The 55,203-nt window shown below is 67.5% G+C and carries 38 protein-coding genes and 11 pseudogenes; 28 read left to right on the plus strand and 21 right to left on the minus strand.

Translation table 11 applies throughout. The features are described from left to right. Nucleotides 1–598 precede the first annotated feature (598 nt). Nucleotides 599–1,198 carry an SMI1/KNR4 family protein gene (locus tag ACWDX6_RS24805; RefSeq protein WP_451487090.1) on the minus strand — a complete coding sequence of 200 codons (600 nt, stop codon included), beginning with the start codon at nt 1,196–1,198 and terminating at the stop codon, nt 599–601. A 464-nt stretch (nt 1,199–1,662) separates the two neighbouring features. Here ACWDX6_RS24805 and ACWDX6_RS24810 point away from each other — a divergent pair, with 464 nt between their 5' ends. Then, nucleotides 1,663–2,169, plus strand: a complete 507-nt coding sequence (locus ACWDX6_RS24810; protein ID WP_451487091.1) for a hypothetical protein — start codon at nt 1,663–1,665, stop codon at nt 2,167–2,169. Nucleotides 2,170–2,181: 12 nt separating this feature from the next. Here ACWDX6_RS24810 and ACWDX6_RS24815 read toward each other — a convergent pair. Beyond that, nucleotides 2,182–2,495 (minus strand): annotated as a pseudogene (locus tag ACWDX6_RS24815) (transposase); the annotation flags it as partial. Between the two features lie 299 nt (nt 2,496–2,794). On the opposite strand from ACWDX6_RS24815, the gene ACWDX6_RS24820 reads away from it, so the two are divergent. After that, nucleotides 2,795–3,220: an SMI1/KNR4 family protein gene (locus ACWDX6_RS24820; protein ID WP_451487092.1), complete on the plus strand. Its 426-nt coding sequence runs from the start codon at nt 2,795–2,797 to the stop codon at nt 3,218–3,220. Between the two features lie 763 nt (nt 3,221–3,983). Here the strand turns inward: ACWDX6_RS24820 and ACWDX6_RS24825 are convergent. Continuing rightward, a complete protein-coding gene (locus ACWDX6_RS24825; protein ID WP_451487093.1) occupies nt 3,984–4,847 on the minus strand; it encodes a S1 RNA-binding domain-containing protein in 864 nt (287 codons plus the stop codon). Nucleotides 4,848–5,000: 153 nt separating this feature from the next. On the opposite strand from ACWDX6_RS24825, the pseudogene ACWDX6_RS24830 reads away from it, so the two are divergent. After that, nucleotides 5,001–6,471: pseudogene (locus ACWDX6_RS24830) on the plus strand (NF041680 family putative transposase). On the opposite strand, the gene ACWDX6_RS24835 reads toward ACWDX6_RS24830, so the two are convergent. Further along, nucleotides 6,468–6,785 carry a hypothetical protein gene (locus tag ACWDX6_RS24835; protein WP_451487094.1) on the minus strand — a complete coding sequence of 106 codons (318 nt, stop codon included), beginning with the start codon at nt 6,783–6,785 and terminating at the stop codon, nt 6,468–6,470. The pseudogene ACWDX6_RS24830 and the gene ACWDX6_RS24835 overlap by 4 nt on opposite strands. Before the next feature lie 286 nt (nt 6,786–7,071). Here ACWDX6_RS24835 and ACWDX6_RS24840 point away from each other — a divergent pair. Together ACWDX6_RS24840 and ACWDX6_RS24845 are read left to right on the plus strand one after the other, a co-directional pair. Next, nucleotides 7,072–7,442 (plus strand): annotated as a pseudogene (locus ACWDX6_RS24840) (helix-turn-helix domain-containing protein); the annotation flags it as partial. 128 nt (nt 7,443–7,570) lie between these two features. Continuing rightward, a complete protein-coding gene (locus ACWDX6_RS24845; protein WP_451487095.1) occupies nt 7,571–7,966 on the plus strand; it encodes a hypothetical protein in 396 nt (131 codons plus the stop codon). Between the two features lie 111 nt (nt 7,967–8,077). Here ACWDX6_RS24845 and ACWDX6_RS24850 read toward each other — a convergent pair whose 3' ends face one another. Beyond that, nucleotides 8,078–9,313 carry an IS110 family transposase gene (locus ACWDX6_RS24850; protein ID WP_451487096.1) on the minus strand — a complete coding sequence of 412 codons (1,236 nt, stop codon included), beginning with the start codon at nt 9,311–9,313 and terminating at the stop codon, nt 8,078–8,080. Between the two features lie 418 nt (nt 9,314–9,731). On the opposite strand from ACWDX6_RS24850, the pseudogene ACWDX6_RS24855 reads away from it, so the two are divergent. Then, a pseudogene (locus ACWDX6_RS24855) lies at nt 9,732–9,950 on the plus strand (transposase); the annotation flags it as partial. A 1,331-nt stretch (nt 9,951–11,281) separates the two neighbouring features. Here the strand turns inward: ACWDX6_RS24855 and ACWDX6_RS24860 are convergent. Further along, nucleotides 11,282–12,075: pseudogene (locus tag ACWDX6_RS24860) on the minus strand (transposase family protein). A 128-nt stretch (nt 12,076–12,203) separates the two neighbouring features. Here ACWDX6_RS24860 and ACWDX6_RS24865 point away from each other — a divergent pair. The 3 genes and pseudogenes from ACWDX6_RS24865 to ACWDX6_RS24875 all read left to right on the plus strand — a co-directional run bounded on the left by ACWDX6_RS24865 (nt 12,204) and on the right by ACWDX6_RS24875 (nt 13,776). Further along, nucleotides 12,204–12,764, plus strand: a complete 561-nt coding sequence (locus ACWDX6_RS24865; protein ID WP_451487097.1) for an SUKH-4 family immunity protein — start codon at nt 12,204–12,206, stop codon at nt 12,762–12,764. A 79-nt stretch (nt 12,765–12,843) separates the two neighbouring features. Next, nucleotides 12,844–12,951, plus strand: a pseudogene (locus ACWDX6_RS24870) (IS5/IS1182 family transposase); the annotation flags it as partial. A gap of 27 nt (nt 12,952–12,978) precedes the next feature. Next, nucleotides 12,979–13,776 (plus strand): hypothetical protein, encoded by a 798-nt coding sequence (locus ACWDX6_RS24875; protein ID WP_451487098.1) that lies wholly within the window; start codon nt 12,979–12,981, stop codon nt 13,774–13,776. Between the two features lie 686 nt (nt 13,777–14,462). Here ACWDX6_RS24875 and ACWDX6_RS24880 read toward each other — a convergent pair. Continuing rightward, the gene (locus ACWDX6_RS24880) at nt 14,463–15,467 is read right to left on the minus strand and encodes an ISL3 family transposase (RefSeq protein WP_451487099.1); all 1,005 of its coding nucleotides are present in this window, start codon (nt 15,465–15,467) and stop codon (nt 14,463–14,465) included. Between ACWDX6_RS24880 and ACWDX6_RS24885 the strand changes: the two are divergent. Together ACWDX6_RS24885 and ACWDX6_RS24890 are read left to right on the plus strand one after the other, a co-directional pair. Next, a pseudogene (locus ACWDX6_RS24885) lies at nt 15,373–16,062 on the plus strand (transposase); the annotation flags it as partial. The gene ACWDX6_RS24880 and the pseudogene ACWDX6_RS24885 overlap by 95 nt on opposite strands. Before the next feature lie 787 nt (nt 16,063–16,849). Further along, nucleotides 16,850–17,140, plus strand: coding sequence for a hypothetical protein (locus ACWDX6_RS24890; protein WP_451487100.1), 291 nt, complete (start codon nt 16,850–16,852; stop codon nt 17,138–17,140). A gap of 29 nt (nt 17,141–17,169) precedes the next feature. Here the strand turns inward: ACWDX6_RS24890 and ACWDX6_RS24895 are convergent. The 3 genes and pseudogenes from ACWDX6_RS24895 to ACWDX6_RS24905 all read right to left on the minus strand — a co-directional run bounded on the left by ACWDX6_RS24895 (nt 17,170) and on the right by ACWDX6_RS24905 (nt 18,037). After that, a pseudogene (locus ACWDX6_RS24895) lies at nt 17,170–17,661 on the minus strand (ATP-binding protein). Beyond that, on the minus strand, nt 17,571–17,825 hold the full coding sequence (locus ACWDX6_RS24900) for a hypothetical protein (protein ID WP_451487101.1): 255 nt from the start codon (nt 17,823–17,825) through the stop codon (nt 17,571–17,573). The pseudogene ACWDX6_RS24895 and the gene ACWDX6_RS24900 overlap by 91 nt, the downstream one beginning before the upstream one ends. Further along, the gene (locus ACWDX6_RS24905; protein ID WP_451487102.1) at nt 17,825–18,037 is read right to left on the minus strand and encodes a hypothetical protein; all 213 of its coding nucleotides are present in this window, start codon (nt 18,035–18,037) and stop codon (nt 17,825–17,827) included. Before ACWDX6_RS24905 ends, ACWDX6_RS24900 begins: the two co-directional genes overlap by 1 nt. 115 nt (nt 18,038–18,152) lie before the next feature. Between ACWDX6_RS24905 and ACWDX6_RS24910 the strand changes: the two genes are divergently transcribed. The 4 genes and pseudogenes from ACWDX6_RS24910 to ACWDX6_RS24925 all read left to right on the plus strand — a co-directional run bounded on the left by ACWDX6_RS24910 (nt 18,153) and on the right by ACWDX6_RS24925 (nt 20,577). Further along, the gene (locus ACWDX6_RS24910) at nt 18,153–18,401 is read left to right on the plus strand and encodes a hypothetical protein (protein ID WP_451487103.1); all 249 of its coding nucleotides are present in this window, start codon (nt 18,153–18,155) and stop codon (nt 18,399–18,401) included. Between the two features lie 36 nt (nt 18,402–18,437). Then, nucleotides 18,438–19,282, plus strand: a protein-coding gene (locus tag ACWDX6_RS24915) for an IS5 family transposase (protein WP_451487104.1) whose coding sequence is annotated in 2 segments (ribosomal slippage) — nt 18,438–18,794 and nt 18,797–19,282 — 843 coding nt in all. Because the reading frame shifts where the segments join, the coding sequence is not laid out codon by codon here. Between the two features lie 134 nt (nt 19,283–19,416). After that, a pseudogene (locus ACWDX6_RS24920) lies at nt 19,417–20,369 on the plus strand (IS481 family transposase). A gap of 7 nt (nt 20,370–20,376) precedes the next feature. Continuing rightward, nucleotides 20,377–20,577: a hypothetical protein gene (locus tag ACWDX6_RS24925; protein WP_451487105.1), complete on the plus strand. Its 201-nt coding sequence runs from the start codon at nt 20,377–20,379 to the stop codon at nt 20,575–20,577. 138 nt (nt 20,578–20,715) lie between these two features. Here ACWDX6_RS24925 and ACWDX6_RS24930 read toward each other — a convergent pair whose 3' ends face one another. Further along, the gene (locus tag ACWDX6_RS24930) at nt 20,716–21,267 is read right to left on the minus strand and encodes a hypothetical protein (protein WP_451487106.1); all 552 of its coding nucleotides are present in this window, start codon (nt 21,265–21,267) and stop codon (nt 20,716–20,718) included. A gap of 75 nt (nt 21,268–21,342) precedes the next feature. Between ACWDX6_RS24930 and ACWDX6_RS24935 the strand changes: the two genes are divergently transcribed. Further along, nucleotides 21,343–22,131 carry a transposase gene (locus tag ACWDX6_RS24935; protein WP_451487126.1) on the plus strand — a complete coding sequence of 263 codons (789 nt, stop codon included), beginning with the start codon at nt 21,343–21,345 and terminating at the stop codon, nt 22,129–22,131. A 66-nt stretch (nt 22,132–22,197) separates the two neighbouring features. Here ACWDX6_RS24935 and ACWDX6_RS24940 read toward each other — a convergent pair whose 3' ends face one another. From ACWDX6_RS24940 to ACWDX6_RS24950, 3 genes are all read right to left on the minus strand, one after another. Further along, complete coding sequence (locus ACWDX6_RS24940; protein WP_451487107.1) at nt 22,198–22,677, minus strand: DUF6207 family protein; 480 nt, start codon at nt 22,675–22,677, stop codon at nt 22,198–22,200. Nucleotides 22,678–23,042: 365 nt separating this feature from the next. Then, nucleotides 23,043–24,704 (minus strand): trypsin-like serine protease, encoded by a 1,662-nt coding sequence (locus ACWDX6_RS24945; RefSeq protein ID WP_451487108.1) that lies wholly within the window; start codon nt 24,702–24,704, stop codon nt 23,043–23,045. 133 nt (nt 24,705–24,837) lie between these two features. Beyond that, nucleotides 24,838–25,350: a hypothetical protein gene (locus ACWDX6_RS24950; RefSeq protein ID WP_451487109.1), complete on the minus strand. Its 513-nt coding sequence runs from the start codon at nt 25,348–25,350 to the stop codon at nt 24,838–24,840. 592 nt (nt 25,351–25,942) lie between these two features. On the opposite strand from ACWDX6_RS24950, the gene ACWDX6_RS24955 reads away from it, so the two are divergent. Together ACWDX6_RS24955 and ACWDX6_RS24960 are read left to right on the plus strand one after the other, a co-directional pair. Then, nucleotides 25,943–29,977 (plus strand): DddA-like double-stranded DNA deaminase toxin, encoded by a 4,035-nt coding sequence (locus ACWDX6_RS24955; RefSeq protein ID WP_451487110.1) that lies wholly within the window; start codon nt 25,943–25,945, stop codon nt 29,975–29,977. Next, nucleotides 29,974–30,459: an Imm1 family immunity protein gene (locus ACWDX6_RS24960; RefSeq protein ID WP_451487111.1), complete on the plus strand. Its 486-nt coding sequence runs from the start codon at nt 29,974–29,976 to the stop codon at nt 30,457–30,459. The genes ACWDX6_RS24955 and ACWDX6_RS24960 overlap by 4 nt, the downstream gene beginning before the upstream one ends. 403 nt (nt 30,460–30,862) lie before the next feature. On the opposite strand, the gene ACWDX6_RS24965 is transcribed toward ACWDX6_RS24960, so the two are convergent. The 3 genes and pseudogenes from ACWDX6_RS24965 to ACWDX6_RS24975 form a co-directional block, all read right to left on the minus strand. Next, the gene (locus ACWDX6_RS24965; protein WP_451487127.1) at nt 30,863–31,381 is read right to left on the minus strand and encodes a hypothetical protein; all 519 of its coding nucleotides are present in this window, start codon (nt 31,379–31,381) and stop codon (nt 30,863–30,865) included. A 76-nt stretch (nt 31,382–31,457) separates the two neighbouring features. Continuing rightward, nucleotides 31,458–31,718: pseudogene (locus tag ACWDX6_RS24970) on the minus strand (IS701 family transposase); the annotation flags it as partial. A 227-nt stretch (nt 31,719–31,945) separates the two neighbouring features. Further along, entirely contained in the window at nt 31,946–32,911 is a 966-nt protein-coding gene (locus ACWDX6_RS24975; RefSeq protein ID WP_451487112.1) for a hypothetical protein, read from the minus strand. A gap of 104 nt (nt 32,912–33,015) precedes the next feature. On the opposite strand from ACWDX6_RS24975, the gene ACWDX6_RS24980 reads away from it, so the two are divergent. Continuing rightward, nucleotides 33,016–34,422: an AbiJ-related protein gene (locus ACWDX6_RS24980; protein ID WP_451487113.1), complete on the plus strand. Its 1,407-nt coding sequence runs from the start codon at nt 33,016–33,018 to the stop codon at nt 34,420–34,422. A 543-nt stretch (nt 34,423–34,965) separates the two neighbouring features. Here ACWDX6_RS24980 and ACWDX6_RS24985 read toward each other — a convergent pair. Next, nucleotides 34,966–35,925, minus strand: a complete 960-nt coding sequence (locus ACWDX6_RS24985; RefSeq protein WP_451487114.1) for a hypothetical protein — start codon at nt 35,923–35,925, stop codon at nt 34,966–34,968. Between the two features lie 636 nt (nt 35,926–36,561). Here ACWDX6_RS24985 and ACWDX6_RS24990 point away from each other — a divergent pair. From ACWDX6_RS24990 to ACWDX6_RS25005, 4 genes are all read left to right on the plus strand, one after another. Further along, the gene (locus tag ACWDX6_RS24990) at nt 36,562–39,918 is read left to right on the plus strand and encodes a FlgD immunoglobulin-like domain containing protein (RefSeq protein ID WP_451487115.1); all 3,357 of its coding nucleotides are present in this window, start codon (nt 36,562–36,564) and stop codon (nt 39,916–39,918) included. Nucleotides 39,919–40,139: 221 nt separating this feature from the next. Further along, nucleotides 40,140–41,087 (plus strand): hypothetical protein, encoded by a 948-nt coding sequence (locus tag ACWDX6_RS24995; RefSeq protein ID WP_451487116.1) that lies wholly within the window; start codon nt 40,140–40,142, stop codon nt 41,085–41,087. A gap of 314 nt (nt 41,088–41,401) precedes the next feature. Then, entirely contained in the window at nt 41,402–42,268 is an 867-nt protein-coding gene (locus tag ACWDX6_RS25000; protein WP_451487117.1) for a hypothetical protein, read from the plus strand. 340 nt (nt 42,269–42,608) lie between these two features. Beyond that, nucleotides 42,609–43,484: a hypothetical protein gene (locus ACWDX6_RS25005; RefSeq protein ID WP_451487118.1), complete on the plus strand. Its 876-nt coding sequence runs from the start codon at nt 42,609–42,611 to the stop codon at nt 43,482–43,484. Nucleotides 43,485–43,697: 213 nt separating this feature from the next. Here ACWDX6_RS25005 and ACWDX6_RS25010 read toward each other — a convergent pair. From ACWDX6_RS25010 to ACWDX6_RS25020, 3 genes and pseudogenes are all read right to left on the minus strand, one after another. Continuing rightward, nucleotides 43,698–46,369, minus strand: a pseudogene (locus ACWDX6_RS25010) (Helicase associated domain protein). Further along, entirely contained in the window at nt 46,318–46,785 is a 468-nt protein-coding gene (locus tag ACWDX6_RS25015) for a hypothetical protein (protein WP_451487119.1), read from the minus strand. The pseudogene ACWDX6_RS25010 and the gene ACWDX6_RS25015 overlap by 52 nt, the downstream one beginning before the upstream one ends. A gap of 87 nt (nt 46,786–46,872) precedes the next feature. Next, nucleotides 46,873–47,394 (minus strand): hypothetical protein, encoded by a 522-nt coding sequence (locus tag ACWDX6_RS25020; RefSeq protein ID WP_451487120.1) that lies wholly within the window; start codon nt 47,392–47,394, stop codon nt 46,873–46,875. 939 nt (nt 47,395–48,333) lie between these two features. Between ACWDX6_RS25020 and ACWDX6_RS25025 the strand changes: the two genes are divergently transcribed. The 5 genes from ACWDX6_RS25025 to ACWDX6_RS25045 all read left to right on the plus strand — a co-directional run. Next, nucleotides 48,334–49,137: a nucleotidyltransferase domain-containing protein gene (locus tag ACWDX6_RS25025; RefSeq protein ID WP_451487121.1), complete on the plus strand. Its 804-nt coding sequence runs from the start codon at nt 48,334–48,336 to the stop codon at nt 49,135–49,137. Between the two features lie 691 nt (nt 49,138–49,828). Beyond that, nucleotides 49,829–50,935 carry a Mu transposase C-terminal domain-containing protein gene (locus ACWDX6_RS25030; RefSeq protein WP_451487122.1) on the plus strand — a complete coding sequence of 369 codons (1,107 nt, stop codon included), beginning with the start codon at nt 49,829–49,831 and terminating at the stop codon, nt 50,933–50,935. 6 nt (nt 50,936–50,941) lie between these two features. Beyond that, complete coding sequence (locus ACWDX6_RS25035; RefSeq protein WP_451487123.1) at nt 50,942–51,724, plus strand: AAA family ATPase; 783 nt, start codon at nt 50,942–50,944, stop codon at nt 51,722–51,724. A 32-nt stretch (nt 51,725–51,756) separates the two neighbouring features. Beyond that, nucleotides 51,757–52,944, plus strand: coding sequence for a hypothetical protein (locus tag ACWDX6_RS25040; RefSeq protein ID WP_451487124.1), 1,188 nt, complete (start codon nt 51,757–51,759; stop codon nt 52,942–52,944). 533 nt (nt 52,945–53,477) lie between these two features. After that, on the plus strand, nt 53,478–55,203 hold a 1,726-nt coding region (locus tag ACWDX6_RS25045; protein ID WP_451487125.1), incomplete at its 3' end, for a hypothetical protein.

Consider the following 55,203-nt stretch of genomic DNA (forward strand, 5'->3'; position numbering starts at 1 on the left):
TGCACAACCTCGCCCTCGCTGGATAGATCAGCGGCTCGTACGGCGGCAAGCCCTGCCCAGGGCGATCCGGAGATCATTTACGGGACAACCCTTAGGCGAGTATCGGGCACTGGAACGACAGCGCTCATACGCGCCTTCTTGTTCCGTGAGCCAGTCACGATTTCCTTTGTGGCCGAGCCCTCTGGTAACCGCAGTCTCCATAAGATGATCAGCCGACTGAAGAGAAAGGCGTCTCACATGGCGGTTTGCCAGGATTGCCGCAGCCCTCCGCGCATATAGGCGCATCATTTACCCTAACCCCGGATATAGACTCGGGTATCCCAGGAGATGGAGCTTCGAGGGTCAGAGGCGCGGGAGATCAACTCAGCCATCCGATGGTTACCCTCTATCATTTGTCGGTCGCCTCCAATTGTCATGAAGCTACGCGCCTCATCGTCCGGATTAAAGACGGCTCGCAGCAGGTCTTCATCGTCCTGCCCCTGAAGCTAGCCCCCGGGCGATTGCCAGGGGATGAGGGTGGTCGTCTGTATAGGCGATCGTCTCGTCTGGTCGACCATGCCATCCGGTGGATGCCATGTGGTTGTCGTGGCGGGCAGAGTTACATGCCGCGCTCTGGCCCGAAGCATGGATCCGGACGTTCGTCGGCAGTCATAGGTAGCCTGTGCAGTTTTACCGGGCCGGGGTAGAAGGCGGAGCTGTTGAGGCCGGCCATGTCTTCGCCGATGAGGTAGCGGTAAAGCCATTCGGCGAAGCTCATGTCGTACCGTGCCCAGCCGCCGTCGCCGTCCTCGACCAGGAGCCACGGGGCGTTGCTGTCCGCGGCGACGAGGAAGAGAGTTTCGCCTCGGTCCGTACTCGCGATCGGCCAGAGCCCGTCGCGGGTGCCGAAGCTCAATTCTGTGAGCCCACAAAGTAGGCGCGGGTCCTCGTCCGGATCGAGGTCCTCCCAGGGAACCTCAGACCAGGCGCGGACCGTTTGTCGTATCCATTGGCCAAGGTTCCAGCGTTCGGTCTTGGGGTGGCTCAGGTATAGATGTCCGTTGAGCTGGATGGGAGCGTACGCGTCCACGAGGGTCAGGTAGTCGGGCGGCAACCGGAATCCGAGTTCTGCGTGGAGCCCGTCCCAGGCGGCCGACTCCACGCAGTGGTTCTGGGCTGGACCGAGCATCGCCACGACGGCGGTCAGGTAGTCAGTCAAGGCGTCCCTCACTCGTGTATGCCCGTCATGGAGCCCGAGGCACACGCAGCCTTCGGGCGAGGCGTCTGGTTATGGCCTGCATCATCCCAGCTCGGAGGCCTTTCCGATCACGCTGTCAGCCTGCGGTAGGAGATCAGGGCTTCTAAGCGTTCCTAACGGAATGCGGGGCGTCGTTCCTGCTGCTGGGTGGCTCGGTTGTTTGGGTGATGAAGGAACGTCATCCACAACCGTAGCTGGCTGACGATGCGTTGTGGGCCGGATCGAGCCGTTGCCGTGCGGCAGCGCAGACATCGGCATCCGCGGGTTCCAGGGCGGCCCGAAACTGAACGGAGCGCAGTCGAACGGGATGGGCGGGGCCCTAAAAGAGCGTTTTGTCCCGGCAGGGGTGTTAGAGAAGTTGACGGGTTGGTCGCCATTCGGGACTGCTCTGACCCGAGGAGGGGCACTTCTGGCAGGATGACGTCATGTTCGATTTCGGCATCGTGGGCTACCAGCCAGCATGGTTGGACGGCCGTAGTGACGTCGTGCAGGAGCATGGAAATCGTCTGCGTGGTCTTGCTGGCCGGACGCTCACGAGAGTCTGGATGGTCTGGGACCTCAGGGATGACGAGTGGTTCTGCGACTGCCCGGTGCTGTTCGACTTCGATGGCGAGCAGGTCGAGATCAATCATCAAAAGCTCGGCGATCTCTCCCTCACGTGGAACATGATCGTCCCGACCCGTCCAGTCCGGTGGCCTGGCTTCGACCTGCAGTGGCGCCCCGAACCTTTCCCCGGACTGCACGCTCTGCTGGGGCTGCCCCTCAAGGGGGCCGAACTGCTCGAATGGACAGGCAGGGATGTCGCCCAGGGAAACGTCGACATCAGCTTCGCCTTCGATTCGGGTCGCGTTACCGTCTTCAACGCACTCGACGAGAACGGGGTGAGCTTCGACCCTCCCGGTCCGAGCCAGCGGTCCCACCCGTTGCATTGACGCGGTCGGTGTTCAGGCATCACGCCAGTTCAGGGTGGATTCCCTCGTGAGGCGGCGGCTTATGAGGTGACCATTGCCAGCTTGATCATCGCTTCGGACCGGTGTGGGTGGGTCTCGTAGTCGCGGGTGAGGCGTCGGTGGTGCATGAGCCAGCCGAAGGTCCGCTCGACGACCCAGCGCCGTGGGATCACCTTGAAGCCCTTCGCGGCCGGGTCGCGATGGACGACTTCGACGTCGATGCCCAGGCGTGCTCCGTGCTCGATGGCTTTGATTCGGTAGCCGCTGTCGGCCCAGGCCTTGGTCACGCGCGGGTGGGCCTTCGCGACGACTCCGCTTGCGGGGTGGGCTCCGTACTGGGTCATGCCCGTCCCGTGCCCACCCAGGTCGTACTTTGATCGGTGGTCACTGCCGGCCATGCTCCGGTCTGCGGGTTCCCCGGCCCTGGTGGCATGCTTCAGCGCATGATTGACCCTCCTCGGTCGGGCATCGGCCCGGTGATCCCTCCTGTGGCCGCCTCCTGGCAGCGCATAGAAGCGTGGCTGGCCAGGCACACGCCCGCGCGGCTGGCAGAGCTTCGCCCTCCAGCATCGGCGTCGGCGATCGATGAGCTGGAGGCCGCGACGGGGTGCGGCTTCCCGACGATCTGCGTGCCTCACTGCTTTGTCATGACGGGGATTCGTCCTACAGCGGGATCCTGCCGTGCGGCCCCTTGTACTCTGCGGTTCAGATCGCCGAGATACGGCAGATGCGCATGAACATCTGGGAAGGCGAGGACGACCCGGACGAGCAGGACACCCCGTGGTGGGGAACGCACTGGATTCCCTTCGCCGGCCAAGACGGGGACGACTACTTCATCGACGCGGGACCAGGAATATGGAGCAACCACCTCGGTGACGCCCCGCACGCCGATACGGCGTGGTTCTTGGGTTGGCCAAGCCTGGGCGTCTGGCTCCACCAGGTCGCCGAAGTGATGGAACACCACGACCAACCCGACTGGGGCAACGCCGTCACCCGTCCGGTCATCCGCAAGGACGGGGAGCTCGACTGGTGAGGGGAATACCTTTGTGGCCCGGGCCGAGGGGTCTTTGGCGGTCTTGACCACTACCCAGGCAGCCGAAGCGCCCTCGATCTCCCACTCGCCGATGCCGTTCTTCCCTGGGGGCACGGGTTCGGCGTAGTCGGCGAAGAAGCCGTTTAGCCGCCGGTGGCGGTACCGCCCTGGGAAGACGGCGGCGCAACGTGAGAGCCGGATGCTGCGTCTGGAGCAGGCCGCCCACGCGTACTTCGCCGGGGAGCCGTACCCGGGCCGGGCCGCGGGCATCACGGTCGTCGACTACCACCAGCGTGTTGAAGGTGACGACCCGCAGGATGCTGCTCATCCGATGTCACGGACCTCTATCGCTCCGACGTGCGGCGTGTACCGCATCCAGCACCACCGCCCGAACAGCCTCGCGGATCCCGTCCACCGAGCCGGGGGTCACGGACATCGGGCCAGGCCCGCGGATCCATCCACGCGGCTTCTACGAACGCCATCACAGTCCCTGTACGACCATCGGGCCCGGCTCTCTGACTGGAGGGACTGGACCCGTGGTGCGGGGTTACGAGTAGCGGTGGGTGAACCGTTCGCCAACCCGTGCACGTCAGCTGACCTGATCTGGCTGCCACTGTGCAAACCATGACCTTGCTCATGTCGCCGGGGACGGGGGCGTGATGGGGTGCACGGCGGGCGCGAACAACCCACCGAAGGGGATGGAAAAGTGAGACTCAGTTGCTTACCGGTGTGGCGGCATGTCGTCGCCGGCACCGTGCTGGCGCTACTGGCGGGGACGGTGATGGGTACTGCGGTGGCGGCCCCCGCCCCGCCGGCTCCCGGCCTCGAGGCTTCCTAGCCGCACCCGGTGGCGCTGAAGGTCGACCTCGGCGACCTTCACCGTGATCAGCTCGCCTTCATCGACAAGCTGCTCCGGGGTCTCGACCGCCTGGTCAGTCAGGTCCGAGAGGTGCAGGAACCCCACGACATCGCGAGCAAGCTGCACAAACACACCAAATGGAACGATCTTGATGATCGACCCGGTGAGAACGTGGCCGACCTGGTCCGCAAACCGGATGAGTGGGTCCTCCTGCAGAGCCTTCAACGAGAGCGTGACCTGTCCGGAGCGCGTCTCTGTGATGATCACCTCAGCGGTGATCCGCCGGCCGGCTTCGACTGCCTCGGAGGGGTGGCTGATCCAGCCCCACGTCAGGTCCGGCACCCGGATGAAGCCGGTGCAGAGTCCGTTCGGTTCGCCATCGATGTGAACGAAGACGCCGAAGTTGTGAACCTCGGCGACCGTCCCAGTCACGACCTGCCCTCGTTCGAGCGAGAGAAGGAAGGACCGCAGGGCCGGAATCTCGCACGCCCTGGCGGAGAGGTGGAGCTCACCTTCGCGCCAGCGGCCGATCTCTTCGGCCTTGATCTCCTGGCCGACCTCGAACAGCTCGGAGGGAGACTCCACCCGACGCATCGACGCCTCATGCCCAGGAATCCGGCCGATCTCGGCTTCCTCCCCTCCGGCACCTATGAGCTGCACCAGGACATCCGCCCCATCGAACCCGGTGACCTTCACCATTCTTACCACCCCCGGCCGGAGCTGGTTGATCAAGGATTGCAGGCGGGGGTCAGGGGCTGGCTCGGACATGGAGGTGAGCCTAACTTGACCTTTAACGTCCGGCGTCGAATGGTGCCTCGAACTTGATCACTCGGTTTGGTATCCGGCGGACGCGGAAGCGGCCTTCGTCTGAACATGTGCTCCGACCAAGGAACACACACGTCCAGCACGAAGGCCGTGAGGATGAGTCTGCTGCATCACGATGTCCGGCGAGAGCCGCTGGCGGAACTGTCACGCTTCCGGGGCGAGTTCTACTCCTGCCTCACCGCTCGTTCGGATGCCCTGTTCGAGCTGACAGATGCGGTTCTGTGCGGTGACGGGCCGGTGAGGTCGCTGGCCGAGCTGTCGCTGGTGGGCGAACACCGCCGCGGGCACGGAGGGCTCTACGCTGCCCTCGCCCAGGGCCGGGTCGACGCCGACCGGGTGCGACAGGCCCTGGCCTCGGTGCCGCTGCCACGAGCTGCTGACGGCCGGCTGGTCCTGGCCGTGGATGTCACGTGCTGGCTGCGGCCGGACGCCCACACCTCACCGGAGCGGATCCTGTGTCACACCTACGGCCGCGGCAAGGACCAGCACATCCCCGTGCCCGGCTGGCCCTACTCGATCGTCTGCGCGCTGGAGCCCGGCCGCAGCTCGTGGACCGCCCCGCTGGACGCGTTGCGTCTGGCACCCGGGGACGACAGCGCCACCGTCACCGCCCGGCAGCTGCGCGATCTGGTCGAGCGGCTGGTCGCCGCAGGTCAGTGGCAGGCCGGGGACCCGGACGTCCTCGTTATCGCGGACGCGGGATACGACGCACCCCGCCTCGCCCACCTCCTGCGGGACCTGCCGGTGCAGGTGCTGGCCCGGATGCGCTCGGACCGCGTCCTGCGCCGGCCCGCGCCCTCGCGGCAACCTCACACCAGGGGCCGGCCGCCCCGGCACGGCGGCGAGTTCGTCTTCGGACAGCCCGACACCTGGGGCACTCCGGACACCGAAACCGTCACCGACACGCGCCTCTACGGCACCGCTCTGGCCCGGTCGTGGGACCGGCTCCACCCCAGACTCACCCACCGCTCGTCCTGGGCCGCGGCCGACGGCACTCTTCCTGTCGTCGAGGGGACCGTGATCCGCCTGGACATCGAGCGCCTGCCCAGCGGAGCCACCCCGAAGCCGGTCTGGCTGTGGTGGTCAGGCACCGGCGCAGATGCTGCGGACAGCGACCGTCTCTGGCAGGCATACCTGCGGCGCTTCGACATCGAACACACCTTCCGCCTGCTCAAGCAGACCCTCGGCTGGACCTGCCCGAAGATCCGCGCCCCAGAGGCGGCGGACCGCTGGACCTGGCTGGTCCTCGCGGCCTACACCCAACTGCGACTGGCCCGGCCACTGGCAGCCGACCGGCGTCGTCCTTGGGAGAGGCCCGTTCTCGAGGACAGGCTCACACCAGCACGCGTCCGCCGCGACTTTCGGCACATCCGCCCGCAGGCCACCTGCCCGGCCAGAGCACCGAAACCCCCTCGCCCCGGCCCGGGGCGGCCCCTGGGCCGAAAGAACGCCCCGGCCCACACCCCGCCACGACGTGCACACACCCCGCAAGAGACAGCCGACCAAGCGGCGAACGAAGAAGTCAGCCACCCCACGGCCCCGCCGCACGGGTGAAAAACCACGTTAGGCACGAAGCAGTGAGGCATGGATACGGGCGATGGCCCGCAGCACCTCATCACGGTTCTTGCCCTGCTGCATCCATGCGGGCAGGCGGGCCACCACGGTCATCTTTCGGCCGTGGTCGTGCCAGGGAATCCCTTCACGCAGCGGTGCCTGCACGAATCGTTTGATCAGGTCCAGGTGTTCCAGGTTGTAGGCCCACACCCACCCATGCCGGGTCTCGGTCTGCAGCCAGAGACGGGCATCGAAGTACGGGTCCCTGGCCGGCGCGTGCCGGTCCCGGTGCAAGGCCACACCGCCACGGCTCCATTCCTTCGCCATTCCGCAGCTCCGACAAACGAGACGCCTGGATGCGAAGAGGCTTTGATCGTGTGCCCCGGACGAATCTGGTGCGGCACCGACGTGCGCAACCTTCTCGCAGCCAGGACAGCACACGAGAACCGACGCGAGGAAGTCGCACTTCGTGCTGCGAGGGTCCCGGAACCGGTGGTGCACGGAGATCGAGCTCATCGGGCCAGTATGCGACCCGGCAGCGAAGTCTCCTACGGGTTAAAGATCAAGCTAAGGGCTGTCCCGTAAGTGATCTTGCCGTGCGATGATCTCGCCCGTGCCACGCGTGATCACGGCGTCTGAGCCTTCCTGGATAGCCCCGTTCACTGGTGTGGATCCGCGCCAGTTCAACCGGGTGGTGCGTGCCCTGCGGCGGGAAGGCGCCGACCTCGCTCGGCAGGGCCGGCCATGGGGGATTCCGCTGGAGGACCGGGTGCTTCTGGTCGCTGCATACTGGCGCACCAACCTGACACTGCGGCAGGTCGCAGTGTCTTCGGTGTCTCGAAGTCCGCGGCTGGCCGCATCGTCAGGCACGTCGGGCCTCTTCTCGCGTTCCGGCCCCGGAAGCGGTTTCGCAAGGACGCCGTGCTCATCGTGGACGGCACTCTGGTTCCCACTCGCGACCACGCGGTGGCGGAGCGGTCCAAGACATCTCATGTCGCTGGTGGGTCAAGTCCGCGGTAGTGCCGCATCAAGCAATGTTCGTCCTGTCGGCTTCCGTCACCGCGGGAGAGGCTTCGCGGTGCGTTTCCGGGTGCACCGCGTAGCCTCTGCGCGTGAAGCACTCCCATCGAACGTTTGAGAATCCCCCCGCTCTGGCCCGCGATGTCGTCGCGGAGGCTTTTGAACGCGCGCTCGGCGACACCGCGTACGAAGCGTCGGCGGCGGTGGCCCTGGTTGGCATCGCGCTGAACGACGACGATCGCGAGTTCATCGAGCACTGCTGCATCGAGGTGGGTATGAGGGCGGCGGCCGGGAGCGAGTTGCTTGGGCTGGCCGGTTTGTGCCTGGGCCACACGGCCCGCAGGTTCGGGCGCCTCAGCGAGCGAGCGGTGGCGTTGGCGGAAGCTCTGGCGACCCGTGCTGAGCTGGACCCTTCCGATGTGGACGGACGAGCCCTCGACGGGCTCGACGACATTCGCTCCTACCTGCGCCGTAGCGAAGCCGAGTAGCAGCCGGTCAGGCGATGTTCGCCCTGGCGACGACAACCTGGCGGATGCACGCCGCTCCGAGCTCGCCCCGGACGGCGCGTCACAACGAGGCGAACGTTGCTTGATGCGGCATTAGACGGCGAGGTCCAGAGGCGCCGCGAAGGCACGGTCGGGGTCGTAGTACACCCGGTTCTGAAGACAGTGGTAGAGGCAGCCGAGCAACTTGTTGAAGAGGTTCCTCAGCGCGGCTGTGTGGCGTTCCCCGCCTGCTCGTCGTCGGTCGTAGTGCATGCGTGGGGCCTCGGTGCGGAGGGCAGCGAAGGCCCACATGTATCCGGCGGCGGCCAGCCGCTGATTCTTGACTGTTCGGGCCACGACGACGTGGCTGCGGCCTGAGGCCCGGGTGACGGGAGCCGCGCCGGCGTATGCCTTCACCGCTCTGGCGTCCGCGAAGCGTTCGCGGTCGTCGCCGATTTCAGCGAGGACGCGTGCTTCGGACAGTACGGACAGACCAGGGAAACTTGTGATGATGTCGGCATCCGGGTGCGCGAGGAACGCTTCCTCCGTCGCTGCCGCGAGCTGGGCGACACTGTTACAGGCGGCATCGAGCTGTTGGATGAGCGCCGCTGCTTGGTGTCCCAAAGCCATTTCGACCCGGGGCAGCTGGCGGAGACTGTCCGCACGGAAGATGTCCCGGAGCCGCTCGACCTCAGTGTCGATTCCGCAGCGTGGGCGGGCGGCGCGCTTGAGCAGTGCGCGCAGCTGGCTGCGGGTGAGCTTGGCGGCGTCAGCTGGCGTGGGTGCAGCGGCGAGGATCAGGCGAGCGCGCGGTGAGTCGAGTCCGGGCTTGCCTGGCCCGTGGAAGGCCACGAGGGCGGCCGGGTAGTACTCGCGCAGGTGAGAGCGGAGCCGATTGATCATCTGTTGCCGGTCCCGGACCGCGTCCTGGTGGGCACGGGCGAGAGCCGCGACAGCCTGCCCGGCCTCGCTGTCCGCGGGCAGAGGTCGGTGGGCATGCCGGTCGGTCCGGAGGATGTTGGCCACGACTCGGGCGTCGGCTGCATCGGACTTGGCGCGGGAAACGCTGCCGCGATCGCGATAGCGGGCAGCGGCAAGCGGGTTGATCGCATAAATCTGGCGGCCGGTGGCCCGCAGACAGGCGACCAGCAGGCCGCGCGGGGTCTCGATGGCGACCGGAATCGGGGCCTCGGCGGTGTCACCATGGCGCGCTAGCAGTTCCGTCAGGGCGTGGAATCCGGCGCTGTCATCGCTGATCCGAAGCTTGGCCACTTGGGCGCCGTCCTGTTCGACGAGGGCTATGTCATGGTGCCCTTCCGCCCAGTCGATTCCGCAGAAGATCGTGCTCAACCTCTTTACCTCCATGCCGGCTTGCAGATCGAGTCTGTGCGGAGGCACGCGGCGCTCTAATAGAAGTGCTCAGGGCACGCCATCTCATGAGCCGTTCGTGTCTCCAGCGACCGGCAGGGACCTCGGTCTGTTGGGGAGCTCTGGGGCTCGCGAACTATTGAGAGGTCGGCCCCTGCCGGCGGGCTGGTGACATGAAACCCGTGATGGCCACGCTCCTGCCAGGCGGGACCGGTCTTAGACAAGAGATCAAAGTCCCGGAACTACCGAAGGTCTCCGCCCGACAGGAACGCGGCATGGTGGAGCCGGTCTGAACACGGGGATCTCAGTCCCGGAACGGGGCAGGCTTCCACCTTGCTTGGTGCCCCTTGCGCTCACGCGCTCGGGACCACCGATGAGCTATTAGAACTACCGGTAACCGACGAATCACCAGGTCGTCATCGACGCAGACACCCAACTGGTGGTCGTAGTCGGCCGGCCACTGCCGGGCAACCGCAACGACTGCAAGGCATGGGAGCTATCCGGGGCGAAGGCCGCCGTCGGGAACACCACAGTGATCGCCGACGGGGGCTATCGAGGTACCGGGCTCGTCATCCCACACCGCCGCGACCCTGGGCAGAGCGAACTGCCTGCCTGGAGGGTGCCGGAGGGTGCGCCCTGCTCGGGGCAAAACCGGGTTTTCCGCTGGCGGGTGTGCCGAGAAATAAACTAGCCCCTGAGGCTGTCCGCATCTCCGCCCGAAAGGTAAAGGAGTACATGTTCTAGTGCTCTAATGTTGCGGCCTGCAGAAGCACTTCTGCAGGCCGCAAGGGCTACAGGTAACGGTGACAGCTTGCCCCCCGGTCGAAGTTTGCCCGTTACGCTGGCCTAGATGTTGATAGTCTAGGGGGCAGCCGAACAGCGAGGAGGGGGCATGCAGGAGTGGCCAGAGGGATCCGCCGCCGATCAAGAAGCGGCTCGAGAAAGATATGAAGCAGGCATTCGGGAATCAACTCGGGTGATGCGTGCAGCCCTTCGAGCTGACTTGCGCTCCGCTCACTTCGGAACGGCGATAGTAATTTTCGTGAGCATTTTGGTGAGTTCCTTCTCGGATACCATTCTCGGGCTTGCGGTTACTGGAGTCTTCGCCGTGATATTTGGCGCTAAGCTCACCCTTGACATTTCTCGGGGGATTCCCAGAGCGGGCATAGTGCGGCGCGCCTACTGCTTTACCTTTGGGTGGGCTAAATGGTTGTAGCGACCTAAGTCGGAGATTGCTCGTTGACTGTGTGTGAGTCGTCCTGAATCGAAGATTCTGCCGCTGTCTGTCACCGATGCCCAGCGGCCTGTGCTTGAGGGCTGGATACGGCGTTGCTCAAGGTCTCAGGTTCTGGCCTGCGGTCCAGGTCGTTCTGGAGTGTGGGGAGGGTCGATCACGGAGGGTCACGCGTCTCGAGATCACACCTGATTGGGCCGCCCGTAACCCACAAACCCACGGCGCTTGCTCTCGCCCTGGCCGTCGACAGGACCGGGCAAGGCATCTGGCCGGCACGTCTCGCGCGGCTGGGCCAGCATTGGATCCACCGGAGGTCGCAGAACCATTCAGCGAGCGTTTTCAGCTTCGCCACTCCAGGGTGACGCCGTGGCCCTCGCTTGAGTCCTGGAAGCTCCTCGGCTGGGGCCTCCGGGCACGGTGGGTTGTCTGTGAAAAGTCGTCGCGGGCGGTCACTTTGCTGAGGGGCCTGCCCTGCGCTTTGGGGCGGAAGATGGTCGTCGGGAGGGATGGAACGCATGCTCGAAGTACCATCCCGGCAAGGTTCTCCGGCCGGTACTTCCCAACCTCCGCGGTGGCCTAGGTGTATTGATCACGAGCGTTGTTAACAGGGTTGGGTCTTGATCATGGCGAAGACCTCCGGTGTGGTGGAGGTGTCTAAAGCGTGTTGCAGAAGGTCGTGTTCGGGCAGCTCAGGCCCGGGTTCGGCGCCGTTCCCGTCATGCGGCGAGGGCGAGGTTGTGCATGTGGGCGACGGCTTGGACGGCGTGGTGGAGGCCGTTGCCGCGCTGGCGGCAGTCGCGGAGGATTTTGTAGTGCTTCAGCGGAGGATTTTGTAGTGCTTCATGCGGGCGAAGGCGTGCTCGATGCGGGCCCTGACCCGTCGGTGTTCGGCGTTGTCCTCTTCCTCGCCCGGCAGGAGTGCCCTTCCCGGGCGTTTGCGGTGCGGGACGACGAGGCCGGTGTTGATGTACGCGCCGTCGCCGAGGACAGTCACGCCTTCGCAGCGCTGGGCCAGGCCGGAGTCCCGCCATGCCTTCGCGTCCGCGGTCGTGCCAGGGACCGGCCTGGCCGCGGCGATCACGAGTTTGGTGTCGGCGTCGATGATGACCTGCACGTTCGCCGAGAAACGGTAGTTGCGTGAGGAGGCTCCGACTGTGCGGTCGCGGACCGGGATCAGGGTGCCGTCCACGATCCACAACCGCTCCACCGCGTCACTGGGCCGGGCGGCCGGCTCGATCGCGAGGAGCGGCCGCAGCCGCTGGATCACCCGGCACACCGTCGCCGGCGAGCAGCCGAACAGCGGAGCGAGCTGCCGCATGGTGAGGTTCGTGCGGTAATACACCGCTACCAACAGCACCCGGTCCGCCAACGGCAGACACCACGGCCGACCACCACCGGGCCCGTTCCCACCCCATTCCCGGACCACCTTCAGCAGTCGCTCGAACTGCCGCATCCGCAACCCCGCGAACGTCTCCACCCACAACGGCTCAGCCCTCAGCACCCCACCCATACAAGGAAATGCCCGCCTCACAGCCTTCTGCAACACGCTTTAACGGCTGTCCCGCAAGTGCGGCCGTGTCTTGACCTGAGACCGGCTCGATAGGGTCAGGATCAGAGCCGACGGAAGAGGATCGTTCGATGGCGACGTACGACCAGCTGACCGAGTGGGCCGGTCTGGGGCATGTCACGCGAGCCGGACGGGACGTTGTGGCCGGCTGGCAGATCCCGGGCTTCATGAAGGCGCAGCTCGTCGAGGTGGGCGTCCCGGTAGCTCCGCGCCTCATCGAACGAGTCGTGATGCAGAGCGAGGCTGATCCGGTCCTGCTCACGTCCCGGGGCCCGCTCTACCGTCTCACCGAGCAGGCGGACCCCGATGATCAGATCGAGCGGTCATCGTTCGGCGTCGAGCCGGAGACTGGAACGGTCTACTTCGTCATGCCGGATGGGGAGGCATGGTTCGCCAACTCGGGTGTCGGCGTGTGGCTCAGCGTCCTTCACCACTACGGCAGCTGCGTAACCGCCTCAGAGCTTCTCAGCGAGCCGGACGGCCGCGAGGAGTACCTCTCTGAAGGGGAGGAAGAGCGGGCTTTCGCCGAGCTGAACCGGCTTGCCGAGGAGCTGAAGGAGATCGACCCGGCAGCCTTCAACGGCTACGAGGGGTTTCTCTGGCCGGGGTTCCTGGACCGCTGGCTCTATTGAGCTCGGCCGGCAGATCCATGGCCCGCAGGTCTGGACCCGTGCGGGAGGCCAGGCCGCCCATGACTGAGATGATCTTCATGTGGGGGCTGTGATCACGGCGTCGGAGCCGTCATGGATAGCGCCGTACTCCGGGCTTACTCCGAAGCAGTTCGGCAAACTGATCACCGTGCTGCGGCGCGGAGGATCGAGATCATGTAATGGTTGACTATGTGTCGTGACTGAGATGATCGAGATACCGGATGCAGAGGGTGATTGGGAGCCCGCGACGGAGCTCCGGGCAGATGGCCGCAATCCGGTGCGGCAGGCGTCTATGTTTCAGAGCGTGACCTGGCCGTTGAGTTCGCTGGCCCTGCTCTCGGTAGACCTGGAGGCGGTAGCGCGGCGGCTGAGGCTGAGCCTTGAGACCTCGTGGGACGGGCACGGCAGTGTGCGGGCGGCGTTCTTCGTGCTGGACGGGACGGACTTCGTTGTCACCCACCACGAGGGGGACGCTCCGGGAACCCACGTGTGGACCCGGAAGGGCGGGCCTGTCGATCCGGCCGCCCGGGTAGGCAGCCTCCTCGCGGCTCTCGGAGTGGGGCCGGAGGCGGTCTCATACTCCACCTGGGGGGTCGGCACCGACCTGTCGCACGTGCCCGCCGCCTGGGGGCGCGGCCGGGGCAAGCCGACGTGGTCGCACCAGGACATCTGGGCTAACTTCAAGAGGCACCCGGGAACGTTCGTCGGCCGTGTCACCTTCGGGACAGTGGTCGGGTTCCTCAACGGCTATGACACCGCATCTGACAAAGCCCTACTGGACGGGTTCCAGGAGTGGCTTGCCGCCAAGCTGGGGCACGGCTCGAACCTGGTGTACTGGACCTTGGCCGAAAAGCTGATCTTTCCCGACGGCCGCCCCGAGGAGCCCTGGTCGCCCGAGACCGAGCAGCACGCCGTGGCCGGTCTGATCGGCCTGATCGACGAATTCTTCGATCACCTTGCAAGTGATAGGAAGGACCACCCCGGAACGGCCTGATCGAGGAGCCCTGGGCTCATCCCCGAGTGAGGATCCTGATTGGCAGAAGTCGGAACGAGGCTTGGTCATACATGGATTTCTTGAGCGTTTTGATCCGGTTTACGTTGCCTTCGACTCGGCCGGAGCTCCATTCGAGGGTGAGGCCGGCGGTGACGGCGTCGAGGTCCTGACGAAGGAAGCCGGCGAACGAGCTGGGCGGGGGCGTCCTGCTCGGCCTGGCGGATCCACTCCGGGAGCATGCTGCCGGGCGATGTCCGGACAGGCGATTCTGACGTCGAGCAGCTTCTCCACTTCCTGGTCGGTGAGCGTTTCACGCGGGCACATGATCCGAGGTGATGCGGCGCGGGCTGGGGATATCGGCACGTACCGGCTCAGCCGTCCCCTCGCGGAGCTTGGCCAGGTGGCGGCGCACGACCTGGATGCTGCCGGTGTAGCCGCGCTCCCGAATCTCGTGGAACAGCCGGGTGCCGCTCGTGCAGCCAGCGGTGAATCGGCTGTTCAGGTAGGGCTTGAACGGCTCTAGGAGCCTGGCCTTGTGGATGCCGAAGTCCTCCGCAGAGGCGAGGAGTTCGTCCAGCGGTATGGTCCGGAAGCGGCGTACGGTCTTGCGGTCCAGGCCGAGGTGGCGGGCGATGGCGCTGATCGTCCAGTTCTGCTCCAGCAGCCGGTGGACGTCCGCGTAGCGATCACGGGGTGCGCTCGGTGAGAGGCGTGCGCGGCGGTTCCGGCACTGGCAGGTCGATCACTGGAGGTTCCGGCGGCGGATTCTCCTGTTCGACGTGTTTGCGCAGGCAGGAGCGATGCTGGTGGCAGGTCTTCTCGACTGCGGCCGCAAGGTTCTGGAGCAAGTGCCATCTGTCCGCGACCTCGATCGCATCGGGGGCGGCTTCCCTGATCGCCCGGGTGTAGGCGGTGGCGCGGTCACGGCAGATGATCTCCGCGCCGGGGTGCTCAAGCAGCCAGGCGGTGAAGGTCTCCGAGGTGCGGTCCGGGAGCATGTCCACGACGCGGCCGGTCTCGACGTCAACGAGAACGGTCCCGTACCTGCGGCCCTTGCGGAAGGCGAACTCGTCAACGCCGAGTACCCGAGGCGCCCGGTCGGGCACTTCGGGCGCGTCCAGCAACCCGAGGAGATGGGTTCGGCCTGCGGCTATAGTGAGCTTGTGGCACAACCGTTCGCCGGCACGACCACCCAGCTCGGAAGCGACCGCCCGCAACCACTGCTTCAGCCCGACGCTGGAACGTGCGTGGCGCTCGCTCAGCCCGGAGACCTGCTCGACGAAGGTCGTCCGCCGGCACCGGGCGCGGTCGCATAAGAAGCGGCGCACCCGAAGGCGTATCGCCAGCTTCCTACCCGCAATCGGGCGTTCGGCCAGCGTCCGCCAGTAGGTGGAGTGCCTCCGTATCCCTGGACCTCCGCAGCCTGGGCACCGGGCCGGTGAGCCGCACGCGGCCACCTCCACCAGCACGACCTCTGGACCGGCGGTCAGCCGTTCCAGTTCAACATCGACTCCGGGAAACAGAACATCCTCGATCGAGCGGAGAGCCACCCGCAGTTCACCGTTGAAGGCGACAGCCGCCTCAGCCTGCATGGCTGTGCTGGGCATCGGTCCGACCCCTGGCCGGGCGGCGCGGCTGACCCGCACCCAGATCCAGTCCGCGCTCAAGCACGCAGGCCGCAAGCGCGGCATCGAGGCGGAGGCCGAGCGGCTCCGCGACGTCTTCCACGCCGAGTGGGCCCACCAGCCACCGCTCGTCGAGGACGCGCTCGGCAAGCAGATGCTTGCCCTCCTCATCCAACTGGAGGCCGCCTGCACAGCCACCGGCCAGCTCGCTGAGGCGGTGGAAGAGTCGTTCCCACAGCATCCAGACGCCGAGATCCTGACGAGCTTTCCCGGGCTCGGCATCCAGCTCGCCGCCCGGATCCTCGCTGAGATTGGAGACGACCGTACTCGCTTCGGCGACGCGCGGCCTGAAGGCCTACGCAGGAGCCTCACCGGTGACCAGGGCTTCCGGCAAGAAGTCGTCCATCACGCGGCGGTGGTGAAGAACGACCGGCTCAACGACGCTGGCTACCTCTGGGCCTTCGCCGCCCTCCGCCACTCACCGGGAGCAGGTGCCCACTACCGGCGCCGCCGCGAGATCGGCGACTGGCACGCCGCCGCCCAGCGCAACCTCTTCAACCGCATGATCGGCCAGCTCTACCACTGCCTCCAGCATGGCCAGCTCTTCGACAAACGCACCGCGTTTCCTGCACCACCAGAACTTGCCGTCAGCGCGGCATAACCGGCAGAAGTTCGCTCATCCAGTGCGGTAGCTCAGGGTCCTCACGCCAGGCCTCGGCGATCGAGACGAGAGCCTGCCACGACGCCTCCGCGGCCAATCCAGGGCTATCCGTCACGAGCTCGGCATACAGCTGACTGCACAAGTGGGACGTGACCTGGTAGAGGGCTTGGCTGACCTCACTCACGCGCGCCAGATCAGACGCAGGAGCCTGCGGCGGCTCTCCGTTGAGTCGGATCGTGGGGACCACAGCTGCGTATGTCCGGCTGTGGATGAAGTCCCGCAAACCACCTGGTCCCACGTCGGCAAAGAGCGCTGGGCAGAGGCCATGTCGGTCATGCGGCAAGGTTATATGCGAGCCCACCGTTGTTCGAGAGTGCGACCCGCATCGCTTGACGGCATAGCAACGTGAGGTGTCTGGTGGTTGGTGGAGTAGCGGTAGTTCTTGGATTATTCAGCCACGGTGTGGTCACGGGTAGGGACCAGTGGCTGCGTAGGTTTCAAGCGAGAGCACTTGTCGGCGGGTTTCGGCATCACGCGTTGCCCAGGGACCGCGTGATGCCGGTGAGAAGTAAGAGCACCTGCGGCGGCGGGAGCTCGACGTGTGTGCGGAGCCAGCCTCGTTCGTGGCAGGATGACGTCATGTTGATCAGAAAGGGCGATGCCGCGTAGGCGCCCGAAGGCCGTCCGTGCGGAGCTGTGGCGGCCTCGCAGACACGTTGCAGTTCGGCGGATCCGGGGCGTTTCCGCGAAGACTCGTGCAGCTGTCCGCCGCGTCGAGGATGAGCGCATGTGGCCTGGTGCAGTTGCTGACGCGCTCGCCCGTTTCGAGTGGGCGTTCAGGCAACCCGGCCGTTATCTGAAGGCATTCCAGGTCTGGCAGCCCGGACTGGAGGTGGAGTATGCCCGAGATGATCTGGACGAGGTCATGCTTCACCTCCCTTGCGGTGCCCGGCGCGATCTCGGCCGGCTGGTTGCTCGTATCGACGATGAGTTCGAGCGTCGCACTCTGCCGAATCCTGGGCCGGTGAACGCCTTCATGGTGGGCGGCTGGTGGTGGTCAAGGAGCCGTGAGCACTGAGGATGCTCACGAAGCCTCCTGCGCCCAGGTCAGCTCGTGGCCAGCTGTTGTTCGGCGCGGGCGCGGGTGGTGGCGAGTCGGTAGGAGTCGGTGCCGGTCTCGATGATGGTGCCGCCGAAGGTGAGGCGGTCGACGATGGCCGCGCAGAGGCGGGGGTCGGTGAAGGTCTTGGTCCAGCCGGAGAAGGATCTCATTGGAGGCGATGGCGACGCTGTTCTTCTCTTCGCGTTCGGTCAGGACCTGGAAGAGAGTTCGGCGCCGCGGCGGTCGAGCTCCATGTAGCCGAGCTCGTCGATGCAGAGCAGGTCGACGCGGCCGTAGCGGGCGATGGTCTTGGTCAGCTGCTTCTCGTCCGCAGCTTCGACCAGCTCGTTGACCAGCTTCGTCGCAAGGACGTACTTGACCCGGTAGGGGGCCACGTACACGAGGCTCAGTCGACCTCGACGTAGGCGACCAGGATGATCGTGCCGATCACCGTGAGGATGTACACGACCCGGACCCGGTCGTCGCGGTACTCCCACTCCAGCTTGCCCTCGACGCGCGCCCCGATCCGGTGGTCGAGGGAGAGCCGAACGATCGCCGCGTCCAGGACTTCACGCTCGGCGTCGCTCATCGCGTCGATCTGCTGCTCCGCGACGTCGTGCAGGACGACGTGCGCCCGCCAAGGGCCGTGCTTTGGCGACATCAGGCGGCGCCGGGCGTACGAGCGGCGTCCTGGCCGCCGAGCCCGTGCCGGGCCTGGATGTCCTCGTACGGGGTGACCTTCGACAGGTTGATGCCCTCGGCGGCGAGCTGCTCGAGCGCGTAGGCGAGCAGACCCTCGCCGGCCGCGGCGTGTTCGCGGGCGGACGCGCGCAGCTGCTGCTGCTCGTCCTCGTCGAAGATCAGGTGCGCCATCGGGGCCTCCGCGGTCGGGTACGCGTCGAGGCTAGCGCAGGCGGCCTAGGGTGCTTCTTCCGGATCTTGGTTCGGGAAGACTTCGCACGCTGCTGCCCGCTCATATAGTGGCGGGATGGACGAAGCCGAGGCGAGTGGCCAGGCGTGGAGGGACGAGGTCCGAGCGCGTCCGACAGCTGAGCAGGATCGGGATGCCCTGGCCCGGCTCGTCGAGGCGGACGCGGACTCCTTCGAGGTTGAACTGTACGAGCGCGCGACGGATCCCCAGCTGCTTTCGATTGATCGTGCCCAGAGGTCGCAGGCCGGGCAGTACGCCAGGCGTGTGCGGCGACTGCGAGAGCGTGAGCAGCGCCAAGGCAGTTGAGCAGTAGCCTTCGGATCATCTGATCGTTGGCCTGGTGTGTCGTTGACTGATGCCCAGTGGGCGAGGATCGAGCCGCTACTGCCGGACCGGACACCGAAGCGGGGTGGCCGTTGGCGGGATCACCGGCAGCTGATCGACGCGATCGCGTTCAAGTACCGCACCGGGACCCCGTGGACGGACCTGCCCGAGCACTTCGGGTCGCGGAAGGGCGCCCACAACCGCCTGCGGAAGTGGGCCGCCGACGGTACCTGGGAGAGAGTCTTCACCGCCCTGCTCGCCCAGGCCGACAGCGAAGGCGATCTCGACTGGGTCGTCGCGGTCGACTCCACCGTCGTCCGTGCCCACCAGCACGCCGCCGGGGCCCGCCAAAAGGGGCCCCGGACGGCGAACCGGACGACCATGCCATCGGACGGTCCCGCGGCGGACTGACCACCAAGATCCACCTCGCCGCGGACAGCCGCTGCCGCCCGCTCGCTTTCGTACTCACACCCGGCCAGGCAGGTGACGCGCCAGCGTTCCCTGAGGTCATGTCTCGATTGCGGGTGCCACGGCCGGTCGGCCGGCCCAGGACCACACCGGAGATGGTCCTGGCCGATAAGGCGTACTCCTCCCGCTCGATCCGGACCCATCTCCGCCGGCGCGGGATTCGGGCGGTGATCCCGCAGCCCTCCGGCCAGGCCACCAACCGCAAACGCCGCGGCAGCCGAGGCGGCCGTCCGCCAGCCTTCGACCGCGAGGCATACAAGCGACGCAACACCGTCGAGCGGTGCATCAACAAGCTCAAGCAGTGGCGCGGCCTGGCCACTCGCTACGACAAGACCGCCACCATCTACCTCGCAGGACTCCACGTCGCCGCCATCTTCATCTGGTCGGCGAGATGATCCGAAAGAAGCGACCTAGGTGTTCTGTCCACGGAGGTTGGTGACGGTGATCACTGGAGGATGATTTTGAACAGGTGAGGGCCTTCCGGGTTCGGTGTGGATTGCGACATCTCCACCGAACACGAAAGGCCCTCGTGCCCCACCGTAATGCACCCCTGACCGAGACCGGCCGTCTGCGTCTGGCCCGCTGCGTCGTCGAGGACGGCTGGCCCCTTCGCCGGGCCGCCGAACGTTTCCAGGTCTCACCGACCACGGCCCAACGGTGGGCAGACCGCTACCGCAGGCTCGGCGAGGCAGGCATGACCGACCGCTCGTCCAGACCGCATCACAGCCCGGGCCGAACCCCGACCCGCACCGAGCGGCGGATCATCAAGGTCCGACTCCTGCGCCGGTGGGGCCCGGCCCGCATCGCGCACCTGTTGCGGCTGAATCCCTCCACCGTCCACCGCGTGCTGTCCCGGTTCGGCCTGGCCCGCCTGGCCCACCTCGACCGGGCCACCGGCCGCGTCATACGCCGCTACGAACGCGACAAGCCCGGCGAACTGGTGCACGTCGACATCAAGAAGCTCGGCAACATCCCCGACGGCGGCGGCCACAAGACGCTGGGCCGCCAGGCCGGCCGCAAGACCCGCTCCGGCGTGGGCTACAGCTACCTGCACACTGCCGTCGACGATCACTCCCGCCTCGCCTACAGCGAGATCCACGCGGATGAGAAGAAGGAGACCGCCACCGGCTTCTGGACTCGCGCCCCGGGTTCTTCACCCGGGCCGGGATCACCGTCGAGCGGGTCCTGACCGACAACGGCTCCTGCTACCGCTCACGCGACTGGCGCGATGCGCTCGCGACGGCTGGGATCACCCACAAGCGAACCCGCCCCTACCGGCCACAGACGAACGGCAAGGTCGAACGCTTCAACCGCACCCTGCTAGACGAATGGGCCTACGCAAAGCCCTACCGGTCAGAGCAGGAACGACGCGCAGCGTTCCTCGGATGGCTGCACACCTACAATCACCACCGCGGACACACCGCGCTGAAAGGCCAACCACCCGCCAGCCGCGTCCCCAACCTCACAGGGCAATACAGCTAGGCGACTCATGGACGAACTGCAGGAGCGGCCGGAGACGATGACGGACGCGGAGCTCCGCGACGGGATCCGCCGCGCCCTGCGGTACTACACGGAGCATCAGCCGCACGCCGACCAGGTCTACGGCATCGTCCGACTGATCCGTCGCGGGGTGCGCATCGAATGGGTCGTGGCTGACCGGCTGCCTGTGTTTGACGGCGACACCCCCTGACCCGCACACCGCGACGGGCCGTGCCCGAGGTGCCCGAGCAGGAAGCTGGCGGCTGGCTTTCGCGCCTTCGTACCTAAGGGCTGTCCCGCAAAGATCTTGGCTCCGAGTGCGGAGCAGCCTGCGGAGCTGGCGAGGTGTTCAGCCGGTGGTTCGTGAGGTGTCCAGGGACCGGGCGAAGTCGGCGAGGGCGTGGAAGTCGTTCTCCCGGAGGCCGATCCGTGGGTTGACGTGGTGGAGGAGCCCGGGCCCTGGGTGGTGGGCGGTCACGTAAGTCTGATCCAGCTCGCTCTGCTCATCGTCCACCCAGGCGAAAGGACGGCCGCCTGCGTGGTCCACTAGCGGTCCGGTCTTCCAGTGGACTCCATCAGGGCGTTCTTGGAGCAGGACGTCGCCGAAGTTCACGAAGGGAAGTTTCGGAAGGCCGAGGACCGGTGCGATCCACCGGTTGGCGTCGTCCATCCATGTGGTCGCCCAGCACAGCTCGAAGCCGAGCCGGAGCAGGATTCGTCCGTGCTCCGGGTTGAGCCAGACTCGCAGGGGGCGTCGTCGGGACGACAGGCCCCTGTCGTCCTGATGGGCGTCGTTCCGGGGGACCCGGAGTGTGGTGTAGCCGTCGGGACGCCTCTCCGGCTTGGCTGCATAGGGGTTGAGTGGCCCGTCCACGTCGAGGAACAGCAGAGGTCGGTTCACGGTTTCCCCCGGTTTTGCTCACTGTGGACTGCCTCGATCAGCGTAGCTGTGGGCAGGCCTCGGCATGAGGTCGGCCTGAGTGATGATCATGGTAGGGCGAGTGTGATCACGGCGTCGGAGCCGTCCTGGATAACCCCGTTCGCGGGGCTGAGCCCGCGCTGCTTCGGCAAGCTGCTGACCGTGCTCCGACGCGATGGAGCAGATGTGATCCACCGAGGCCGGCCGTGGAGTCTGCCGCTGGAGGACCGGGTGTTGCTGGTCACGGCCTACTGGCGAACGAACCTGACGTTGCGGCAGTTCGCTCCGCTGTTCGGCGTCTCGAAGTCCACGGCCGGCCGAGTCATCAACCACCTCGGACCCCTGCTCGCACTCCAGCCCCGCAAGCGGTTCGCCAAAGACACCGTGCTCATCGTGGACGGCACCCTGGTCCCCACCCGTGACCACACCATCGCCGAGCGGTCGAAGAACTACCGGTACTCCACCAACCACCAGGTCGTCATCGACGCCGACACCCGCCTGGTTGTCGTGGTCGGCCGGCCGCTCGCCGGGAACCGCAACGACTGCAAGGCGTGGGAGGAGTCCGGCGCCAAGGCCGCCGTGGGCAAGACCCTCACGATCGCCGACGGCGGCTACCTGGGCACCGGCCTTGTCATCCCTCACCGCCGACAGCGAGGCCATAGCCAACTCCCGGACTGGAAGGAGGAGCACAATGAGTCCCACAAGCAGGTCCGGGCCCGGGTCGAGCACGTCTTCGCCCGCATGAAGACCTGGAAGATTCTCCGTGACTGCCGCCTCAAGGGCGACGGTGTCCACCACGCCATGCTCGGCATCGCCCGGATGCACAACCTCGCCCTCGCCGGATAGGTCGTAGGCAGCAGGGTGGCTGGCCCGCTTGCACGAGGCGACTCCAAGATCTTTACGGGACAGCCCTTAGTCGTTCGTGCCGGGTGGGGAGCGGTGTACGTCCGCGTACACCCGGGCCTTGATCCCACCCTCTCCCGGCCTGCGCCGGACCGGGGTGCTCCCGGAAGTTGCCCACTGCTGTTGGAGGGCGTCCATCACTGCGCGGACGGTGTCCTCGTCGGCGGCGGTGACGTCCAGGACCACGAGCCCGGGTTCGGCGATGTGCCGGTCGCGCGGACTGGGTCCGGGCCGTAGGCAGGGAGGAGCAGCTGCGTCCGCTGACAGGACCGGGCGGGCTGCGACCCCACAGCCAGGGAGTCGTGCCCCCCGAGCGGCGCGGCTCCCTGTCGGGATCCAGGACCTGGTGCTACGTCCCCCGGTGGAGCCGATGCTCGCCCAGGCCCGGGAGACCCTCCCTGACCCCGGCGTCTGCCCGGCGGGCTCGTGTTCGAGGCCAAGTTCGACGGCTACAGGTGCCTGCGGTTCACCCCGGCCCGGCAGGCGCACCGGTGTTCCTGCAGTCCCGACGCGGCAGCCTGATCCAGGCCCACTTCCCCGACCTCGTCACCGCTGTGACGCAGCTTCCGTACGGCCTTGTCCTCGACGGTGAGCTCGTCGTCTGGTCCCGGGGGCGACTGTCCTTCGAGGCACTGCAACGCCGTGCCTCCGCCGGCGGCCGCACAGTGGAGCAGCTCGTCGGCGCGCGCTGCCCGCCCACTTCATCGCCTTCGACGTCCTTCAGATCAACGGCTGTGAACTGCTCACCGAGCCCTCAACGCTTGCGGTGACTCCGATTGGGGTGGTTGGCCGGTCGGATAGGCAGAGCCAGCCTGCGTGTGCCGGCCCTGCCATGTCGTTGATCCGGGCCGGTTTTAGTTCCAGCTGCCCGTGATGGCGATACTGGACGGGGTGGCCGGGGCACCCGGGGGAGTGTCGGCGGGCTCCCAGGTGGCGTTGGTGTGCCGCAGGGTGTGCTTGATCGTTCCGTTGGTGATGATCGCGCTGTGGAACTCGTTGTCCACGGTTGCGGCGCCGACGCTGGTGACGGGACCGGTGCCGAGGATCGGGCCGAGGTTGCCGAAGGGGCTCCAGGTGCCGTTGGCGAGGCGGGCGACGTGCTTGATACCCCCGGCGGGTTCGGCCAGGACGGCCTGGAGGTCGTTGCCGGTGCCGGCGAAGGCCATGTTGCTGATCTTGGGTGGTGTTCCGGGGAGTTTGGTTATCTCACCCCAATTATCCCAGGTGCCGTCGCTGTTGCGGATGGTATGGAAGGCCCGGCCTTCAGCGGTGACAACGCCGACATGAGTGGTGTCACCGACACGGGCGGCGGTGATCTCGGTGGGAGCGGGCGCGGTCCCGGGGAGAGCGCCGACGGCGGTGGTTACGTCTCCCCACCTGGTCCACTTGCCGGCCGAGTCGCGAGCCGCGTGGTAGACGCGGCTGTTGGTGACGGCGAGGAGCCCGAGGTTGCTGCCGATGGAGGTGACGGAGATCTTCTTGATACCCGCGAGTGAGCCGAGTTCGCCGGTGAGGGCCCGGAAGGGTACCCAGGTGCCGCTGGGGTTGCGGGTGGCCTGGTAGACGACGCCATCGCTGCCCAGCGCCAGGACGTGGTTGGTCCCGGAGACCGCGGCATCGGCCGCGACCTCGACCTCGCCGATGCTGCCGGCAGCCTTCTCGACGTCGCCGAAGCCAGACCAGTCCCAGTTGCTGTCGCGGATCGAGTGGTAAAGGTCCTTGTTGGCCGTGGCGACCATCTGAAGGCGCCACGGGGTCAACGTGGAGGCGGTGGACTGCTTGATCCAGCCGCCGAGGCCGTCGACTCGCGTGGCGGCAGCGCCGGTTCGGGTCTCCGTGGCAGGCATGCCGAGACAGCCTCCCTGCCAGGACGCGGTCACGACGGCGGCGAGCTCGAGCAGGCCGTCCTTCTCCCGGACGACAGGGGCACCGGTATCGCCCTTGCACACCGGAGCGCCATCGATCAGCATGCCGTGGGCGGTGACCTCGTTGGCGGTGAACGAACCGGTGTGCAGGGTGTTGGGCACCCAGGTGTCCTTCGTCCTGCCGTAACCGGCGCCCTTGAAGCCTTCGCCCTGGACGGGCGCGGCCGCGGAGGCACGCAGGGGCAGGACGCCGCGGACGGGGGTGTCGAGCTTGGCCAGCACCAGGTTGCGGTCGGTGCGTGGGACCAGCTCGACCACGTTGCGGACCTGCCCGCCGGTCGAATCGAGCTGGGTGCGTCCGATTGTCGCGGTCGTTTTCCACTTCGGCGCGCCGGCGGTGACCGTGTATCCGGTCGAGGGGGTCTCGGCGAAGCAACTGCTCGCGGTGAGGAGCCACTGGGCGTTGATCAGGGTTCCGGTGCAGGACCGGAGGGTGTCGCCGATGGCGAGCTTCGCGGTGAAGCCGTAAGAAGTGTCTGCCGTCGCTGCACCGTCCAACGCCTGGACGGGGGTGGCGACGAGAGCTCCGGACGCGGCCACGACGGCGGCCAAGGCGCCGCCGAGGACCGCGCGCGTACGGGGGTGTGTCATGGGCAGTGGGCTCCCTGCTGGGGCATGCAAAGGTTCTGAGGACCGTGAAGACGGTCGGGGACGTGGTGGCACGATGGCTCTGATCAAGGGATGGCCGCGGGCATCAGGGACCGGCCTGCGCAGGGCCTATCGATCAGCTGCCGATACGCAGCTCGACGAGCGTTACGTCCTCGGTAGCCGGATTGCCCGACTCACCGAACCCCGTGAGCTTGTTGGTGGGCGCTGTAGCGGTCTGGGTGGTGCCGTCCTTGTGCTCGACGGTGACCTTCACCGGATCGCTGACGGGAACGATCCCGTAGAACACGGGGATTTTCAGCTCCAGGAAGGCGGGCCTGGCCGTGACGTCGAAGCAGAAGTCCATCGAGGGTTTGGTGCGGCTCAAGACTCTGAGGTCCTCGTTGCCGTCGCATGCCGCGAGGAGGAGGTGGCCGTCGCCGCGCTTGAGGATGGCCCCGGTCTCGGCCTCGATCTTTTCCGCGTTCGGGTAGGTGAAGTCTTCGATAGCGGGCGGCATGTCGACGCTTGCTTCGGTCGTCGTGGTCACGCTCTCGCCGGCGGCGTGTGCCACGCCGAGGGTCGTCGCGGTGATTGCGAAGGCTGAGGTCAATCCGACCAGTAGAGCCTTGAGGGCACGGGATCTCGCCATGACGGCCTTTCTTGAATCCGTGACGGATATGTTCCCCCGTCACTTCCCCGAAGAGTGAAGCACGTTCAAGATCTCACCTTGGATCACAGCGCGTGTGACTCTCATCTCAGAAGTTTGTTCATTGCGTATACAACCTTTCCCGCTTTCAGGAGTCAGCACCCGCTCAAAGAGCATACCGATGAGCATAATTGGGTGATTTGCGTAAATGAGATTCAGGGCTGCTCCTCACCGTCTTCGGACACCTCCACGCAGGTGTCATGCTGTCACCCCCTGGGCTCTGAGCAGGTGTTCTGCTCAGTCACTCGTGCCGCTCAGCGTGTACCCGCCCCAAGGGTGCGGAGGATCGACGGTTGTACGATCAAGCATCCCCAGCCGTCCGGGAAGTACCGAGAGAACTGGCTTTTTCCTTCTGGAGGATGGCTCGAAAAGCCACCTTCGGAAAGACTTGTGTACGGGACTTGGAGAGCACATCGTGCTGGGGGAAACTACGAGTTAGGAGGGGGCGCCGGTGTATCGGCGTAAACCCTCCCGAACCCCCGGTTCGGGAGCATTGGAAAGGTTCTCGGCTCGCCGTCAGCTGCTGAGAATTCTGTTGTCTGCGGGCCTTCTGTCGGGTCTGCTGGGAGCGCCCACGGCCGTCGCCGTAGAGCCACCTCCGCTGCCCGAGAACGCACGGGCAATTGCCCTTAAGGCATGGGAGACCGGCGGAGCCGGCTTGAAGGACGCTGCGGAGAGGGCGCTGCTGGGCGGCGAAGACGGAATTCGTGCGTTTCTGGACGAAGTGCCGGAGATCCAGTACCTCGACAACAAGGTGGATGTCGCACGGCTGGCGATGTTCGGCGGTCCCGGGGTCCGTGAAGCAGCTGCACAAGCTGTAATCCAGTCCCCCGCCGAGCTGGAGAAGTTCCTTCTCTATGGCTATGAGGAACCGCTCGATACCGACCGGAAGGCCGAGATCACCCGTATCTCGACTTTGGGCGGGCGCGCGGTGCAGGACGCGGCTGTGGCTGCGATCCAAGGAACCTACGCCGACCGCGAGGAGTTCCTGGCCAAGGACCAGTACGAGGCACGCAAGCTGGATAACAAGGCCGAGGTCGCCCGTCTCGCGTCCATAGGAGGGCCCAATCTCCAGGCCGCGGCCACGACCGCAATCAACGGGACGCCCGAGGACATCGTCGAGTTCCTGGAGATCGGGCAGTTCACGGCCCGCGACAGGGACCAGGAGCACGCCTCCATCGCGGAACTCGTCAAGCAGGCGGAGCAGGCTGGCAAGCAGGCCGAGGACGCGACCAAGCAGGCTGTGGAGTCGAAGAACAAGGCAGTCGAGGCGGCCAGACTGGCTAAGGAAGCAGCCCAGAAGGCTGCGGCGGAGCTGGCGGAAGCCAACATCAGCAGCCAGAAGGCTTCGGTGAAGGCAAGGCAGGCCGCCGCTGCTGCGCTTGCAGCGGCAGAGGCCGCTCAGGAGGCCATCGGCTCAGCGAACGCCGCAAACCGTGCCGCTCGTCGAGCCGCGCTCGCCGCAGCACAAACGCATTCGGCGGCGGCAGCTGCTGAGGACGCCGCCAACAAGGCCTTCAACGCGGCCATCGCCACCGCTGGCGACGCCACCAAGGCAGACGACGCGCGCAAAGCAGCAAAGGAAGCCCGAGACGCAGCCGCGGCGGCCAAGACGTCCGCCGCCGCGGCTGAAAAGGCCGGCATCGCCTCCGCTGCATCAGCCGTAGCCGTGACGGCCGCCAAGCTCGCCTCGTCCGACGCCGACTCGGCCGCTGCCGCTGCTGAGGAAGCCAACCGGCACGCTGAGGCGGCCGGCATCTACTCTGGTGAAGCCCGCCAGGCCGCGGCGGCGGCACGCCGCCATGCCGCCGCAGCCGACCGTGCTGCGGACCGGACCGCCGCACTCGCTATCCGCGCGCAGAAGGCTGCGGAGGGGGCCCGGGACGCCGCGAACGATGCAGCGGGACACGCGATCAAGGCAGCCGGCTACGCCGAGGAAGCAGCAAATCAGGCCGGGAACTCGGCTACATATGCCGCACAGGCGCAGAAAAACGCCGACGCGGCCAAAGTCGCAGCCGCAGCGGCTACTGCCGCAGTAAACAAGGCCGTGGATGTCTTCACGCTCGCCCGGGACACTGAGAAAGCCGATCTACAGACTCGTACCGAAGCGGCCGTGGAACGAGCCCGCACCCTGAAGGCGAACTCCGACAAGACGGTGTCCGACTCGGCTAAGGCCCGACTTCAGGCCCTCACCCTGAACGACACCGCGACGAAGCTGGCCGAGGAAGCCGGCCGCCCTCACGTCGACATCCAGGCGACCCTCGCTAAGGGCCGCGAACTCGCCATGCAGGCGATGAAGCTGCTCGGCCCCTGGCACCAGGAAGCAGCCGCCCGCGCGCTAACAGGGACCGACCAAGACGTCCTTGACTACCTGCGAACCCGTTGGAAAGAGGCTAACCACAACGACATCCGCCAGCGTGTCGTCGACCTGAGCTCCCAGAGCCCCTACGCCTCGGTACGCAGCGCCGCCGTCGAAGTCCTGACCGGGACACCCGAGCAGATCGAGGCCTTCTACAACGCCGGCCAGTACGAGGCCGGCCGCACCGACATGCAGGCCGACGTCACCCGTCTTGCTTCCTACGGCGGCCCCGGCATGAAGAAGGCGGCGGCCACCGCAGTCAGGGACGGCGATCCGAAGACCCTTGCAAAGTTCCTCCAGGTCGACCAGTACGGCGAACGCCTTACCGATGAGAAGGCTGAAGCTACCCGCCTGGCCACCCTTGGCGGGGAGGAGCTCCAGTCCGCCGCACTGGTCGCCGTGCTCGGTCCGCCTGAGAGCCTCCACGAGTTCATCACCGTGGGCCAGTACATGGCCCAGCGCAAGGACAACCTTGCCGCCAACCACGTAGACCGCGTCAGCCGCCTCCTGGCCGAAGGCCAGCTGATCGCGGCCAAGGCCAACACGAACTACTGGCGCGCCGCCGAAGCCGCGGCGAAGGCCAGGCAGGCCTCGGCGGAGGCGGCCGCAGCCTCCACTGAAGCGCAGAAGTCCGCAGACGCCGCCGCCAAGGCCGCGGCCGGTGCCAAGGCATCCGCCGACGCCGCCGAAAAGAGCGCCGCCAACGCCGCCGCCTCGGCCACCACCGCCCGCAACGCGGCCAACCGGGCGGAACAGGACGCCACCAATGCGGAGAACTCGGCCGCCGAGGCCATGCTCTCCGCCGCTTACGCGCGTGACTCCGCCAAGAAGGCCAACGACGCCCGCGACCGTGCACGCGCCTCAGCACTCGCCGCAGGCAAGAGCGCTGACCAGGCCGAAGCAGAGGCCCGGGCCGCATGGACCGCGACGCTCACCCTGGTCGAGAAGGAGGCCGCCGAAGCAGCCCGCCAGGCTGAGGAAGAGCGAAAGCGCCAGCAGGAGGCCGAACCCAAGGAATGGTGCGTTCCACACCCCAAGGGTGCGCACGTGGCGCCGCTCTCGGCCTGCGTGGAGTCGCCGGACGGCTCCATGAAGATGCTTGCGCTGGACCCCACGGTCCAGGCCATCGTCTGGGAAGTCTCGGGCCTCAACGACATCAAAGCCTGCATCGAGAATCCCAACCTCGTCGACTGCACGATGGCCGTCGCCAGCGTCACCCCCTTGGGCAAGCTCAAACTCGCCAAGAAGATCGACGACGCAATCGGCGGTATCAAGGACCTGCGCGCCGCACGCCGCACGATCGGCTGTCTTACGCCAAACACGCCCCATAGCTTCCCCGCAGGCACCAAGGTCCTCATGGCCGACGGCACCAGCCGTCCCATCGAACAGATCCAGGTAGGCGACCTCGTCACCGCTACCGACCCGGTCACGGGCGAAACGGGGCCCCGGGCCGTCGCCCAATCCATCCACACCCCTGACGACCGGAACTTCACCGACGTCACCCTCACCGACGGCTCCACGCTCACTTCCACCAGCCACCACCCCTACTGGGCCGAGGACGACCGGACCTGGAAGAACGCGAGCGACCTCAAGGCTGGCGATACACTGCGGACACCGCAGAACAGCACGGCCGCCATCGCCAGTACCCGGAATTGGCAGGGACTTCAGGACGCCTACGACCTCACCGTCGCAGACCTCCACACGTACTACGTTTCCACAGGCACCACCAACCTCCTCGTCCACAACACCGACGAAGCCTGCCCCATATGGGTCCGAGATATCTTCGACGACCTTCCCAAATACAATGGTCTCGGCGATAAAACGTACGGAAAAATTCGCGACTCCGACGGAAAAATAATCCCCGGTGCCGATACGGACGAGCTGCGTCAGCTGATGAGCGGCAGGCATGATGACTTGTACGCTGAGGCAGACGCGCTACTCAAATCCTCGGGACACCCTCTGTACCCCGACCGCAAGAACGGGGCGTACGACATTGCTTCCCACGTGGAAGCGAAATACGCGGCCTGGATGAAAAATAGCGGCACCGAGCATGCCACGGTGGTGATCAACAACAATAACGGCGTGTGCAACAAGTTCATGAACTGCACAAATGCCGTGGAGGCGATTCTGCCCGCAGGCTGGACGCTGAAGGTACACTATCCGGGCTCCGGCAGTCCGGTGACAATTACAGGCAAGAGGGTGAAGCCATGATTCTGGCAGTCCATTTTCGAGGCGAGACCCGCTACCTGCGGGCTGCTGAGGAAGTATCTGGATCTCTCGATGAGATACTCCGACCCGGCCAAGACGGCGAAGCGCATGTCGCGGCAACCTGGCTGGCCTTCGAACGCGAAGGAGACCAGGCACCGGTCAGCTTCCTGGATGTCGGGGCCAACCTGGAGAACGGCTTCGGCGGGGCTGTCTGGTTCGCGGGAGGGACCGAAGCAAAGCGGATCGAAGACGAGACCGGCAGTGACATGGGGTATTACTTCTGGGTCTCCGACACCGAAGAGCCTCCCGAGTTCGACCCCAAGGTTATGTCGGACCCGCACGTGCCTTCATATTTCGATCCCCGCGGGGTTCTTCCCCTAGCGAAAATCCGCAAAGTGGTGGAAGAGTTCTGTCAATCACAGGGCTCTCGCCCCACGGAAATCTGCTGGGTCGCAGGAAATCAGGACGGCACTCGACTGGAGTGACGAAACCTCACCACCTATCACTCAGTGCATAGCTCCCAGGCAGCATAAGTCTGGGCTCGGGGCGGGGGGAACGGTCCTGCGAAGACTTCTCGCAGGACCGTTTCTATCTCCGAGGCCGCGACTCCGCGGTCAGGCGCCTCTCCATGGTCCTGGGCGGCAGGAGGGGCGCAGGTAAGCGGCCACGCAGTCGAGGAGCTGGTTGACGTCCGCGAGCGCGGCCCAGCCGGTGAGTGACTTGCGGGCCGCCCTGGTCCTCGAGGACGTTCAGTAGCAGGGGCAGCAAGCCCAGCAGCTGCGTGAGGACTCTGCCGCCTGTCGGCGTACGACCTAGTACTCCAGCCGTAGATCGTGATCTTGCCTTGTCAATCGCTACTGCAGGAGTGGCGCGCGCGGCGCGTAACGCTCACAGTCCATAGGCGAGATCCGTGCCGCCGCTGGCCTCGATCAACCAGGACAGCGAACCGCTGCCGAACGGCCAGCCGTCGGTGGCCACCTGAACCCAGCCGCCTCCCGATTCATCGGTTCCTGCGTGCCACCACCACCAGCTGCGATCGTCACCGGCCCCTTCCTCGGTCGGGTCGAAGCAGTGCAGCCAATCTGACAGCATCCACGGCCCCGCGCTGGCGGCCGCCCTCTGCTCCGGCGTCATCGCCTCCCATTGCCGCAGCCATGCTTCGGAATCGAAGGGCTCGTCAGGCTCGGGCGCGCACCGCTGGATGAACCACGCCGGCAGCAGCTGCGGCCACCGCTCAAATGCAGGCCAGTCGTCTGTCCGCTCGACCACGCACGTCAGCACCGTACGCGCATCGGCGATGACCTGGGCGGGATCCCCGGCGCTAAACCGGACCCGTACAAGAAATGGCCGCTGCTGGCCGTCCTCAGCCCCCAGTCCGGACCGAAGACGCCGTAGCTCGCCCTCCATGATCTCCACGGCGAAGAAGTGTGCACCACCACCGGCCCCGCCACACCTCAGTACCGCCAGACCACAAGATCATGATCTACGGCTCATGTGATCTCCATGTCTGATTTGCAGCTTGTTGGCGATAATGGCTGGCCTGGGCTCGGGCCTGGTGGCGGCGTCGCCAGGCGGACCAGCGGAGCCGGTGGGCCGCATCGCGCGCGGACTGCACGACGAGCGTCGTGAACAGTTTCTGGATCTCGTTGCAGGTGAGCGGGATCAGCCCGTTCGGGGCGGGATGGCGGGCGTGTTCGACGGCGTGTTCGACGGCGAGAAAGGCGTGAGCGAGCACGGCTGTCGTTTCGTGGGGGTGTAGTTGAGGTGCAGGTGTTGTTGTGTGCTGGGGGTATCCCGGTTGAGACCGGGTGAGCGTGGTCTTGTCGGGCTGTGGGCCTGTTGGTGTGGGGTTCTCTGTTTTCGTTTGGAGTTTTTCGGTCGTCCTCGTGTGGTCCTGTCTTCTAAAGGGCCGGTGTGTGTTTTCGCTGGTCACAGCGTTGTGTGCCGTGAGGTTGTCGGGCGGTGCGGAGGTTACCGGTGGGGTGTGGTGGGCCGGTTCGGGGTGGGGCGGTGGTGGGTTTCGGCGAGGTGGTCCAAGCGGATCGCTTCGAGGCTGGTTTTGGTGATGCGTTCGGTGCCGTCGCTGATGGCGGTGATGGCTGCTTGGCGGATGAGGCGGGTCAGGCTCCCGATGCGTCCTGCGGTCCGCTGGTGGAGGTAGGCGGCGTGGCGGGGGAGTGTGCCCGGCTGGTGTGCCTGTAGATCGAGTGCTGCTTCCACGCCCGTGATGAGCTCGCGGAAGGGTTCGTGTTTTCCGAGGCGTGCGGGGAATGCTCCGCATTCCACCAGGGAGGCCCGCCCGGCGAGTTGTGCTCCGCGTACCCCAGAGAACAGGGCGGTGGTGGTGACGTCGATGCCCGCGTACACGAAGGTCGCGCGGATGCGTTCGGTGAGGTCTTTGAGGAGATCGGCGGTTTGGGCGCCGGTGGTGGTGCAGGCTTCGAGGTGGGTTCCCCAGAAGCCGCCGGGTTCTGTCGACAGGGCCTTTAGGAGCGCGTTGATGTGCTCGATACCCGCGGCCAGGAGTTCGCGGCACTCGGTCACGGGCTGGCCCCACCCCATGTGGGTGATGCCGTTACGGGACTCCCGCAGTTCCTTGAGCTTGGCAGGCGCCCTGTGCTCGGGGCCGAGAAGCTGGGCTGCCCTGAGGATGGCTCCCTCGCCGCCAATGGTCTTCAGCCCGGCGCGGCCCTTCTTCGTCCTGTCTTCGTTTCCGCTCAGGACCAGGAGGTCGTCCACGCTCGGCTGCTTCTCCGACGCGAGGAGCCCTGGAGCGATGGACGCCAGGTACGCCTTCGACGCGTGCTCCACCGCCACCGCCATGTGGTGCACGGCGAAGTCTTGGTTGATGGGTTCCTCCAGGCACGCGTCGACGGCCGTGCGTGCCCACTTCCGGGCCGATATCAGCAGGTGCTCGTAGATCGATTCGTGCGACATGCCCATCAAGGTAGAGGGGCGGTATGGGGGTGCACTGCGGATTTGGCTAGGGCAAGGTGAGCGGACAGGTGGAATCGTGTCCGGGCGTCGCTCATCATCATGGGATGGGGGACCAGATGGACATGGCGCGGTTGCGGAGGCTGATCGACGGTGTGCTCCTCACGCTGTACAGGCGCTACACCGCGAAGGAACTGCCGGCGCTGTGCGAGCGCCTCGGCCTTCCCGCGTCCAGCGAGGGCAGCACCAAGCACGAGCGTCTGGTGGCCAGCCTGAACGCCTGCCCCGACGACCGCCTGCCGGATGTCGCCGAGGCTGTTCTTGAGCAGGAGGAGCTCGGCCAGGCCGAACGTATGGCGCTGCAGGATGTTCTGTGGCTCGGCCGCCACCACGTGCAGATCCCGAGCCGGACCAGGCGCGAGCTGACCAGAGACTTCGATCTGTCCGACCACCTCGGCTACCCGGACCGCTTCATGGGCCTGCTGGGCCGCATGTGGCACCTGGACAACGATCCACTCGGCGGGTGGACCACCCCGACAAACAGCCTGCGCAGCCAGATCGAGCGCCACGTGATCCGGTTCCCGGACGACTGGACGACCGAGCAACTCTTCGAGCAGCTCGGTGCCTTCGAAGCACCGCACCCCCGCTTCGGACACTTCCTCGAGGGCCTGGCATCCCCCGTCGTCCTACCCGACGAGCCGGCGCAGCGGCGCTTCGTCGAGATGGCTAACCGGCACCTGAACCCCGCGGGCGCCCAGCTGAGCCAGCACGGAGAAGCAGACGGCTACCCCCACTTCCAGCTTGTCGAGCATGGCCGCGGTACCGCACGCCGACCGCGCAACCTCATCTTCGCCACCCTGGGCAAGCCTGACATCCGCTTCACCAGCGCCCTCGACAACGACATCGAGGTAGCCGAGCGCGCCGACGAGGTGCTGGTCTACGACCGCCCCGTCGGCAAGGAGGGACTGCTCTGGCGGGACCTCGTGGCCTGGTGGCAGGAAACCCGGGATATCACTGATCAGGAGCAGGCGGCGCGGGCCCTATACAGCCGCATGGAGGCTTCTCTGCCACCAAAATCCCCAGGACAAAAGAACCTGTTCTGGCACTACCACCATGCCAACCGGGACCACTTGAACGACGTGCCCGCCCTCCTGCCGGAGATCTGGCTGCACTGGGACGCCAAGACCCTTCGCCAACGCGGCGCGCACGCCATGCAGAACCTGCGGATGGACTTCCTCATGCTTCTCCCGGGAAACCGGCGAGTGGTGCTGGAAGTCGACGGCATGCAGCACTACACCCGCAACGAAGGGACCGAACCCGACAGCGCGAAATACGCCGCGACCATGGCGGGGGACCGCGACCTGAAGTTCCGCGGCTACGAGGTGTTCCGCTTCGGCCACGACGAACTCCGCGACCGGGACCGGGCCCAGCCGCTGCTCGCCGACTTCTTCACCAAACTCATTGACCGCCCACCCGCCGGTCCATCTCGAGTGCCGCTGTCAGCCCGAGGCTGATATGGGTCTCACGGTTCTGGTCACGACGCCGCCGACGACCGCAGGGTGGCCATCGGTGGGAGAGAGGTCGGGACGCGCCCGGTGTCGGCGTGGAGAGTCCGCCACCGGCCAGAGGCGTCGCGGGGGGCGACGTGGATGCCGACTTCACCACCAGCACCGGATCGACCTGGCGACCCTGCGCACGGTACCGGCCTCACGTACCTGGTGATCAAGGTCAGGGCGTGGCAATCAGGTGCAGCGCCCAGGCGAACGGTCCCATCTTTGAGCGGGAGCACCAGCCCTGACAGGCGTGCCAGTGCAGAAGCCAGGGTCTGCCTCGGCTGGCTGGCCCCGGTCGCCTCGGTGGAGGTGGACTACAAACGGCAGGGCGGAGTGACCACAGTCCCCCTGTACGACGCCCACGACATCGCGCTCCTGGAGGTGATCCGCCCCTGTGGACTGGCGGGCGGTGCGCACCGCCCCGGCGCGCCGCTCCCGATGCGCGATCCGGTAAACGTCTTCCTTCCCGTCGACGCCACGGGCGCGAGGAGATCGCGGGGCGATCTACGTCCCGAGGGCGTCCAGCTCCTTGCGGGCCTCCTCCACGAAGGCGTTCCGCAGCAGGGTCAGCTGCGTCTTGTCGGCAGCCAGCATCTGCTGCTGCGCGTGCCGGTCGAGCTGCGCGATGGACACTAGCGAGCCGGCATGCGTCTCCCCGAACCCAGCAGCGAGCAGGGCTTGACGCGCTCGTTCCCTGGCGTCCTGGTCACCCTGCGCACGCTCGACCGTCGCCAGGGCTCCGAGGGCGTCACGGGCTGCGTTGGACTTCTCGAAACGCTCCCTCATGTCCTCGTACTCTTCGGGCGATCCCGGCGATGCAACCGTGTCTTCCCCGTCCGGCCCGGTTACACGCTCAGCCAGTCCCCAATGGCCGTCGGCGATGTCCGACCCCTGTGCCACGTCCGCCCTCAGCTGCTGCTTGGCTCGGTTCAGCCGATCCGCGTCCCTGGCCTGCACGCGTACGGTGAACAGCATGAGGTCGACTTCGATGGCCTTGTCCCTCGCTTGGCTCGCCTTCTCCAAGACGACGGGCGGGCTCATCAGCTCCACCATGGCGTACGCCTTCAACAAGTCGGCCACCTCCGACTCATTGCTCGTGGCCTGTTCTTTCGCTTTCAGGAGGTCCAGCTCCGCGACGAACGTGGCCCATATCTCCTGGCACCGGTCGCGCTGCCACTGGGCGTGGGCCTCGCGGGAGATCTCCCGGACTCCCTCCAAGGTGGCCTGTGCCTGGAGCCGTCCGGTCTCAAGCGTCGCTTGGGCCTGGGCTTGCGCGGCTTCAAGGGCCTTCGATGCCTGCTCCTGCGCGGCCCGCAAGGCGGCAGCCGCCTGGGCCTGCGCCCCCTGCAACGCCCTCTTGCCCTGGATGGCTCCCGCGAGGATGACCCCGGGGATAGCCAGCAAGGCCGCCCCCGCCGCCACGACCGATCCGAAGTCCTCGGATATGAAGCTGTCGATGCTCATCTACCCCCCATGTCGTGCCGCGCCCTGGAGAGCCTACCGGCGGGGTTGGGCAGCTCGGGATGGATCATGGGGTCGCTGTAACCGGTGGCCTCCTTGGTCTGCACCGTGGCGGCATGAGACGTTGCTCCGCCGCCGTGCGCTCGCCTGTTCGCCGTCCGTGGGCCCCGCCGCCATCGACGATCGGCGCCCGGCGCCGGGGCTGTGAACGGTCCCGCGCGGCTGGGTCGTTCCGCGCCCGCCAGTCCGTACTGAGGCCAGGCCGTTGTGTGTCGCCGTGCTCCGCGCCAGTCGCCGCCGCGCGCCCGCCGCCCGCGAGTGCCGATGTCCGTTCCGGGCCGCTCCCAGCGTCGTCCCGCGCCTCCAAGTCGCCGCCGCGGCGCGCGTTCGGGCCGGTGGCGGCTCCGTGCCGCCACCTCCACAGCGCCCGCCGCGCCCGCCGCACGTCCTGCGGTTCCTGGCTGAGCACTCGGGCAACCTCTACCACCTGGTCGGCGGGATCGCGGCGGCCTGGGCACACAGCGGACAGCGGGTGCTTCACGGACACCGCCCCTCTTGTTTGAACGGGTTCGAAGCGCTGGTAGCCTCGGCCGACTTGACACCTCTGGGGAGGGGACGCACAGCGTGCGGATGGTGAGTATGGGGGGCCGTCGTAGGACGAAGGCCCTGGCGGCGGTCGCGGTGGCGGCGGCGTTGCTCTCAGCGGTCCCGGCAGGGCCGTTCGGCTCGGGCGAGGCCCGGGCGGCGGATGTGCTGGCCGAGGTGGTGTTCCCCGCGGAGTTCAGCGCCGATCCGGACGCGGGCGTCCTGCCGGCTGCCGGGACGACCGGTTTCATGCAGGGCGGGACCAGGCCCCACTGGGTGTCGTTCGTCGACGGCGCGCGCACAGACCTTCCGTCGGAGCTGGGCCGGGCACGTCCCACCGGCAGCGATGTGCTGGCCGTCTTCCAAGGCTCGCAGGTGTTGTTCCACGACCCGAAGACCGGTGTGCGGAGCATCGTTCCGATTCCGAAGAACCGCCACTATCTCGGGACGATGGGCCTCGGCGTCATCACCCGTATGACAACGGCTCCGTACGACACGTTTCTCCGGTATCACGACGGGGGCGTCGTACGGGACAGACCGTTGTCTGGGCTGCCCGCGGGTGCGTACGCCGGGCGCGTCGACGCGCTGTCCGACGAGCACGGCTTCCTCGCCACCTACGGGCCCGGCGGCGCCGGGGACGCGGGCTGGGTCGACGCGTCCTTCACCCTGCGTCCCTTGCCGCCGAACCCGTCGGGAGACGACTGGCAGCACTGGAACGACGCCGTGCTCGCCGACAGGTTCCTGCTCTATCCGACCGGACAGACGCTCCAGGTCTGGGACGTGACGGGGGACTGGTCCGGGCCGACGGCGGAACTCCCCTGGAATGGTGGGACTCCGGTGGCGTTCCTCGGCGGCCACGTGCTCGCCCGCGTCCCGGGCGGGGGCGGGGACGCACAGGCGGCACTGGTCGCCCGGTCCCTCGGCGACGGTGGCGAGCGTCCGGTGCTCGACCGGGTCGTCGGGGACACCCCGGTGAGCGCCGACGGCAGCATGGTCGTGGTCGCCCGCCAGGGCGAGGGGACCGAGCGCTCGCTTCACGTCGTGCGCGCCCCGGAGGGTGGCGGCGCGCCGGTCGCGACCCGGATCGGTGACGTCCCGCCCGTGCGCACCACCATCCGCAGCATGTCGCTCGGGCAGGGCGTCCTGTACTCCACCGACGTAGTGGCGGGCACCCGGGCCAGGGTCCGGTCAGCGGACCTCCCCATCGACGGTGCTCCGCCGGCCACGGCCCGGGTGGACCTCGGCATCGACGACAACGTGGCCGAAGACAGGTGCGGGGTCGGGGGCGAGTGCGAGGCAGGGGTACCGACCGGTGACGGCCGGGTGGTGTACGGCGAGGCGGGCGCCCGCAACCGGCTCTTCGTGCTCGGCGCGGACAAGAAGCTGCCGGCCGAGGCGCTGCCGGGCGTCGAGAAGGCGTATCCGCCGGCGGCGTCGGGCCGTTACGTGGCCTACCAGACCTTCCAGCAGCCTGGGAACATAGGAGTGGTCTACGACCTGGACACGCGGCGGACCGTGCTGCGCAGGCCGGACACCGGTCCTGTCGCCATCGACGGCGGCACGCTGTGGGCGGCGTCTGCCAAGGACGACGCCCGGGTGACCGCCGTGGACGTGCGCACGGGCGCTGTCGTTCGCACCGTCCAGGTCACGACCGGTTCCTGTTTCCTGTCCACCGTCCAGGTGCGCGGCAGCCTGCTGTACTGGACCTGCGGCGGCGGCAGCAAGGGTCTGCGCGACGTGCGGACCGGCAAGGACATTGCGCTGCCCGCGCACCAATTCGCCTGGCTCGGAGACGGCTACCTGGCCTACGCGCTGAACGGGGTGGTCTCGGCGTTCGCGCTGGACGGCACCGGGCGCACCCGGGTACTCGGCACGACGCGGAAGATGAACACCGTGACCGTCGACCGCTTCGGCGGCCACGTCGCCTTCGCCGACGACGAGGACCGCATCCATGTCGTTCCGACCGGCTTCCCCGCCGCTGCCCTGACCACCCTCGACACGGACACCGCCGAGGTCCTTGACCTCGCGGATCCCAGCGCGTCGTGGACCGGAAGCTGGTGGCTCAGCAAGCCCGCCGCCTCCTGGACCATGACCGTCAAGGACCGGACCGGGGCCGTCGTCAGCACCTCCGCCGGCGGGGAGGCGCGTGGTCTGGTGAAGGCCGGCTGGGACGGCAAGGACGAGAACGGCAAGCCCCTCGCGGACGGTGGCTACACGTGGGAGCTCACGGCCGTGCCCGCCGACGGATCCGGACCCGAACTGCGCCGCCTCGGCGAGCTGTTCCTGACACACGGCGGGCTCGGGACCTACGCGCCCGTCGTGCCTGCCCGCCTGCTCGACACCCGTAGCGGTCTCGGTGCCGCCAAGGCCAAGGTCGGCCCGGGTGGCACGGTGACGCTGCAGGTCGCGGGGCGCGGCGCCGTAGCCCCGGCTGGGATCTCGGCGGTGGTCCTGAACGTGACGGCGACGAACCCGAGTTCTGCGACATTTGTCTCGGCCTACCCCGACGGGACGCAGCGGACGTCCGCCTCGAACCTGAACGTGGCCGCCGGCCAGACCGTGTCCAACCTGGTGACCGTGCCAGTCAAGGACGGCAAGGTGGCCCTGTACAACCACGCCGGCACGGTCGACCTGATTGCCGACGTGGCCGGGTACTACACCCTGAGCGGCGAGGGCGACCGCTTCCTTCCGGTGGAGCCGGCGCGGATCCTCGACACCCGTGCCGGGCTCGGCGCGCCCAAGGCCAAGGTCGGCGCGGCGCGGACGGTGAACGTCCGGGTGACCGGGCGCGGCGGGCTGCCGGCGACGGGCGTGTCAGCGGTGGTCCTGAACCTCACGGCGACGAACCCGAGCTCTGCGACGTTCGTCTCCGTCTACCCGTACGGGACACAGCGGACGTCCGCCTCGAACCTGAACGTGGCGGCGGGCCGGACGGCGGCGAACGCGGTCGTCGTCCCGGTGAAGGACGGCCAGATCACCCTGTACAACCACACGGGCACGGTCGACCTGATCGCGGACGTGTCCGGCTACTTCACCACCGACGCGGCCCAAGGAGCCCGCTTCCGGCCGGTGACCCCGGCTCGGGTGATGGACACCCGGCAGGGACTGGGCGGCCACAAGCTCGGCCCGGCCCAGAGCGTCGCGCTGCCGGTCGCCGGGACCGGTGAAGTGCCGGTGACCGGGGCGTCCGCCGTGGTCCTCAACGTGACGGCGACGAACGCGACGGCCCCGACCTACCTGGCGGCGACAACACGCGCAGGAACCCCGACGGTCTCGAACATCAACCTGATGCCGGGCTGGACGGTGCCGAACCTAGTGGTGGTGCCGGTGGTGGACGGCCGGATCTTCCTCTACAACCACGCCGGTTCGACCGACGTGATCGTGGACGTCTTCGGCTACTACACGGACTGACAGGACAGAACCCACGGAGGGGTGGCACACCGTCTCGCGACGCTGCGCCACCCCTCTGCCTTTTCGGTCACCGGCAGTCGGCCAAGAGGTCCCCGACCGCCTTCTGGGAGCAGCTCGTGGCTTGCTGCGGCAGCCGCCGCCCCTGCCCGAGCAGAAGGCCGGCGGATGGCTCTCCCGCTTCCGCCCCGGGTAAGCCTCCTGACCGCCGGGCAAGCCTCCTGGTGGCCGGGCGGGCAAGCCCCGGTGATCGTGGGCAAGCCACCCTCGAATGGGGGCTTGCCCGCGGCCGCCGCAGCGCGCTGAGCTGGAACTGCACCACGGCGATCTTCCGCGCTGCGGCCGCGGTGGGAGCCGGCCTGGCCGCGCAGATGACCACCGACGTCGCGGACCAGATGTCCGCCTTCCTTGCCGCGCTCTGGCAAGGCGGCGGCTCCACACGCTCTACCTTCCCTTCCTCCCGCAGGACAGTGGGCAACCTCGATGAAACCGCACTGGCATACCTGCTGGAATCCGAGGAAATCACCGACGCCGCCTTCTTGATGATCAGCCTCCCTGTACTGCTCCGCACCCCCACCACCGACACCGGCAACCTCCAGCACCTCATGCGCCAGGCGATCCAGCTGTGGAACAGCCGCGTCTGCATGATCGTTCCAGGCATGGGCGACGCGACCACCAGCCCCTGGCGCTGGGCCGTGAAGGCCGGGCAGCTGATCCTGCAGACCCCGCGCTTCCAGATCCAGGTCGACCAGACCCGCCGGCAACTCCCGCAAGGAGAGGAAGCCCCCGTGCCTCGCCTCGACGAGGTACGAAGCCGAGCCGACCGCTTCGGCATCCCGCTGACCGCCCTGCGCATGGTCGTAACAGACCGCCACATCGGATACGGCGGCCCCGGCGACGACATCTCCCACGACACCCGCCTCGACAGCATCAGCAATGCCCTGGAACAGACCGAGGGCGTCATCGAAGCCGACGCACGCATCGCCTCCGGCGCCATCCTCCAGTGCATGTTCGGCCACAGAGTCGCAAGCGCCCGCGGCGCACGCACCCAGGTACCCCTGGACGCTCTCCTGGGAACAACAACACGCCTGCTCTCCGACCTCACCGATGACGAAGCCGAAAAGATCACCCAGCTCCTCGGAGCACAACAGCGGCTCCCGGACCAGCCATGAAGCCAGCCCAGCTTCGACGATCTGTAACCCCTGACCCCAGACACCAGAACATGGATACGGGCTTGGCCCTGAAGCTGTACGGAGTCGGCGGCCTGGCGACCGGACGCTCAAACGCGATGCGACGGCCGTGTGCACGACACCAGACGGCATCCGCGCCTACGTCCTCCTCGAGACGCGTCGGCGACACCCCGGCCGTCCGCACCTGGACCCGAACCGCCGCCCGCCGCCCGGCCCGCGGGCCCCTGGACAGGGCAACACGGAAGCGGGCTCCTGTGCGCTGAGTGCGACCGCTACGCCATCGACCCTGCCCGCCCGTGCAGAAGACCGCCCTCGTTCCCTACGCCCACCTCCCCCGAGCACACCACCACCTCCACGTCCTGACCAGCACCGTCGATGTTTTCGGTACCGCCCACTGGCTGCTTGCCGAACGCGCTCCGCAGCCCGGCGTCGACCTCCTGTCTTTCGACGCGCTGGTCGTTTCCGTGGATCCGGACGGCAACGTCGAACTCACCGAGCTGAGCGCCGTGCGAGCCCGCTGGCCGCACCTTGACCGTCTGCCCGACGGCGGGTTCGTCGTCGCCGCGTCTCGCGCCCGCTGGTACGAGGACGCGAACCAGGTCCAGGTCTTCGACGCGCTTGGCCGCGAGACCTCGTCCTTCTCCGTCGGGGATGCCATCGAGCACCTGCTCGTGGACGAGGCCGGCCATATCTGGGTCGGGCACTTCGACGAGAACCCGGTCGGAATCCGCCGCTGGAGCGCCACAGGCCAGCTCGCCTGGACATCAGACGGCGCCCGCATCCCCGGTCTCTTCGACTGCTACGCCCTGAACGTGTCAGGCACCACCGCCTGGGCATGCCCATACACGGACTTCCCGCTCGTCGAGATACGCCCCAACCGCTCTGACCCGCCCGTGAGAGTGTGGGCGAACCGCGTACGGGGCGCCCACGCGGTGGCCGTCCACGGCGAGCAGGTCGCCTTTTACGGCGGCTACGGCGAGGAGCGGGACCGACTCGCCCACGGCGAGATCACCGAAACATCCGTCGAGCCCACAGACGTCGGCCTGCTCACCCCGCCCGACGGCCCTGCCCCTGGCCGCCGGCGGGTCGTTGGCCGGGGAAGCAGGATCTACGTCCAGGCCGAGCCGTTCACTACATGGGGCGTGTTCGACCTCAGCGGCTGATATTCGGGCACCGACCACCCAACGGACGGTCCCCCGAGGAGTTTGCCGCGGTGCGTGTCAGCGAGGGGTGTCGGCGTACGGCCTTATCTCCTCAGCCTGGTACGAGCGAACGTCCTCGGCTGTCTGGCCGCCACATGGCCGGGGCCGGCCGATAGCCAGCCAGCCTCAGGACAGGGCGGTCGGTCCGGAGTGGGGCGTAGTCCCATCGTGCAGCGGCGCCCGCTCGTCGGCGCACGCGCTGAACCGCGGGCGCGAGGGAACCGGGTTGCGAGACGGTCGGGAGCTGCGGTCGAATCGGGCCGCCTGTGCATCTGCGGCCCGGGCAGGGAGGGATCGGTGCATGGACGGGACGACAGCACTGGACAATGTCCTGCAGCAGGCACGTGTGGTTCAGGTCAGCTCGGTGAACGGGGTCGGGGCAGTCGCAGAGATCCGGGTGGATCTCTCTGATCCGGCGGAGTCGGCCCGGCTCAGAACGGCCATGGCCGTGGAGTCGCTGCCCGGGTTCTGCTGTATGTGCCTCGGGGACGTCCGCTTCGAGGTGTTCGACCCGTCCGGTGGGCGGCTTGCGGTCGTCGTCCTGCACCACGGGGCGACACTGAGGTGGGGGCAGTGGGAGAGCGACGCCGTCCTCGCCGACGGCCGCTTGCTCCTGGCCTGGCTGGACGGGCACGGCATGCCTGGTCCCATGCAGCAGTTCGAGGCCGGCCAGCTACGGGCGCGGGAAGGGACCGAAGAGGAGCGCAACTGGCTGGCTGCGATGCCCGCCGGGCTGGAAGGGCTTGCCGGCCGGATCCTTGGCCTCTCCCGCACTGGCGGCAGTCTCTCCCCCGAATTGCTCACGGAACTCACAGACCGACTCCACCTGATGTTCCCCGACCCGGTGGAGCGGGTGCTGGCCCTGCTCGACTGGTACGGATCCGGTAGCGGTCGCTGCTCTGGTTACCCCGTCCACGAGGGCGTGCCCGGCGAGCTGCTCGGCAGGGTGCCGATTGCTGACCTGCTCGCCGCCCTGGTCGATCCGCGGGCCGAGGAGCGGCACGACGCCGGGGCCGTGCGCCATCTGGTGGGCTGGAAGACCCGCCGACGCCAGAAGCGGGACGTCGCCCGCCTACCCGAACCGCTCCGCGCCCGCCTGCTGGCGCATGCCTGCCGCTCCGGAGACTCCGACAAGCAGGGCCGCGCCGAACGGTGGTTGGCGACCTCACGGGCCTGAGAGCTCGGATGACCCTGCCTCCCCACATAGGCACGATCACCTTCAGGTGGGGACGTATCGCTGTACCTCACTGGCCACGTTCGGGTGTACGCCGACAAGGGGCCGACGGACTTCGACCGGTAGGTCGAAACCTTCGCCGAGCAGATGCCTGGCGCTCGGTGAGTTGTCGAGGAAGGCCGATGGGGTCGGCCAGCGTGCCCGTGGTTTTCACGCCTATTCCATGCCGAGTGCCCGCAATGCGTCGAGTTGCTCTTGGTCGAGTTTGTCTCGCCGGCTCTTGGTGTTGCTGTACCAGATGCCGAGCCTGGTCTCGGTCCCGTCGGGTAGGACCTCCACCGCCTTGCGGGGTACGGGCCGCTGGCCTTCGCGCTCGATCCACTGTGTGAGGGCCGCGAGGCCGCGTTGGAAGGCCTGCTGTGCCTTGCTCGGGCCCTTCGCCGTACGCCTGGCCGCCGCGGGCGGCGGCGCCTCAAGCGGCTGTACGCCCAGCCTGGTGAGCCGTTCCTGCTGTTCGGCGGACAGCTGCTTCCAGGTGCCTGGCTTGCGCTGCTGCTGGAGCCATTGTCCGATGTCGTCGCCGTCCATGAGCACCCCGGGCTGGATGTCGGGCAGCACACCGTCAGCGTCGACCAGGTCGGCGAGCACCTTGTAGTGGCGTTGCCAGTCGAGTGGCCAGGGGCAGTTCCAGTCGGGGGCGATGGCGGTGAGCTGTGCCGCGCGTGCGGCTGCCCGCTTCGGGTCTTTGCCGAGGCCGTTTTTGCGGCGGAGGTTGGCCAGGTGCTGCCCGATGGGCACCATCGCCTCGCCCTCGCCCCAGACGGCGTCCTGACGCGGAGCGAGGTGTCCGGTGGCCCTCCGGTACGAGCGGAGTGCGGCGAGTTTGTTCTCCCACGCTTCGTCGCCCGGCTCCCACACCATGCCGGCGTCGTCGAGGAGTTCCTTGCGGTGGGGGTCGAGTTCTCCGGCCCGCAGCGCTTTCCGCTGTTGGTGGACCCATCGCCCCAGGGGAAGTCGTTCGTCGTCCCGACCTCGGTCTCGGTGTCATAGGGGACGGCATGCAGCCCGGTGATGCCGTTCTCGGTGCGCCAGCGAGTGAGGGCTTGGTAGCCCTCGAGCCAGACCAGGGATTGGGGGCGGATGACGCGGCAGCGGGTGAGGGCGGCGATGTCGGCGGCGTCGCGGGGGGAGGCGAAGTTGACCACGACCGAGGTGACGCGGTCGGCCTCCTGCTGGGCCTCGTCGCTCGCCTCTTGCCCGTCTCCGTTCTGCGCCCCGGTCGCGGGGGTGGGGCGGACGTGGATGCGTCGGTGTTCGGTGCTGCGTGTCAGGGCGCGGGAGGCGAGCTGGTCGACCATGCGTTCCGAGTGCGAGCGCAGGGCTTGGAGGATGTCGACCAGGGGCTGGTAGCTGGCGGAGGCGACCATGTCCTTCGGGTCTTCCCCGGGCTGAAGGAAGACGGGGATGATGATCCGCGCGGTCTTGGTCGTGCCGTCGGGGTTGGGGCGCAGGGCGCGTCCGATGTTCTGGACGATGTCGACCTGGGAGCTGCGCGAGCCGACGATGCAGACCGCTTCCACTCCGCGTAGTCCGGTGATGTCGACGCCGACCCCGAGGGCCCGTACCGAGGCGAGGAACGCCCGGTGTACGCGCCGGCCTTGGGCGTTGATGCCGTTGGCGAACCGGTGAATCACCTCACGCCGGTGCGCGATGGGGTGGTCGCCGCACAGCCAGTCGGCCCATACCCGGTCCGGCGGGACGTGGCGGCCCTCCTCGAGCTCGTACAGCCGCGCGTCGATCGACGACGCGGGCAGTTCCTCCGCGTGGGCGAGAGCTGCCGCGGATGCTTCGGTGGCGTACAGCTCGACGGCGGTCGCCGGCATCTGTTCGGCGAACGCGCGGGCTTCCTCGACCCTCTGGTGGAAGGTCATGACGGTGTGCAGGTTCATCTGCGCCGCGTGTTCCAGCAGCGCGGCCTGGAGCAGCGCGAGCCGTCGGCCACGCAGTGCGTCCTCCGACAGCCCCAGGACCGGGTCGGGGTCCCGGATCTCCAGCACATCGATCTCGAAGCCCGCGAGGATCGAGCGTTCCACCGCCTGCGCCAGCCCAAGATCGAAAATCCTGGTGCCGTACGTGTGGGAGTCGTCCTCCATCGACGCGATCACCATCTCCCGTCCGCCTGGGCCGTGCTGCGGGCTGGGGGCGGCGAGGATGCGGGGGGTGGCGGTCAGGTAGAGCCGGAAAGCCACCGGAATCCGGGACTGGTCGTGGATCGCCGCCCACGGCCGACCCATGTCCCCCGCGGTCATGTGCCCCTCGTCTAAAATGGCCAGGTCGAACGGCGCCATCCGCTGCCCGTACAGCCGCTCTCCGCCCGCCAGGGCGGCCTCCAGTGGCCCGCGCACCGTCCGCTGGCCCGTCGGGGCCTCCGGGTCCTGGCGGTCCACCAGGGAGGCGTAGGTGGCGAACACGATCACCGGCCCCGCTCCTGCCCACAGCGCGAGCTGGATCGGATTGGTCGTGGTACGCACTCCGAGCTGCTCCAGGACCTCGTCCTTGTCCACCGAGCAGACCGCGACCATGGGTGCGCGGTGCCCGACCCGGCGCCAAGACTGCGCGCTCTGCACGATCAGATCCAAGGTGGGCACCATGACGAGGATCCGGCCCCCAGGGAAGCACTCCAGAGCGCTCGCAGCGGCTGTGATCGTCTTCCCGGACCCGGTCGCAGACACCCCCATGGCACGGGCCCCTTCAGCGGGCACAGATGATCTTGCAGGAAATCCTACCCACTTAAGAAAAGCCGTCTTTTGGTCGACCTGGTGTTCTCGGAGCTGAATCACACCGTTTTCCTTTTCCTTTTCCCACTCCGCACCAGCAGGCTTCGCCATCGGCCCGTTCTTGCATGCGGCAGGCTCCCCGAGGGGGACTGCAGGGGGTAGCGATCCCTGCCCCCGTGGGCCGGCAGTTCGTCCTCGAAGTCACACGCCGCCACAGCCTTCCACCCCCCACACCACAGCGTCTCCAGCGCGGCCGTGACCGCGGCGGCCACCACACCGGGCTCCGCCGCTACAGGGGCTTCGCACTCCAGCACGGTCGGCCACTCGAGGAACTCGAAAGGGTGCGCCTTCCTGCCCGTGGAGTAGTCATTGCAGGCGCTGCTCACCCGCAGCGGCCCCACCACCAGGCCGCGACCCTTCTCTCCGGGGCCGAGACGCTCCTTCAGCCAGGCGATGACCGTCGAGCTGTCCGTGGCATCCACATAGATCGAGCAGTCCTCGTACGAGACTCCGGCGTTTTCCGACACAACGACCCACCCCTCTCCAGCCCGTCCTCAGCACACTGCGGACGGGCCGCCCTACCGCTCAGACCCCGTTCCTTCCCCAGCCGTTCTTCACCAGCCGTGCTCCCCAGGGCCTATGACGTCGTGTCCGATCTGCTGGGCGAGGCGCTGCGCCCGTTCGTCCTCCCCGGGCCGGACGTGGACGTACACGGTGTGGCCCGGGGCCGGCTCGTGGTTGGCGTCGGTCCCGAAGCATGCTTGCACCCCGGTCCGCGCATGCTCCGGACCGAGGCCGAGTTCGGGCACCGCCGGCCAGCTGAGTGCCATCCACGCGATCTGCCCCCACCCTGCCTGACGCAGCACCTTTGGCGCTCTGTCCAGCAGATCACCCTCCACCGGCTCCTCGACCGAGAGCATCATCGGCAGCAGACCAGCCAGCACCGCGGCGTCATCCGGAAGGTCGACCCCACGGAAATGCTCCCCGCCTCCCGAGAACCAGCCCTGCGGGAACACCTCGCGGGCCCTCACGACGTTCTCGACCCGAAGCAACTCGGCATCCAGGTCAACACTCGCCCCCTCCGACAGCTCCCCACACCCCACCAGAGACACGGCCACGGCGATCACCGCCGCCACATCCCCGACCTCGCTCCGGTAGACCGGATATGCTCTCGCATCACCCACAGAGACCCCTCACCTTCCACACAGAAACACCAGAAGGGGTATCCCTCTTGCAGGAAATCCCACCCATTTATGGAACGCTGACTTCTGATCGATCTGGTGTTCCCTGAGCTGGACCCCGAACATTTACTGCCTTCCCGTTATCGATATGGTCGCCGAATTCCTGTGTCGCGGGGACGGCCTACCGGAGGGGCCGGCCGAAAACTCAGGTGCGCCGATCACGTCGGGGCCTGCCCTCCTGTTCTTGCCCGCAGCTCGCAGGTGATGGGCGTCGTGTGATGTGCACTGGGTGCACGTCATCGTTTCACTGGGGCTGACCTGGAGTGTGGCGATACCTGGGTGTCGTTTTGCTGGTGAAGGCTTGTGTCGTTTGGTGGGTGGGGGCTTGTCGCTCCTGTGGGTGGGTGTGGCGAAATGCCGGGTGGGGCCGTGTCGTGTCTGGCTACGCTCGGTGGATGCCGTCGTTTGCGGGTGATCCGCGTCATGAGCGTCTTGTTGGTGTCCTGGTGCCGTTGTTGCGTCGGTCGTGTCCGCCGGGCGGTGGCGGGTTCGGAGGGTCGTACGAGCTCCGGCTCGGTGTTGATGAGGCTGAGGAGTTGGGCGGGGTCGCTCTGATTCGCTCGGCATGCGTAAGGCTGGCCGGTCCCTGGGATGGGCCAGGTTGCAGACGTTTGGTGGTTCCTTCCCACAGGTTGCTGTGGCGGGTGTGGTGGACCGGCGGGAGGTTCCTGCAGAGTTCGCCGCCGCGGTTGAGGAGTACGAGTTGCAGCGGGGGAGGGCTGCAGTAGAGGTGATGGGGCGGACGTGGCAGGACGGTAAGCCGCGTGCGGTGCCGGGTTCTGTTTTCGTGGTGGCGCAGGAGTTCCGTGCCGCGTATGCCGAGGGCGTGGCCGGGTGAAGCGTGAGCGGGCGACGCGGCTGCTGGCGGGCCTGGTTGAAGAGGTGTATGTCTTCGGTTCGTACGCGCGTGGGGCGTTGGAGCCGAACGATGTCGACGTCGTCATCGAGCACGGCACGGACAGGCGTTGGCTGGGCGAGTCGCTGGATGCATCGATCAACGGCCGTGACTCGTACGTGGGGATGAGGCAGGCCCTGCGGGGTGGGAGCCGGGGGATCTCCTTCCAGTTCCGTGGTCGCAGCAGTCTGCTGGACGAGGGCTTCGAGCTGTTTTTGCTCTGGCGGAAGGGTGAGCCGTTCTGCCTGGCTCGTAAGCGCCTTGCCTCCTTGACAGCGGACCCGGCAGCCGGGCCGGCGCCCAGGGACCACATGCTCACAGAGTTCGAGGGGCTGGAGAGCATGGTGCCGCGGCCAGCGCGGATCGAGCTGTTCGGCCGGCACGCGAAGGGCAAGATCAGTATCACGCCGCTGAGGCTGGTGGACGGAGACCTCGAGGACTCTGAAGCCGCCTGGCATGTACGGAGGCGTTGGGTGGAGACGAGCCCGTTGCGCCGGGCGGCGACGTGCGCCCTGGCCGCGTTGGAGCAGCGAGGCGTTGACCTCAGCGAGGTGACGCTGCACGGCCAGCGGCTGTTCGGCCGGGACCAGCAGGCTGAACGCTGCTTCGTCGATCTGGGATGGAACGGCTTCGGATCTATGGGGCGTCTCCTGGACAGCGGAGTGACCTGGCTGGAAGTGCTGCGCCCCCATCGGACCAAGCCCATGGACGCACTGCTCATCGAGCCGACGCCTCGCACGTAACCGGAAACGCCCATAACCGCGCCCCGGCGCCCCATGGGGGATCGAGGGTCTGCTTCATCCGTTCGTGTGTGCCTGATCGGCGTGTCGGGATGGATGAGGCCACGGCGGACAGCCACCCACCTGCACGAGGTGCAGCCGGGGGTGAGGAGTGTCCGATCGGGTTCCTGGTGGCGAGGACATGCCGCGGCGGTGGCCGGCCGGCGGGCGTGAGGGCGCGGTGGCGCGCTTGATGGCCCTTGACTCCCGGGGCGAGTTGGCCACCGAGCACGCACGGGCGGTCGCTGGGTCTCTTGGTGTGTCACTGCGGACGGTGTGGAACTGGGTGGCAGTGGCCCGGCGCGAGGGGCGGCTGTCCGCACGGACTCCGTCACGGGCCGGTGTGACGCCAGATATGCGTGTCCGTCTGGCGGTGTGGGGTGGGAACGTGTCAGCGGTCCACCGCGAGCTGCTCGCGGAAGCGGCCGCGGCTGGTGACCCGGGGTCGGTGCCTTCTCTTCGGACCCTGCGACGCGCGGTACGCCGGGACTTGTCGGCGGGGGAGCGGGCCGGGCTGAAGGGCGGTGAAGCAGCACGTCGTCGTTACGACGTCTACGGCAAACGGCCGCCCACGCACCGCAACGCCTGCTGGGAGGGTGATCACAAACGTATCCCGGTCCGTGTCGCCCTGGACGGGGCCGCGGTGTGTCCGTGGGTGACGTGGTTCATCGATGTGGCGTCGAAGGTGATCGTGGGGGTAGCGGTCACACCGCACCAGCCGGCCCGGGACGCCGTCCTGGCAGCGCTGCGTTCGGGGATCAGCCGGGCCGCCCCGTACGGGCCGTTCGGTGGCCTGCCGGACCGGGTTCGGGTGGACCGAGGCAAGGACTTCCTCTCGGGTGCGGTTGCGAGGGCGCTGGGCGGCGCTGCGGTCCCCGTTCACGACCTGCCTGCCTACAAGCCCTACCGCAAGGGCACCGTGGAGGCCCTGAACAGCGCGGTGGAACAGATGCTGCTGGTCTCCCTCCCGGGCTACACCCGCCGTGCCCGCCCCGCGCAGGCATACCGGCCGACTCCGGTGGAGGAACTGCTGTCCTACCCGGACTTCGTCAGGGTCCTGCTGGACTGGGTGGCCTGGTGGAACACCGAGCACCACCCGGCCGGCGTCCCGGACGGGATGACCCCGAGCGAAGCGTGGGAGGCGGATCCGACACCGATCGAGGACGTGCCTGAGAAGCAGCTGGCGTTCTTCGCGATGGAGGACGACGGCCGTATCCGGAAGATCACCACGAACGGGGTCGCGTGGCGGCGCCGCGCCTACATCGCGGACTGGATGGCCGGTCATGCCGGCACCAGGGTACGGCTGCGCTATCTGCCGCATTTCGACGGAACGATCGAGGTCTTCACCGCCGACGGGCCTGTCCGGCACCTGGGCAGCGCCTACCTCGCCGAGGCCGCGACACCTGCGCAGCGCCGCGCCCTGTCCCAGGTCCGTGAGAGCAAGGCCCGCGCTCTCAAAGCGGACCTCAAAGCAGCGGAGAAGCTGAGCCGGACCCGCTACACCGCAACGACCACCCCTGCCGCGCCTCGTCCCCGGCGGTCGGTCACCGAGCAGCAGGCCCGAGAGATCAGCCGCGCCCGGGCGGTGGATCTCGCGGCCCGCGCACTGCCGGACCTGATCCCACCCCGCGATCCTCCGCCGGGCTGGGCCCGGCCCCGTCCCCGCCCTGACATCACCGCGCCGGCGCTGACAGACCCAGCCGTCACCGCCCCGCCGGAAAAACCCACCAACACCAGGCCCGCACCAGGCAGCAAGGAGTGACCCAGCATGCCCACCTCGCCCCGCAGAGGCCGCCTGCCCGCGGAACGGGAAGACCACTACATGCGCCTGCCAGGCGCCCAGGTCGTCTCCACGCGCGCCCTGCTCACCGCCCGGGAGAACATCCGGGCCGCGATCGACGCCAAGGCGATGATCTGCATCTACGGCCAGGCCGGCAACGGCAAGTCCTTCGCGGTCAACACCTGCCTGCGCGAGCTCGCACCGAAGCTCACACGCCGGATCCAGTTCCGGGCCCGGCCCTCCACCCGCGACCTCCGTCACGAACTGTTCCATGCCCTCGGCCTGCAGGGCCGACCGCCGGCGCAGCCCATCGAGTTCGACCGGACGCTGCGCGGCGCCCTTCAAGAACCGCATGTCCTGGTCTGCGACGAAGCCCAGTGGCTGTCAAAACTCTGCTTCGAGTACCTGCGCTACCTCTGGGACGACTCCGACTCCGACCTCACCATCATCTTCACCGGCGGCAACGGCTGCTTCGAGATGCTGCAGAGCGAGCCGATGCTGGAGTCCCGCGTCTACGCGTGGCAGGAGATCGACCGCATGCCGCTGGACGAGGTCCTGGCCGTCGTCCCGGCCTTCCACCCCGCCTGGACGGACGCGGACCCCGAACTGATCGCCTTGTGCGACCGGGAAGCGGCCCACGGGAACTTCTGGGCTTGGGCGAAGATCACCCACCACCTCACCGTGGGGATGAAAGAGACCGCACGGGCATGCGTGGATGAGGAACTGCTGCGCTGGGCCTACAGCAAACTGAGCCACCGCCGGGCGGCCTGATGCTGGAGTGCCCGAACCCGCCACCGGTCACAGTGATCATCGACCCACACGACGACGTGGTCCACACCCGGGCGGCCCTTGCCTCCCACGCTCCACACAGCGGACGCCTCACCGTCCACCCCACTCCCGGCGTGGACGCCGCCCTCGCACTCGCCTACGACATCCTCGCCGCCCTGGGCAAGCCCGTCCCCCTGACGGGCTACCGACCGGCCGATCCGGCCCCGGCCTGGTCGCTCGCCGCCGCCTGGATCCTCGCCACCCCCATCACCCACCTGACCCTGCTGCGCGCCCACCTCCTCACTCCGCACCGCTTCAAGGACCTTCTCGCCCTGCGCAGGCGCACCGGCATCCGCCTGACCCTTGTCTGCCACCGCCAAAAGATGAGGCCCTTCCTGGAACGCGAACTGCGGCAGGTGGAACACCACATCGCCGAGGCATCCGCCCTGCTCCCCGAGACCGAACCGGCCCCCCTGCCCTCGCTCCCCGCAGCGCGGCCGCTGGCGAACCGATGGATCAGCCTGCCCGCCCTGACCACGCTCAAAGCCTTCGACGACGCCACCGGTCCGTGCCACTGCGCAGCACCGACGGCAACTGACCGGGACTTCTTCCCACCAGTGATGCCACCGGTCACCGAAGCGGAAGTCGCCTGGCGCCTCCACCGCGCCTCAGCCCACCCCCACCTGGCAGCCCAGCTCGCCACAGCGACGTTCACCGCGGCTTCCACCACCCAACTCAACACCGCGCGTGCCCGCGACCTGGGACCGGACACCTCGACCATCACGCTCCACGACCACGGCCTCCGCCAGGGCTGCATGACCCACCCAGTCCCCGACTGGGCCCGCCCCCTGCTGAGGGCCGCCGCACTTGCCTGGAGCATCGAGACCGGCACCGACGGCCCCCTGTTCAGCGACCCGCTGCGCAGTACAGGACTGCCATCCCTGACAGACTTCGCCGAGAGCTGCAAACTGCGCCCACCCCAACCGACCCGCCCCAAGCGACGCCGAACCAAACGTGGGCCAGTCCCGCGCCCGAAGCAGCCCGCAAACACCATCTGGCCCGTGTGCGCCGCGCACTACCGGCTCTCCTGGGCCAGCGAGATGCCGGACCTGATGCAAGGCTGCCCCTACCCCCCACCGCACACGCAAAAGACCATTGACCGCAGAAAGCGGGGATGGCTGCCGCCCGACTACGGGCTGCGCGAACTGCGGCACCTGCGCTAAGAATCGGTGAACCGCCCCCACCCTCTGCGACCTGCCGTGGGCTTCCCGCGGATAACGGCCCTGCGTGCTGCTGATCGCCCCCAGCGTTCGGGCCAGGCCGGATTGCGTACGGTTACGACTACAGAAGCCCCTCCTCCGGCTGTGCCCGGTATGACTCGCGCCCCGGCGACCCGGACTGCTGGGACTGGACAGGGTCGCTTTCCGCCCGGCGGGCCCTGGTGAAGAAGGTTCAGCTGCTGGTCCCGCCTGACGGGACGAGCCGCATATCGGCCTTTTCTTGCAGGTCAGAGCCGTGTGGCGTGGTCGCATGACAGTGGATATCAGGTTTGATCCGGGCCGGTCAGATGTACCGCTACTACCTCCGCGAGACCATTGCCGGGCGACGGCCGCCGCCCGGCGCGCACGCCGCTGCGCGTGGCCCAGGAGCAAGCCGACTGTCACGTGGAGCCCGAGGCGTCGGACCGCTGCCGGTGTGTCCCTTGCCCGCGCAAATGCCTTGGTTGGTTGTCGGCGGCCGGTCCTAGACTCGTCAGATGGTGCTCACGTACAGCAGCGGCAGCGGCGACCACCTGCCGGAGAACGCGCGGCCCGAGTCCTACCTGGCCAGGATCGATCCTGCTCCCACAGGGTGGGTCACCGTCCTGCAGGAGCCCACCAACGGCCGGTACTCGTGGATCGGCAGCTACCTGACGACCTTCGTCGGCCGCGAGCACGCCCTGTCCACGAGCGACTGGACCCACGGCAGCGTAGGCCAGACCGAGGTTGCACACTTCGGCGACGAGGCCGTCTTCGGCGACGGTATGACCGACACCTCCGCACGGGCCGAGTTCTTCATTCAGCTGCGACGCCACCAGCAGCCCGACGTCGCACCCACCATCGAGTTCACCCACTCATTCCTGTGGTACTTCGCCGCCGTGCCGCGCCCCGACGGCAGCTGGTACTTCCTTGACGACGCCGGCCGCGATCAGGAGCTCATCCGCGTCCACCGCGGTGACACCGACCTGCGCATCGAGGTCGCCGCGCTGCCACTGCGCCGCTACCTGGCCGTCCGCGAGCGCTTCCTCGTCGTTCAGCACGAGCGGATCACCTACCTCGACGCAGCCCCCGCTCACACGATTCAAGCGACGGACCGCACGGAGGTGAGCACCTTCGAGTTCCACAGCAGCCGCATGGGGCGACCCGCCGTGCGCCTATGCGGCAAGCATCTGGTCCTGCCCATCGACGCCAAGCCGGCCGACCTCGCCTACCCGTACACGACCGCCGTGTCCTACCCCGAGTTCACCATCGGCATCGATCCGAGCACCGGCCAGCCCATCACCTTCACCTGCGACCCGGACCAGCTCAGCGGCCACTACAAGAACCTCGGTACACCCGACTACCTGACCCGCGTCTACTTCCGGCGCGAGGTACTGCGCCGCTACACCTCCGAGCCCTCCCGCTACCAGGTGCGCGACGGCCGCCTGTCGTGCCTGGGACTGTGGAGCATCTCGATCGGCCGAAACGACGAGGGCCTGGTGGAGGTGTACCTCGGCGACCTGGGCCGCGACCTGCCGAGTGCCGAGCGCCCCCACTGGCTCAGCTTCAACGTCGCGCCTCTCGGCGGCATCGACGAGGCGCGTCGGCGCCGCGACATCCTGGGCGAGTGGACTGACACGACCGCCGATCCGCTGCACCGTCTGGCCGACGCCCGCGCGCGGTTCAGCACGGCGCTGTCCGCCGTTGTCGGCCAGCCGGTTTACCGAGCATGGGACGCCGCCGACCAGATCGCCTTCGCTGGCCTGCACATGCCCACCAACAGCGAGCAGAGCGAAGCTGACACTCAGATCCTCACCCTCGCCAAGGGCGTCATCGAGTACCTCGACACCAAGGCTCTGCGACAGCTTCCCGGGGCCGACGCCAAGGCCGCCACCATCAACAACCTCGAGGGGTGGGTGAAGCACACCGACGGCGATCTCGACACCCTCGTCGCCCCGCTGCGCCTGCTCCAGAACCTGCGGTCTAACGGCGCGGCCCACGCTCGGACCAAGAAGTGGACCGCTTTCCTCACCCAGGCTGGCCTCGACACGCTCAAGCCGGACGAGCAGTTCGTCCGGCTCGCGATCAGCACTGCCGACGCCCTCGAAGCCCTGGCCAAACATGCCGAAGCACAGGCACAGCCAGCCCCCGGTGAACGCCCGGGAGACGAAGATTTTGCCCCCGGTCGACGACGATCGTCTCGGGCAGGACGACCGGCCGGGCCGCCGCCCCGGCCAGGCGCTC

It is taken from the genome of Streptomyces sp. NPDC003027 (assembly GCF_053591435.1).

Excerpts from the sequence above, each read along its gene's own strand:
- ACWDX6_RS24810 (WP_451487091.1), top strand. The coding sequence starts at position 1,663 with ATGTTCGATTTCGGCATCGTGGGCTACCAGCCAGCATGGTTGGACGGC.
- ACWDX6_RS24825 (WP_451487093.1), bottom strand. The coding sequence starts at position 4,847 with ATGTCCGAGCCAGCCCCTGACCCCCGCCTGCAATCCTTGATCAACCAG.
- ACWDX6_RS24835 (WP_451487094.1), bottom strand. The coding sequence starts at position 6,785 with ATGGCGAAGGAATGGAGCCGTGGCGGTGTGGCCTTGCACCGGGACCGG.
- ACWDX6_RS24865 (WP_451487097.1), top strand. The coding sequence starts at position 12,204 with ATGGCGACGTACGACCAGCTGACCGAGTGGGCCGGTCTGGGGCATGTC.
- ACWDX6_RS24880 (WP_451487099.1), bottom strand. The coding sequence starts at position 15,467 with ATGCCGCGCTTGCGGCCTGCGTGCTTGAGCGCGGACTGGATCTGGGTG.
- ACWDX6_RS24890 (WP_451487100.1), top strand. The coding sequence starts at position 16,850 with ATGTGGCCTGGTGCAGTTGCTGACGCGCTCGCCCGTTTCGAGTGGGCG.
- ACWDX6_RS24900 (WP_451487101.1), bottom strand. The coding sequence starts at position 17,825 with ATGTCGCCAAAGCACGGCCCTTGGCGGGCGCACGTCGTCCTGCACGAC.
- ACWDX6_RS24905 (WP_451487102.1), bottom strand. The coding sequence starts at position 18,037 with ATGGCGCACCTGATCTTCGACGAGGACGAGCAGCAGCAGCTGCGCGCG.
- ACWDX6_RS24910 (WP_451487103.1), top strand. The coding sequence starts at position 18,153 with ATGGACGAAGCCGAGGCGAGTGGCCAGGCGTGGAGGGACGAGGTCCGA.
- ACWDX6_RS24925 (WP_451487105.1), top strand. The coding sequence starts at position 20,377 with ATGGACGAACTGCAGGAGCGGCCGGAGACGATGACGGACGCGGAGCTC.
- ACWDX6_RS24945 (WP_451487108.1), bottom strand. The coding sequence starts at position 24,704 with ATGACACACCCCCGTACGCGCGCGGTCCTCGGCGGCGCCTTGGCCGCC.
- ACWDX6_RS24950 (WP_451487109.1), bottom strand. The coding sequence starts at position 25,350 with ATGGCGAGATCCCGTGCCCTCAAGGCTCTACTGGTCGGATTGACCTCA.
- ACWDX6_RS24960 (WP_451487111.1), top strand. The coding sequence starts at position 29,974 with ATGATTCTGGCAGTCCATTTTCGAGGCGAGACCCGCTACCTGCGGGCT.
- ACWDX6_RS24965 (WP_451487127.1), bottom strand. The coding sequence starts at position 31,381 with ATGGAGGGCGAGCTACGGCGTCTTCGGTCCGGACTGGGGGCTGAGGAC.
- ACWDX6_RS24975 (WP_451487112.1), bottom strand. The coding sequence starts at position 32,911 with ATGTCGCACGAATCGATCTACGAGCACCTGCTGATATCGGCCCGGAAG.
- ACWDX6_RS24980 (WP_451487113.1), top strand. The coding sequence starts at position 33,016 with ATGGGGGACCAGATGGACATGGCGCGGTTGCGGAGGCTGATCGACGGT.
- ACWDX6_RS24985 (WP_451487114.1), bottom strand. The coding sequence starts at position 35,925 with ATGAGCATCGACAGCTTCATATCCGAGGACTTCGGATCGGTCGTGGCG.
- ACWDX6_RS24990 (WP_451487115.1), top strand. The coding sequence starts at position 36,562 with ATGGGGGGCCGTCGTAGGACGAAGGCCCTGGCGGCGGTCGCGGTGGCG.
- ACWDX6_RS25005 (WP_451487118.1), top strand. The coding sequence starts at position 42,609 with ATGGACGGGACGACAGCACTGGACAATGTCCTGCAGCAGGCACGTGTG.
- ACWDX6_RS25035 (WP_451487123.1), top strand. The coding sequence starts at position 50,942 with ATGCCCACCTCGCCCCGCAGAGGCCGCCTGCCCGCGGAACGGGAAGAC.